The following is a 57,671-nucleotide window of genomic DNA, read 5'->3' on the forward strand; positions in this document are numbered from 1 at the left end:
AGAACCAGGTGGTCTATACGAGCCTCGTCGCCGACCGGCCGGGTATCGTGACCGCCATCAATGCCGATGTCGGCCAGGTCGTCGGCTCTGGCACGCCTGTTGCCACGGTTGCGGTCGAAGGCGAAAAGGAAGTCCAGGTCGCAGTACCTGAGACGGAAATCGGCAACTTCAAGGCCGGTCTGCCGGTCAAGGTTGGGATCTGGTCTGACGCGGGCCTGTCGCTCGACGGCACGGTGCGCGAGGTCGCCGGCAGCGCCGATCAGCAATCGCGGACCTTCTCGGTGCGCGTCAGCCTGCCGAACGACCCGCGGGTCCTGCTCGGCATGACCGCGACCGTCGAGGCTTCCGCTGGCAGCGGCACTCCTTTCGTTTCCGTTCCCTTGAGCGCGTTGGCCGAGAAGGACGGCTATCCGATCGTTTGGGTCGTCGATCGCGGTACGGAAACGGTCCGCAGCCGGCCTGTCACGCTTGCGGACTTCACCACCGATGGCGTGCGGGTCACCGAAGGCCTCAATGTCGGCGACCTCGTCGTTGCTGCGGGAACGCAGTTCATGACGGACGATCTCAAGGTGACCATCTCCAACGATACGACGCGCCAAGCTGCTGCGGCAGCCGAAACCAGCCTCGTGCGCTGACGTTGCCAGGATAGCGGAACCGAGCCGATGACGACCTCCTCTTCCGAAGAAAAGCGGCCCTTCAATCTTTCACGCTGGGCGATCGCGCATCCGAGCATGGCGCGTTTCCTGTTCGGTCTCATCATTCTCGCCGGCGTCTTCGGCCTGATGCGCATGGGGCAGAAAGAAGATCCGGACTTCACCTTCCGCGTCATGGTCGTGCAGGCTTTCTGGCCAGGCGCCTCGATCGAGGAAATGCAGGACCAGGTCGTCAACAAGATCGAGCGCAAGCTGCAGGAAACGCCGCATCTCGATTTCGTCCGCTCCTATACGCGCGCCGGCAGCGCGATCATCACGCTGCAGGTCGAGGGCGATACCAACGCCGAGCAGGTGGCTGACGCCTTCTACCAGGTCCGCAAGAAGGTGGGCGACATCTCCAGCGAGCTGCCAGAGGGCATGCTCGGTCCCTATTTCAACGACGAGTTCGGTGACACCTTCATCACTCTGCATTCGCTGAGCGGCGAGGGATACAGCTACCCGGAACTGAAGACGTTCGCGATCCAGGCGCGCGACATGCTCCTGACGACGCCGGGCGTCGAGAAGGCCGTCATCATCGGCGACCAGCCGCAGAAGATCTTCATCGACGTGTCTTCGAAGGTGCTTGCCGAGCGTGGCCTGACGCTGAACGATTTGCGCAGTACCATTGCCGGCCAGAACAATATCGACCCGGCGGGTTCCATCGACACCGGCTCGCGCTCGGTGCGCATCTCCGTCGAGGGTGGCCTGGACAAGGTCGAGGACCTGAAGAACCTCAGGCTTCGCGCTGGTGGCCAGATCACCCGGCTCGGCGATATCGCGACGGTAAGCTCTGGGCTCGAGGATCCCTTTTCGCGCAAGTTCCGCTTCAACGGCCAGGATAGCGTTCAGATCGGCGTAGTCATGGCCAAGGGCTTCAAGGTGACGGATGTCGGCAAGGCGGTGGAAGCGACCTATGAGCGCTTCGAAGCGTCGCTGCCCTATGGCGTCAAGGTCGACCAGGTCTCCAATCAGCCGGAGGTCGTCAAGGAGGCGGTCGGCGAGTTCATGAGGGCGCTCGGCGAAGCCCTGGCGATCGTTCTCGTCGTCTCGTTCCTCTCGATCGGCTGGCGCTCGGGCCTGGTGATCGCGATCACCATCCCGCTGGTGCTGGCTGCGACATTCGCCATCATGTACGAGCTCGGCATCGATCTGCAGCGCATCTCGCTCGGCGCGCTGATCATCGCGCTCGGGCTTTTGGTCGACGACGCCATGATCGTGGTGGAATTGATGGAGCGGAAGCTGGAAGAGGGGCTCGTCAAGGTCGAGGCCGCGAGCTTCGCCTATACGTCCACCGCCTTCCCGATGCTGACAGGCACGCTGATTACCACCGCCGGCTTCATTCCGGTCGGCTTCGCCGCCTCGACTGCCGGCGAATATGTGCGTTCGCTGTTCTACGTGGTCGGGATCGCGCTCGTCGTCTCCTGGTTCGTCGCCGTTTATTTCACGCCCTGGCTCGGCAATATGCTGCTCAAACAGCGCAGCCATGCCAGCAACCACCACGACGTCTTCGATACGCGCTTCTATCGGCAGCTGCGTTCGACGGTCGCCTGGGCCGTGCGCCATCGCATCACCGTGCTATCGACGACGCTCGTCATCTTCTTCGTCAGCCTCTGGGCCTTCCAGTTCATTCCGAAGAACTTCTTCCCGCAGTCGTCGCGGCCGGAAATCCTCGTCGATCTGTGGCTGCCCGAGGGCACCAGCATCAAGGAAGTCGAAAAGCAGGCGAAGGCGCTCGAAGCGCGCATGATGGACGACGAGGACAAGCGCTTCATCGCCACCTATATCGGCGAGGGCGCACCGCGCTTCTTCCTGCCGCTCGATCAGCAGCTGCGCAATCCGAACTTTGCCCAGCTTCTGGTCATGGCCAAGGACGAGCCGGCGCGCGAGCGGTTGATTGCCAAGATGCGTGCGATCCTCGCCGCCGACTTCCCGTCGATCCGGGCCAAGGTCGATCGCCTGTTCCTGGGGCCCCCGACCGGCTGGCCCGTCCAGATGCGCGTCATGGGACCGGATCGTGAAGAGGTCAGGCGTATCGCCGACCGGGTGAAGGCGAAGTTCCACGAAAACCCGTTGTTGGGTGCCGTTCACGACGACTGGCTGGAGCCGGTGCCGGGCATGAAGCTGGTGATCGACCAGGATCGTGCTCGCGCGCTCGGCGTGACCTCGCAACGCATCCGCCAGATGCTGCAAGCGAGCGTCACCGGTGCGCCGCTCGACAATTTCCGCGATGGCGAGGAAACGGTGGCGATCGTCGCGCGTGAGCCGGCGGAGAGCCGCAAGTTCCTGAGCTCGGTCGACTCCATCTACATCCCGACCGATTTCGGCGGTTTCGTTCCGCTCTCGCAAGTTGCCAAGGTTGTGCCCGTGCTCGAACAGGGCATCGAATGGCGCCGCGACCGCCTGCCGACGATCACCGTGCGCGGCACCCTGCCGGATGGCGTGCAGCCGAATGACGTGGCGATGAAGATGTTCGGCGAGATGCAGTCGCTGCGCGACAGCCTGCCCGCCGGCTACAGTATCAGCATTCAGGGCGGCGCCGAGGATTCGGCGGAGAGCCAGGCCTCGATCGCCGCCAAGGCGCCGATCATGCTCGGTGTCATCGTCGTGCTGCTGATGATACAGCTCCAGCATTTCGGCAAGGCGATGCTGGTGCTCGCCACCGGGCCGCTCGGCATCATCGGCGCCGCGGGCGCACTGCTGATCAGCGGGGCGCCCTTCGGTTTCGTCGCGATCCTCGGCGTCATCGCGCTACTCGGCATCATCATGCGCAACTCGATCATTCTCGTCGACCAGATCGACCAGGATATCGCCGCCGGCATGGACCGGGCCGAGGCGATCGTCGGCTCTGCCGTCCGACGCTTCCGCCCGATCACGCTGACGGCGCTGACGGCGGTGCTGGCGCTGATCCCGATCTCCCGTGGCGTCTTCTGGGGACCGCTCGCCTACGCCATGATGGGTGGCATCCTGGTCGCGACGGTATTGACCATTCTGGTGTTGCCCGCCGGCTACGCCTTGTTCTTCGGACGCGAGCCCAAGAAGGAGCGCGCGGATCCGGAGAAGTCGGAAGAGGTCAATCCGAGTGCCGGGCGCGACGAGCCGCTCGTTTATCCTCCGGCCGTGGCGGCGGAATAGCGCCACGGCCCAGCAAAGCCGGCTGTAGAGCATTTATCCCCTCAGCGGGATGCTCCACTGCCTGGGGTCAGGCCTTGACATACATCGCCTGACCCTGAGCCAGATATTGGAACAGCTCGTAGCTCATCCAGATATAGCCGCGGCGTCCGTTCCACTCGCAACCCCAGTCCTGTCCGAAGCTGTTCTGGATGAGGATCGCCTGCTGCTCGTCGTCGTAGCCGATGATCAGCATGCAATGGCCGACATTTGGGACTTTGTTGAAGGGACCGGTCATCGGGCCGGGGCCCTCGTATTTCATAAAGCCGTCGTTGAGCGAGGTGCCGTAACACAGTGCACCACCGGCGGCGATGATCGCCTTGATCGCGTCGAGATCGCTGGTTTCGACGATGGCCCAGCCGGGGATCTGGAAGCTGGCATCGACGGCGGCGTTGGGATCGTAACTCGACCACAGTTCGGGGCAGTTCGGATAATAGGGCGCCGTCTGCCAGTTCGGCGTGCCGTTTTGCGTGAGTAGATTGAGGTAGGATGCCAGCCGCGATCCCGCACATCCCTTTTGCCCATAACTCTTCATGACTTCGATATAGATATGGGCGGGGCTCGCCTGTTCCGCAGTGCTGGATGGTGGCTGGCCCGCCGCCGCGGCCGCCGTGTAGGTCGCGAGCCCGTAGGTCGAAGCCCAGGCGGCACAGCTTCCGGGACTGCCGACGTGACGCGGCGTCCCCTGCGCCTTCGGGGGCGGCAGGTATTGCGGATCGACGGTGGCCGAACTCGGTAGCGATGCGGGGATCGGCGGCCGAACGAGCGGCCCGTCTTCTCTGATGGTTGGATCGTAGCCGAGATCGAGAATTGCTTCATGCACGGACATGTGGGCCTCCTGTCGGCAGCTCCAGCTGCGTAGGTTGAAGGAATGATGTCACTGCAGGTTCCGGCGGATCGCCGGTATTTCGAGGCGTGCGCAGGCAAAACGACGCTCCGATTAAGGATCGCAGTGCGTTTTGCTTCAGAATGATACACGCAATGGTAGAGTTTATCAGGATATTGCACGCTTTGTATCCTGAGTTTAACGGGGGAATCCCGGAATAGATGAACCGGCTCAAAGATTGATGCGCGAAATGTGCATTTCATTATTGACTCTAATCGGAACATAAATTCCATTCGAGTGATCTGACGATCGCTCTTGGGGAGTCTCCGAATGAAGAAGTTGCTGTTTGTTTGCATGTCGGTTCTTCTGGCCGGCACCGCTCATGCCGAAAACATCGGAATAACCATCGCGCGTTCTGATAGCGCGTTTCTGACGATCCTGCGGCAGGGCATGGAGGATCGCGCAGCCAAGCTGGATGGCGTCTCGGTTCAGGTCGAAGACGCCCAGAACGATCCCAGCAAGCAGATGGATCAAGTGCAGAACTTCATCTCCTCCGGCGTTGATGCAATCGTCGTGGTCGCCGTCGACGGCGACAGCACGCCGGCGCTGACGAAGATGGCGAGTGCGGCCGGTATCCCGATCGTCTATGCCAACCATCCGCCGGCTGACGTCGAGACCCTGCCGGAAACCGCCGCCTTCGTCGGGTCCAACGAGACGGATTCGGGCACGCTGGAAACGAAGGAAGTCTGCCGGCTGCTTGGCGGCAAGGGCGCGGTCTACGTGCTGATGGGGCCGCTCAACAACCATTCGTCGCTGACCCGCACCAAGGATATTCACGACGTCATCGCCACCGGTGAATGCAAGGGCATGAGCGTGATCGAGGAGCAGAGCGCCAATTGGGACCGCCTCGAAGCCACCAACATCATGACCAACTGGCTTTCGACCGGGCGGGAATTTAATGCTGTCATCGCCAACAATGACGAGATGGCGATCGGTGCGATCCAGGCGATGAAGGCGGCAGGCACCGACATGTCGAAGGTGGTGGTTGGCGGCGTCGACGCCACGCCCGACGGGCTCGCCGCCATGGCCGCCGGGGATCTCGACGTCACCGTTTTCCAGAACGCGATCGCCCAGGGTGCGACTGCGATGGATGCAGCCGTCGCGCTGGCGCGTGAAGAGAAGACGGAGCGCCAGATCTGGGTTCCCTTCGAACTGGTCACGCCGGCCAACATGAAGGACTACGCAAGGGCGAACCAGTAGGCCGGGGATATCGGCCGCGAGCTGCATTGCGACGACCGAAGATCGCTGCTTGTATCCTCGCTGGACAGCCAGGATAAGCCGGTGGGCTGCTGTGCGGCCCGCCCGCGTTTCGTGCGTGCGCTTGAACTTTCTCAAATCATGCTTCCGTCAAAATCGGTCTCCGGCTGGCTTCACTTCCTGTTGCCCGCGGCATTGTGGGCCGGGGCCATTCCTCGCCTGGGTCGTGCGCGTTTCGGGTCATCGACCGGCTACGATGGCGTCCCAAACCGTTGGCAACTGTTAACCGAACGACAAAAGCACCTAATTCTGAGGGTTGCCCGTCGCGCCTTTGCGGACGATCTTCATGACCCAGCCGGAGCCGTGGACAGACCCGGGACTACGCTCTGGCGTTTGTCGCGCTAGGCAACGTAGTGAGCGGGAACAGCTTGAATGCTCCTGAACCATCGCATCACACGGATCACCGTCGGCATTCTGCTTCTCACGCTTGCCGTTGTCGTCCTATTGCCCGGATTGACGGGCTTCACCAGCCTCGACGGCACAGTCAATGCACGCCTTGCGGTGATCAACGCCCCGATCGACGGCGAAATCGGACAGGCACCGCCGCGTATCGGAACGCCGGTTGCCGAAAACGAGACGCTGCTGACTATCCGCAATGAACGGGTCAATCGGGCGATCCTCGCTTCGCTGCACGCCGAAGGACGAACTGCGGCCGATCGCGTCTGAGACCGACGAGCGCGATGCCCGAATCCGCGTCCAGCTTCTCCCGTCGGCGCTCAACACCGACTTCGGTAATTTCTGTCAGGTGGGGCGTGCCGCGCAGGTGCGCATCTCCAAGCACAATCTGCAACTGACGCAGTGGATCAAAGGCCTGTGGTTCAACCTCTTCTAGCACTGGCGCCAACGCTGCTGGTCATCGCCTTCTTCCTGCTCGGGCCATCGAACTGGTCGCGGCATCAAAGTTGGGCGCGGGCCATCACCTGCCTCGTGGTTGGCGCCGTCGCGTTGCGCTATATGACCTGGCGCCTTACCGAAACTGTTCTTCCCTACCCGGGCGATGGCGTGAACGTCTACTGGGTTTGGTTCGTCTTTATCGTCGAGTTCCTGGCCTTCACCGAAGTGGTGCTCTTCCTCGTCCTGATGAGCCGTTATGTGGACCGCAGCGCCGAAGCGGATCAGCTTGCGAAGGTTTTCTTCGCCCGCAAGCACCACGATCTGCCGACGGTTGACGTGTTCATTCCGACCTATAACGAACCGCTCGACGTTCTGGAGCGCACGATCGTCGGGGCATTGGCGCTCGACTATCCAACAGACAAGTTCAAGGTCTACGTCCTCGACGATGGCCGGCGCGATTGGTTGAAGGCTTTCTGCGCAGAGCGGGGTGCCGTCCATGTCACGCGCCTGGATAATGCCCATGCGAAAGCCGGCAACATGAACAGCGGCCTGCGTGCGAGCTCGGGTGATTTCATTGCTATTTTCGATGCGGACTTTGTGCCCTATCGCCACTTCCTCAGGCGCACTTTGCCGTTCTTCTCGGACGAGGCGATCGGCATAGTCCAGACGCCCCAGCATTTTTTCAATGTCGATCCGGTTCAGTCCAATCTGGGTTTGGAGAACATCTGGCCGGACGAACAGCGCCTGTTCTTCGATGAGATCGCGCCGAGCCGCGACGTTTGGGACGTCAGCTTTTGCTGCGGCTCATGCTCGATCGCGCGCCGCAAGGCCGTAAACGCCATCGGCGGATTCCCGACCGAGTCGATCACCGAAGACCTGCTGACGACGCTGTCGATGCTCAACAAGGGCTACAAGACCCGCTACCTGAACGAGCGGCTTTCGATGGGATTGGCAGCGGAGAACCTGACCGGCTACTTCGTCCAGCATGAACGCTGGTGCCAGGGCGGTATCCAGACGCTCTATCTGCACAATGGTCCCCTGCGCGGGCCGGGCTTGTCGCTGTTTCAGCGGGTCATGTTTCTCCCGATGTCATGGCTGGTACAATACGTCGTGCGGCTGATCGTCCTCATCGTGCCGATTGCCTATCTTTGGTTCGGCGCCTTGCCGCTGCACTTCACCGGCGTTGCCGACTATGTCTCGCACCAGCTTCCCGTTCTGGCGGCCTATTTCCTGTTGATGCTGTGGATCACCCCGACACGCTACCTCCCTGTGGTTTCCAGCGCGGTCGGGACGTTCGCGACCTTTCGCATGCTGCCGACGGTCGTTTCCAGTATCGTGCGTCCCTTTGGCAAGCCGTTCAAGGTGACGCCGAAGGGCACAGGCAACGAGGCCAACGCCTTCGATGCCTACACGTTCACCTGGATCGCGGGCTTCATCACCGTCACGGCGCTGGGGCTCCTGATCAACATCGTTCCGGAGACCGCGCGGATCCAGGGCTCGTTCTCGGTAATCGGGGCCTTCTGGTCTGGTATCAACATCGTCGTGCTCGTCATCGCCTCGCTGATCTGTTTCGAGAAACCGCGCCGCCTTTTCCAGGCCTTCAAACTGGACGAGCCGGCCAGTGTCGATGGCACACCCGGCCGCGTCGTCAGCCTCTCGCTCGACAAGGCGGTGGTCGCCGTCCCCACGGAGGCGCGCTTCCAATCGACGGCGGTGACGCTCAGGCTCGACGGCTTTAAGCCTTTGCAAGCCGAACTCAGGCAGGTTACCCAGCGCGGCGGTGACATCACCCGCTCCAAAGACAAGCGGCGCTATTACCTCCACCTCCATTATGACCTTGAAGGAGGCGAGCGCGACAGGATGATCGTCAAGCTCTACACCGGCCGCTATTCCCAGGACATCCCTGACATCGACAAGGTCGCAGTATCCGTGAACCTGTTACTGCGCGCCTTCGGTCGCACACGCACTGTCTCCTAGCCGCAAGGCAATGGGTCCCAGATTTCGCCAGTTCGTGCCCTGGAGGCTGATTTGTGCAGGGCACTGCGGAGCTGTCGCCGGATGCAGGCGCAGTGATTCTTCTCCTCATCACTCGACCAGATGCTTCCGCAAAGGCCTGCACCGGCCGCCTGAATGCCCGGGAGAATGCCGCTTTTTCGCAAGTGGTATTCGACTTCAATATACCACTCAACGGCTTTTCACAAAACTTTGGCAAGGGCGAGTAGACCCGCATTGACAGGCTCTCTTTGCCGAACCTATCGTTAAGTCAAATTACTTGACTTAATAGATCGATCAACGAAGCCTGAGGGGGAATTCGTCATGACGGCAGTCGAGGAAATGCGGCCTTTGCGCAATGGGGCGGGGGGAGGGAGAGCTTCTGGCGCGCATCAAGCGCGAGCGAACCTCGCCATGCTCTACATCACCCATGATATCGCCCGCCGCGCACATCGCCGAAGAGGTCGTGGTGATGTTTGCCGGACAGATGGTCGAGTGGGGCAAAACCAATGCGGTTATCGGTAATCCCCGCCATCCCTATACCGAGCTTCTTCTTTCGGCCGTCCCCGATCCGGATCGTCGGTTCGTGCCGGGGCAGAGCGCCCGTTTTCTGGCGCGCGCCGACGAGGTGCGGCGTCTGAGCCGCCCGGCATCGGAAGCGGTGGAAGAGGCCGCCGAAAACCATTTCGTGTGTGCCCTTGGCCAGGCTCCGACGTGAGCTATGTGAGCCGAGGACAGCCCTGCCTCAGAAACCCCGCTGGCCATTCGGCCGCAGAGATCAACTTTCGTGGAGCCATTTGATGACGTTCGCCGCCAAATCTGACTATCTACTGGAAACGCTCTGGGTGCCGGTCGGTACCGCCGACAAATCGGTCTATGCGCTGACCCTCACCAACAATTCGGACGGGCCGCTCAAAGGCTTTCGCCTCGGCGTCTCCGGGCCTGCGCGCATCGATCCCGCCGCGGAGATCGAAGGTGGCAGGCTTCTGATCCGGCTATCCAACTACGCGGAGTTCGCGCCGCCGGAAGGTTTTGAGCTGAAGCCGGGGGCGACCTGGACATTGAAGGCGCGTGGCATGAGCTTCGAGCCGCGCCACTGGACCGACGGCGCCAATGCCGCCTTCCTGGTCCTGTCCGACGGCACGATGGCGCCAGTCGCGGTGCTTGCCTCGCGGGCGCATGGCGACAATGCCGAACTGAAGCGCGGCGCTGCCGTCTATCCGGTGCCGAAGGTGGCGCCGGTTCCTGTGTCGATCGTGCCGTGGCCGCAGGTGGTTTCCGTTTCGGGGCAGGTGGTCGTGCCTCCCGGTCTCGACCTCAAGCCCGCGGGCGACGAAGCCGCACACGCCGCGAAGGCTTTTGCCGACCTCACCGCAAGCCTGTTCCCGGTCGAGGGTATCGTTCGATCGGCGTCCGAGGGCGGTTTCCCGGTCGCCGTCTCGAAAGCGGCCGATCTCGGTTCGGAGACCTACACGATCCGCTTCTCTCCCGCAGGCGTTGCCGTTTCGGGCAGCACCGAGACGGGCATGCTTTATGGCCTGATCACGCTCGGTCAGGTCCTGCGCGGCGCGCGTTTGCATCCCGGCACCTTCCTGTTCCCCTCGGGCGGGGAAATCAAGGACGAGCCGGCACTTGCCTGGCGCGGCACGCATCTCGATGTGGCCCGGCAATTCTATAGCACCGCGGAGGTAGAGCGCTTCCTGCGGCTGATGGCCTGGAACAAGCTCAACCGCTTCCACTGGCATCTGACCGACGACGAGGCCTGGCGCGTCGAAATCGACGCCTATCCGGCCTTGACGGAGATCGGTGCCTGGCGCGGCCACGGCCGCAAGATCCCGCCATTGCTCGGTTCCGGTCCACAGCCGACCGGCGGCTATTACACGAAGGCGGCGATCCGGGAGATCGTGGCGCTGGCATCGAGCCTCGGCATCGAGGTGATGCCGGAGATCGACGTTCCCGGCCATTCCTATGCGATGCTGCAGGCAATCCCCGAACTGCGTGATGCGCAAGAAGCTGGAAGTTATTATTCGGTGCAGGGGTTCCCCGATAATTGCCTCAACCCGGCGCGCGAAGAAACCTATCGGGTTCTGGAGACGATCTTCGACGAGTTGATCGAACTGTTTCCGATGCGTGCCATCCATGTCGGCGCCGACGAGGTGCCGCTGGGCGCCTGGTCCGGTTCGCCGGAGGCGCTCGCGCGGCTTCGTGCGCTTGCTGGTGACGAGGTCGCCGAAACGCACGCCAAGCGCCTGAACGTCGTCACCAACACCCATGGCGCCGATGAAATCGACGGTTCGGGTGCGGCGGTGCTGCAGGCTGAATTCCTGGCGCGCGTCCAGGCCTATCTTGCCAGCCGCGGCTGCGTCACCGGCGGCTGGCAGGAGGCAGCACATGGCAACGTCATCGACAAGGCCAAGTCGCTGCTCTTCGGCTGGCGCACGGTCGAGGCTTCGGCGGCTCTTGCCGAGGAAGGCTACGACATCGTCGTCTGCCCCGGCCAAGTCTATTATCTCGACATGGCCAACAGCCCGGCCTGGTCGGAGCCGGGCGGTAGCTGGGCCGGCTGGTCGGATCCGGAAAAGCTCTACACCTTCGACCCGGTGGAAGGCTGGACAGACGAACAGAAGAAACATCTGCTCGGCGTGCAGTGCTGCATATGGTCCGAGCCGATGACCGATCGCGCCGTCTTCGACCGGCTGGTCTTTCCGCGGCTTTCAGCGCTGGCGGAAACCGGCTGGACGCGACCGGAACGCAAGTCCTTCAAGCGCTTTGAAGCACTGGTCGGGTTGATGCCGGTTCTCTACGGCTTTTATGCCGCGGAATAGGCGTTGAGCAGCGTCTGGGCTGTCGCTGTCGACGGGACCGAAAGGCAGCGAGATCCAAAGCGAACGGCGGCGAAGGCCGCCGTTCTTCGTTCTGGAGGTCGTTGCGCCCGAACGCACGCTCGGGCGGCTTGGGGCGGTTTGGATTTTCCTGCTTGTGTGCCAAGACGTGGCACGCAAAAGTGCGCGTCGATCTCGCGTTGGCGTCTACGCAGATGTCAGCGCTCCCTATCCCGAGGCTAAAATAGCGATGCGAAGACTTCCTGGATTGTCGGCGATGAAGGTCTTCGAAGTGGTCGGGCAAACCCGCAGCTTCACGCGGGCGGCCGAGCGCCTCAACCTGACGCAGAGCGCCGTCAGCCGACAGGTCCGCAATCTCGAGGACGAGCTTGGCGAGGACCTCCTCATCCGCCGCCACCATCATCTCGAACTGACCCCCGCCGGCACGGAGCTTCTGGCGACGATCCAGGCGGCGTTTCACAGCATCGAAGTCTCGCTGCGCAGCATCACCGAGAAGAGCAACCAGAATCGCTTACGGATCAACGTACCGCCGACCTTCGCCAAGCGCTGGCTGCTGCCGCGTCTCGTTCGATTGCGTGAGGTCATGCCGGATGTGGACGTCAGTATCAGCACTGAGGCCACGGACACGCTTGCCGAACGCGGGCTTCTCGACTGCGCCATCCGTTTTGGCGACGGCGAGTGGCCGATGCTGGATACGAGCATTCTGATGACGGAGCGACATGTGGTCGTCTGCGCGCCTTCCCTGCTTGAAGGGGTTAAAGTCGAAGTGCCGACCGATCTTCAGTGCTTCACCTTCCTGCATGTGCTGGCCTCGCCCGACCGGCGCTATCTGACCTGGCGCCACTGGCTGGATGCGGCGGGTTTCCAGGATGTCGACACCCGCGGCGGCCTTGAGTTCGACCTGCTCGATCTCGCGATCGAGGCGGCTTGCGCCGGGCTGGGTGTCACCGTCGCCGACCGCTCGATGGTGCGTGGGCAATTGCAGTCGGGACAATTGGTTCAGCTCTTCGACGTCGAGGTCGAGGGCCATGAATCCTACTGGTTCGTGGCGCGACCACAATCCGGAAGCGATCCCAAGGTGCAAGCGTTCCGCGCCTGGCTGCTGGCGGAGGTCGCGACTGAGCGGACCGCCTGAGCCAAGCATTCCTTTTTGGAATGCTCTCATCGAAAATTACTCGCTTGTGCCCTCGTCTTCATCGTCGCATCAGTTTTCGGGACGGTTCCAGTCGGGGAGGGAGCCTGGGCCGTCCCTCGTAATGCGCTCTCCCGCCAATCTGCTTTCCCGCGTTGCCACAGGCGCGCAGACAGCGGCGAACCTTTCCGAGATGCTATGGGCCCCTATCGCAACTTCTCCGGCGGTCGTTTCATCGAAAGCGCGTCTGCGGCCATGATCGAGGTCGGCAATCCGGCAACGGCCCAGGTCTTCGCGTCGGTGCCGGCAGCAACGGACGACGAGGCGAGGGAGGCGGTCGATGCCGCGGCGAAGGCGCAGCGCGCCTGGGCGGCGCTGCCGGCGATCCAGCGCGGCGATGCGCTGCGCCGCCTTGCGGCCGCGCTGGAAAGTCGGGCCGAGCACATTGGTGCCGCACTCGCAAAAGAGTCGGGCAAGAGCCTTGCCGATGCGACGGCCGAAGTGATCTACGGCGCCGAACTGATGCGCTACCACGCCGAGTGGGCCCGTCGCATCGAAGGTGAGGTGATCGAGAGCGACAATCCAGGCGAGACGCTTCTCCTCAAGCGCGCGCCTATCGGAGTGGTCGTCTGCCTGATCCCGTTCAATTATCCGATCTACACGCTGGTGCGGAAGATCGCACCGGCGCTCATTGTCGGAAACGCCGTCGTCGTGCGGCCGAGCAACAACACGCCGACCTCCGCCTTCGTCTTTGCCGAGGCCGTCGTCGAGGCAGGCTTGCCGGAAGGACTCGTCAACATCCTGACGATGTCGCACGACGTTGCGAAGACGCTCTGCACTCACCCTGGTGTCGGCATGATCACGCTGACGGGAAGCGTGTCGGCTGGTCGTGTCGTGCTCGAATACTGCAAGGAAAATATTGCCAAGCCGTCGCTCGAACTAGGCGGCAAGACGCCCGTCATCGTCGAGCCGGACGCGGATCTTGATGCCGTCGCGCAGATGATCATCGCCGCCAAGACCGCCCATTGCGGCCAGGTTTGCACCAGCGCGGAGCGGCTCTATGTGCACGAAAGCGTACATGATCGGCTGCTCGCCAGGTTGCGCGAAGGTTTTGCCGGCCGCGCCTTCGGCGACCGCGCCGAAGATGCTACCCGCATGGGGCCGCTCGCCAACGCCGCCGCACAGAAGCGGGTTCACGCCATGGTGGAGCAGGCGCGGATGCAAGGCGGCGTCGTTGAGACCGGTGGCTACCTGCCTGGAGGAGACGGCTATTTCTACCCGCCGACGCTGATTTCCGGCTGCCGCCAGGAGATGGAGATCGTCCGCGAAGAGGTCTTCGGTCCGGTGCTTGCCGTTCTCCGTTACTCCACCTTCGAAGAAGCGCTTGCGAAGGCGAGCGACCATCAGTTCGGCCTGAGTTCGGTGCTCTTCACCGAGAACTATCGCACTGTCATGCGCGCCAGCGAGGCGATCGAGGCCGGCGAACTCTATGTCAACCGCCTCCCGGCCGATCCCTATCAGGGCTTCCATGCGGGTTGGAAACGTTCGGGTCTCGGCGGCGACGACGGCAAGCACGGCATGCTGGAGTTCACCCAGACGCGCCTCGTGGTGCTCAAACATTAAACCTTTCGAGATGCGCAAGTCCGGCACGAAACCGGAACTGCCACCGACATCAATACCGGGCCGATGGCGGAGTTCCCGCTACCGCCCAGGGGGAGGAGACGGCCTGTGAGCTCAATCGCTGAAACCGAAATCGCCACCCTGGTTCTGATGGTCCGCCTCAAGAAAAAGGGATGACACCCATGAAAATCGCGTCTCTCAAGACCCATGCCGTCGCTGTGCCGCCGCCGCATCTGGGCGGAATGTACTGGATCTTCGTGCGCCTCACGACCGCCTGTGGCATCGAGGGCATCGGCGAGATCTATGCGACCTCGTTCCATCCGAGCGCCATGACGCCGCTGATCGAGGACGTCTTCGAGCGTCACCTGCTCGGCCATGATCCGCATCAGATTGAGCGCTTCTGGCGCTCGGCCTATTCGAGCGGCTTCACCCAGCGTCCTGATCCGACGATGATGGGCATCGTCTCCGGACTTGAGATCGCTTGCTGGGACATCATCGGCAAAGCGGCCGGCCGGCCGGTGTCAGACCTACTCGGCGGAACGGTGCACGAGAAGCTGCGCGCCTATACCTATCTCTACCCAAAGAACGCCGCCGGCGAGTTCGATTTCAACGACCCGGATCTTGCGGCCGAATGCGCCGTCGAGATGGTGAAGATGGGGTTCACTGCGGTCAAGTTCGATCCTGCGGGTCCCTACACCAACTATTCCGGCCATCAGCTTTCGCTCGGCGTGATGGATCGCTGCGAGGAGTTCTGTCGCAAGATCCGCGACTCGGTCGGCAGCAGCGCGGATCTCCTCTTCGGGACCCACGGCCAGATGGTGCCGTCCTCGGCCATCCGGCTGGCGCGGCGCCTGGAAAAATATGACCCGCTCTGGTTCGAGGAGCCCGTTCCTCCAGGTCAGGAAGCGGCGATGGCCGAGGTCGCGCGTGCGACTTCGATCCCGATTTCGACCGGCGAGCGCCTGACGACGAAATACGAGTTCCAGCGCGTGCTCGAACTGAAGGCCGCATCGATCCTGCAGATGAACGTCGCACGCGTCGGCGGCCTGCTGGAGGCGAAGAAGATCGCCGGCATGGCCGAGGCCCATTACGCCCAGATCGCCCCACACCTCTACAACGGTCCGGTGGGCGCTGCGGCGAGCATCCAGCTCTCGGCCGCGACGCCGAATTTCCTGATCCACGAGGCGATCCTCGATTTCTCCGGTTTCCATGCGGATGTGCTGAAGACCAAGCTCGCCTTCGAGGATGGCTACCTCATTCCTTCGCGCGAGCCCGGGCTCGGCATCGAGCTCGATCTGGAGGTTGTCGAAAAGCACACGCCCTATACCGGCGAGCGTCTGCACCTGCAGATGGACAGCCGGCCGGCCGACGTGAAGGCCTACGCACCGGCGCGCGGATAACTTCGGCGATAGGACTTGGAGATGATCCACGATTATATCGTCGTCGGCGCCGGGTCGGCAGGCTGCATCCTGGCGAGCCGCCTCAGCGAGAACGGCCGGCACCGCGTCCTCTTGATCGAGGCGGGCGGCAACGACAATTCCTTCTGGTTCAAGATCCCCGTCGGATATGCCCGCAGCTATTACAATCCGCGGGTCAACTGGATGTATTCGAGCGAGCCGGAGGGCGAGTTGCAGGATCGCCGCATCTACGTGCCGCGCGGCAAGGTCCAGGGTGGCTCCGGATCGATCAACGCGATGATCTACGTGCGCGGCGCGCGCGACGATTTCGACGATTGGAAAAAAGCCGGCAATGCGGGCTGGGGTTATGACGACGTGCTGCCCTATTTCCGTCGGCTCGAAACCCATGCGCGCGGATCGTCGGAATGGCATGGCGGCGAAGGCCCGATCCACATCACGCCGATGCGCGGCATGACGCATCCAATCACCGACGCGTTTCTCCAAAGCTGCGGATCGCTGCAACTGCCGCTGAATGAGGATTTCAATGGCGCCTCGATCGAGGGGGCCGGCGTCTACGACGTCAATACCAATAGGGGCCGCCGCTCGCATTCGAGCGCGGAATATCTTCGGCCGGCGCTGAAGCGGCCGAACCTCACGATCGAGCGCTACGCCCAGGCCGAGCGGCTCGTCTTTGGGGACGATGGGCGCGTGACCGGCGTCGATGTTCTCCAGAATGGAGAGCGGCGGCGTTTCACGGCCGGGCGCGAGGTCATTCTCGCCGCCGGCGCGGTCGGCAGCCCGCAACTGCTGCAGCTCTCCGGGATCGGCGATGGCGGGAAACTCTCCACGCTCGGTATGGAAACGCGGCGGCACTTGCCGGCCGTCGGCCAGAACCTGCAGGATCACCTCTGCGCCAGCTTCTATTATCGCGCGACGATCCCGACGCTCAACGACGAATTCGGCAGTCTCTTCGGCCAGATGCGCCTCGGCCTCCAATATCTGCTGACCGGCAAGGGTCCGTTCTCGATGAGCGTCAACCAGGCCGGCGGCTTCTTCCGCGGCAGGCCAGACGAAGAACGGCCGAACATCCAGCTCTATTTCAATCCTCTGTCCTATCGCATCCCGAACGATCCGAAAGCGGGCCTGAAGCCCGAGCCCTACCCGGGCTATCTGATCTGCTTCAATTCCTGCCGGCCGACGAGTCGCGGCAGCATCTCGATCGCGTCCGGCGATCCCGCGCAAAAGCCGCTCATTCGCCCGAACTACCTGACGACCGACCGCGACATCGATGAAGTGCTGCAAGGTAGCCGGCTCGTCCGTCGGATCGCCTCGGCTTCGGCACTCTCTTCGCTGACCGTGGAAGAGATTTCGCCGGCGCCGCGCGTGGAAAGCGATGAGGCCCTAATGGACTATTTCCGCGAAAACTCCGGGTCGATCTACCATCTCTGCGGCACCTGCACGATGGGGCCGGATCAGGCGACCTCCGTCGTCGACAGCAGCCTGCGGGTCCATGGCGTTCCGGGTTTGCGCGTCGTCGACGCCTCGATTTTCCCGAACATCACCGCCGGCAACATCAATGCGCCGACGATGATGGTTGCGGAAAAGGGCGCCGATCTCATCCTGGCGGATGCGGCCTGACGCGGGGCCCGAATGGTCCACCGTTCGCTGGCTGGGGAACCCGTCGAGCGCTGGCCGCGAATGCAAGCGCTACGATTGGCGAGGAGTGAATTGCCATCGCCGATCGAGCGTGGCTATACTCCGTTGACTTCATAGCTGCCCACAATCAGTGCTTGCCTGACCAAGAGATTGTTGCCGCCGCGCTTGGCGCGGTGGGGGCGTCCGCGTCGCGGCCGTCGGCAAAGCACTGCGTGCAACGCCTGCGAGGGAGAGACGCATGCTGAGTTTCCGCTTGAAGAGCCTGCCCGTTACCTTGTTTCTTGCGCTGAGCCTGGCGCCCTTAGTGGGCCGAGCGGCCTCGCCCGAGCCCGTGAAGGCCGAGCATGGCATGGTTGTCACCGCCCAGCACCTGGCATCCGATGTCGGCGTTGCGGTGTTGAAGAGCGGCGGCAATGCAGTGGATGCCGCTGTTGCCGTCGGCTACGCGCTTGCCGTCACTTATCCGACCGCCGGCAATATCGGCGGAGGTGGTTTCATGACCATCCGCTTCAAGGACGGCAAGACGACCTTCCTCGATTTCCGCGAGCGGGCGCCACAGGCGGCGACCAAGACCATGTATCTCGACGACAAGGGAGATGTCGTCAAAGGGCTGAGCACCGAGGGCTATCTTGCCGTCGGCGTGCCGGGGCCGGTCATGGGCTTCGAAGTCGCCCGCAGCCGCTATGGCACGAAGCCGCTGGCCGAACTGATCGCGCCTGCGATCGCGCTTGCCAAGGACGGCTTTGTGCTGGAGCAAGGCGATATCGACTCCTTTGATGGCGAGACCGATAGGCTCTCCAAGGATCCGGCGGCGGCCGCGATCTTCCTCAAGGACGGCAAGCCCTTCGTGGTCGGCGAGAAGCTGGTTCAGACAGATCTTGCGGCGTCTCTGTCCAGCATCGCCGAAAAGGGAACTGACGCCTTCTACAAGGGCGCGATCGCCGATGCGATCGTCAAGGCCAGTGCCGATAAGGGCGGCATTCTGGCGAAAGCTGACTTCGAGCGCTATGCGGTGCGCGAGTTGGAACCGGTCAAGTGCAACTATCGCGGCTACGACATCGTTTCCTCGCCGCCGCCATCCTCCGGCGGCGTCATCATCTGCGAAATCCTCAACATTCTCGAAGGCTACCCGCTCTCCTATATGGGTTACGGCGCCGCGGATACGGTTCACGCGATGATCGAGGCGATGCGCCACGCCTATGTCGACCGCAACACGTCGCTCGGCGATCCTGATTTCGTCGAAAACCCGGTCGCCAAGCTCACCGATAAGGCCTATGCGAAGGAAATCCGCGCCAAGATTGATCCGTTCCGTGCCGGCGTCTCCGCGGTGCTGATCCCCAAGGGCTTCGGCGAAAGCAAGGAGACGACCCACTATTCGATCATCGACGACGAGGGCAATGCCGTCGCCGTCACCTATACATTGAACGGCTCCTTCGGTGCCGGCGTGGTGGCGCCTGGAACCGGCATCCTGCTCAACAACGAGATGGACGACTTCACCGCCAAGCCTGGCGTGCCCAATCTCTACGGGCTCGTCCAGGGCGAAGCGAACGCGATCGCGCCCGGCAAGACGCCGTTGTCGTCGATGAGCCCGACGATCATCGCCAAGGATGGCAAACCCTTCATGGTGATCGGCAGCCCCGGCGGCGCCCGCATCATCACCATCACGCTCGAGGCGATCCTCAACGTCATCGATCATCGCATGAACATCCAGGAAGCGGTTGACGCGCCGCGCATCCATCACCAATGGCTGCCGGACAAGGTTTTCATGGAGCCCTATGCCCTCTCGCCCGATACCCGCAAGCTTCTGTCTGCAATGGGCCATAACGTCCAGATCGACGAAAGCTGGACGATCTGGGGGCAGGCGACCGGCATTCTCGTCGGCGGCGAGAGCCTCTCCGACATCGAGGCCGGCGGCGGCGCCCGCTACAACGGCGCGGTGGACAGCCGCATCGGCGCAGGCGCGGCACGCGGCTACTAAAGCTTCGGCGAGACAATGGCGGCAAGACGGTGCCGTCTGCGAAAGCGGCGGATCGGCGGTTTGCCGCGCGTTTTCGCAGGTGCGATCACCGGATGCTCGCGCGAAAAAGATTTGAAAGCGCTTTTGATTGAATTTATTATAGTTTCCAGAGCGTGCGCCGCACGCGGTCGTACGCTTTGATCAAGCTTCATTCGTGGAGGTTGTCATGGCACTGATGGAAGGAAAGAAAGCGCAGGACTGGATCAATCTGGTTCTCGCCGTCTGCCTGTTCATCTCCCCCTGGATCATGGGCTTCGTTGTCGAGAGCGTTCCGGCGTGGAACGCCTGGGCCGCCGCCGTCGTGCTCGGCGTTCTGGCGATCGCGACACTGGCCATGTTTGCGGAATGGGAGGAATGGGCAAGCCTCATCGTCGGGCTCTGGCTGATCGCTTCCCCCTGGCTGCTCGGCTTCTCGACCAGCGCCATTCCCATGTGGACGCATGTCGTCCTCGGGGCACTGGTGACTGCGCTCGCGATCTGGTCGGTCTGGGACGAACGGCAGCACCCGCATGCGCATGCATGATGATGAGCAGCGAAGGTCGCGGCCCGGCGCCGCAGCTCCGGGCCGCGAACAGATAGCGTAATTCGGTGCAATCTCCTGTATGCCGCTTCTCCCGGAATGAGAGCAAATCCTGAAAACGTGCAGAACGATCTTCTTTCAGATTTGCGTGATTTCAAAAAAAGTCGCCCGCTGCCGTGGACCTCGTCGAGTTGTGCCGGGACGCCACCGCCCCTCAGGTTATCGATGACTCGTCCGCGGTTTCCCTCAGGCGCGCCATTACCAATCTGGTTCAGAATGCGATCGAGCAAGCCGGAAACCTGGCGGAGCGCGACGGGGTAGCCCCCAGACGGCGATCCTGGCGTTATCGAGGCAGAGCGCCCACAAATGTGGAAAGACACGGAGTTTAACCTAGTCGTACCAACAATTTCGGCGGGTTAGCGCTGCTGCATCTCCGCAAAACGTTCCTAAGCGCGCTCTAAGTATCTGAAATTGTGATATATTTTTCGTGATTTGGGAGGCTCTCTTGATAAGTTTGCGGCCGTCGAGGACGACGATCGTCCATTAGCTCGTGCTACGCGCGAGACATAGCTCGTGAGGACCTCGTCCTCGGAAAAAAGGTACTTGGAACAAGCCGCTCAATCGTATCCTCGCGGGTATCGATGGACTTTTCTCGCGTTCGGGTGTGCGATGTGGTCGCGGGTTTTGTGCTGGTTACGGATTAGACTAGGATCGGCTGAAGAATGGGACGAGCCGTCCCACCAATCTGGATTACCACCAAGAGGGAGATTTTGCGGGAATTTCGTTGTACGTAGACCGCCATTGGTCGAAGTACGGACGGAGTTCTGCGGGCAGTGATTGCGCGAACTGCTCATCCAGGGGAAAATGAGGCATCGAGGCTGCGATCGCGGCGAGCACTGCGGAGCCTTGCTTCGCATCCTTGGGTCGTTTTAGAAAGTCGCGCTGATCGTGTCCCACCGAGTGGTGTAGTTCGGCGGTAGCACAGCCGCTCGCGAGCGCGCCCCCAAATGGCGCTGTAGCGAGTGAGGGGCTGTGCGGGCGGCCATCAGTGTTTTCCGCTAGGGTCGGGTTGTTCAAGACACAACCTGACGGAAAGATCACTGATGACCACTGACATGATGAACGTGCGCTCGCTCGTTGAGAAGAGCGCTGATGCCGATTTGTTGCGCGAGATGATCGGCTTTGCCGCTGAACGGCTGATGGAGCTGGAGGTCGGCTCAGTTACGGGTGCAGGGTTCGGGGAGAAGAACCCGATGCGGCTTGCACAGCGCAACGGCTACCGTGACCGCGATTGGGAGACGCGAGCTGGCACGGTCGAGCTTCGCATTCCGAAGCTGCGCAAGGGCAGCTACTTTCCGACCTTCCTCGAACCGCGCCGCATGGCAGAGAAGGCTCTGACGGCTGTTATCCAGGAGGCGTATATCCAAGGAATATCGACGCGGTCGGTCGATGATCTGGTCAAAGCGATGGGGATGAGCGGCATCTCCAAAAGCCAGGTGTCGCGGCTGTGCGAGGAGATCGACGTCAAGGTGAAGGCGTTCCTTGACCGCCCCATTGAAGGCGAATGGCCCTATGTTTGGGTCGATGCGACCTACCTCAAGGTCCGGCGTGGCGGCCGGATCGTCTCGGTCGCCGTCATCATTGCGGTCGGGGTCAACAGCGACGGTCGGCGCGAAGTCCTGGGTATGGAAGTCGGCACATCGGAAGCTGAGCCAATCTGGACGGAGTTTTTGCGTCGGCTGACACGGCGAGGTCTACGCGGGGTGAAGCTGGTTGTCTCCGATGCGCATGAGGGCATCAAAGCTGCCGTTTCCAAGGTTCTCAACGCCACATGGCAGCGGTGCCGCGTTCACTTCATGAGGAATGCGCTGGCACATGCCGGAAAGAGCGGGAGGCGAGTTGTTTCCGCCTTCATCGCTACAGCCTTTGCCCAGGAGACGCCGGAGGCGGCCAGCGCTCAATGGCGCAGCGTCGCCGACCAGATCAGACCAAAAGTGCCGAAGCTCGCCATGATCATGGATGACGCTGAAGACGATGTGCTCGCCTACATGACCTTTCCGAAAGAGCACCGGGCGAAGTTGCACTCGACGAATCCGATTGAGCGTCTCAACGGCGAAATCAAACGCCGCACCGAGGTCGTCGGCATCTTTCCCAACGATGAAGCCATAGTCCGTCTCGTCGGCGCATTGCTCATGGAGGCGAACGATGAGTGGACCGTCCAGCGAGGCAGATACCTGACCCTTGAGACCATGGCTCAAATGAGCGATGATCCCCAAATCAGCTTGCCCGCTGTGGCCCGCTGATAATCGCTCCGACCTGGGGCGGAAAGCACGGCAATCAGCCGCCAGCTACACCACCTACGTGGACACGATCGTCGCGCTTGTCTTGATCGGCCATCCAAAGCTTTTGAAGCGCAAAGTACCGAGGATCGGGAACGACGAGCCGAGCCGGCGTCCCATCTCGCCCTACAACAACGCGGTTCACATGCCGACCCAACAATAACCATTCCTGCTCTGGTAGGGGAAGCGGACTGGGCTTGTCGTTTTGGAGCATGTTGCAAACCGTAGATGGCGCAGCTAACAACTCGAACTCAAACGCTTTTGCGTTTCTGGCCTGGAAGGTTCTCTCTGTGTTGACTGTATAAGTGCTGTCGGCTGCCTTCAACATGGACATGACGCCGTCGCGGGTTTCGTCCTTTATAAGCGCCGACCACGTCATGTCGAAGTCATCGGTCTCATCGGGGGCGTCATTTATGCGCCCGCCGGCTTCGATGTTGTAAGCCGGCATAGCGTTTGTACCCACAACTAACAGCTTATCCCCCAGCATTCGACGCTTGTCAGCCTCCCTGAGGATTTTAGCCGCCTCCGAAGGTATCTGTGGTAATAGGAGGGAGCGATAGAGTGCGCAGGTTTCAGCTAATCTCTTGCGGCTTTCTAGCAGTCGTCCTTCTAGGTCTTCCTTAGTGCGGAGGAACCGTTCGTAGGCAGCTTCGGTTTTCTCAGACCTGGCCCCGAGACTTTTCGCGTTCCCGGTTCTGTCGAGCAATTCGTAAAGGTATTGTTTGCCCGAGCGTTCTGCCCATTTCATCCCGTAAGGGAGCGTTATCAGGGCGCGTTCTACACCCAGCCACACGTCATAGTGTTGCTGGATGTTGATGAGAACACGCCGCTGTTCATCAGTGTAGAGGGTTACGATTTCAACCATAAAGTTTTGTCCTGCAAATTCTAGTTTTTTTAATTTTGCAGGACAAAAGTAATAAAAACAATGATATATTTTTTATTGTCAACGCCGTATGGTTGTGGTTTGTGTTCCTGTTTGCCGATTGCAACCAGCGGGCGCGCGTTCTCCTGCCATCCGCAACCGAAGCGCGCCCAGTTTACGTCAGAGCCGCCCCCAAAGGCGGTCGATAAGAACAACAACAACAACATAACACTTCCCATCGCCCCTGCTTTGTCCTAGAAGGCACCCTGTAATCCGGTCGCAGCCTACCCGGTCAAAACAAGGACACACCTATCATGAAGACCATCGTCATCTGCTCCGGCGGATTGGACTCGGTATCGCTTGCCCACAAGGTCGCAGCCGAGCAGGAGCTTATTGGCCTGCTCTCGTTCGACTACGGACAACGACACCGCAAGGAACTGGACTTTGCCGCCGCCTGCGCCAGGCGCCTCGACGTTCCGCATCAGATCATCAACATCCGCGCGATCGGCACCCATCTCACCGGATCGGCACTGACGGATGACGTCGACGTGCCCGACGGCCACTATGCCGAGGAAACGATGAAGGCGACGGTTGTTCCGAACCGCAACGCCATCATGCTCGCCATTGCCTTCGGACTGGCGGCGGCACAGAAGGCGGATGTGGTGGCCGTCGCCGTGCATGGCGGCGATCATTTCATCTATCCCGACTGCCGACCCGGGTTCATCGATGCGTTCCAGGCGATGCAGAACCATGCACTCGATGGCTACGCCAAGGTCGCACTCTATGCGCCCTACGTGACGATCTCAAAGGCGGATATCGTCACCGACGGCGCACGCCATGCGACCCCCTTCGAAGAGACCTGGTCGTGCTACAAGGGCGGTGCCCGCCACTGTGGCCGCTGCGGCACCTGTGTCGAGCGACGCGAGGCCTTCCACCTCGCCGGCATTGCGGATCCGACCGACTATGAGGATCCGGATTTCTGGGTGGCTGCGACCTCGGCATATGCGGCAGAGGAGGTGAAGTGATGTTTCGGATTACCAAGGAGTTCCATTTCTCCGCTTCGCACCAGCTGAAGAGCCTGCCGGCCGACCATCAATGCGCCCGGCTGCACGGCCACAACTACGTCGTCGAAGTCGAACTCGCTGCCGAGGAATTGAATGTCCACGGTTTTGTCCGCGACTATCACGAGCTGGCACCGCTGAAGCGCTATATCGATGAGAGCTTCGACCACCGTCACCTCAACGATGTTCTCGGCCATGACCAGGTGACGGCCGAATATCTGGCGAAGCATTTCTACGACTGGTGCAAGGCGAGGCTGCCCGAAACCTCGGCGGTGCGCGTCAGCGAGACGCCGAAGACCTGGGCGGAATATCGGCCATGACCGGGCCCGGCGAAACGCGCATCCGCGTCAGTGAGATCTTCGGCCCGACGATCCAGGGCGAGGGCATCCTGATCGGCTTGCCGACCGTGTTCGTGCGCACGGGGGGCTGCGATTATCGTTGCAGCTGGTGCGATACGCTGCATGCCGTCGACAGCGAATACCGCGACCAATGGCTGCCGATGACGGTGGAGGAGATCTGGAGCGAAGTGATCCGGCTATCCGGCAGCAAGCCGCTCACGGTCTCGCTATCCGGCGGTAATCCGGCGATCCAGCCGCTCGGACCCCTGATCGCGCGCGGGCGAAAGGATGGCTACCGGTTTGCCCTGGAGACGCAGGGCAGTATCGCGAAGGACTGGTTCGCCGATCTCGACGTCCTGGTGTTGAGCCCGAAGCCGCCGTCGAGCGGGATGGAAACGAATTGGCACGACTTCGACGACTGTCTTTTGATGGCGGCGGAAAAGCCTGAGGTGGCGCTGAAAATCGTCGTGTTCGACGAGCGCGACTATGCCTATGCGCGTGAGGTCGCGGCGCGTTATCCGCATCTGCCGCTCTATCTGCAGCCCGGCAACCACACGCCGCCACCGCCTGATGACGACAACGCCACCGTCGATATCGACGGTATCATCGACCGCATGCTCTGGCTCGTGGGCAAGGTAACGGAGGATCGCTGGTTCGAGGCTCGCGTTCTGCCGCAGTTGCATGTTCTGCTCTGGGGCAACAGGCGCGGGGTGTGACGCCCCGCGATTGGACAAAGGCCCTGGGCTATGCTCCAACGGTGGAGAATGCGTGGGGGGCGGTCATGCAACTGAACACCAAACGTGTCTACGAGCCGAAAGCAGACAGCGACGGAATGCGCATTCTCGTCGATCGCCTGTGGCCGCGGGGTTTGACCAAGGCGGAAGCCGCGGTCGATCTCTGGCTGAAGGAGATCGCGCCAACGACGGAACTGCGCCGCTGGTTTCATGGAGACCAGGGCACCTGGGCCGAGTTCAGCAAACGTTATCTTGCCGAGCTCGACAGTAACCAGGCCGCGGTCGAGCAGTTGCGCAACCTCATCGCCGAAGGCCCAGTGACCTTGCTCTACAGTGTGAAGGACGAGACGCACAATCACGCCGAGCTCCTCAAGGATTATGTCCTGATGCCGCGATAGACGAGGCGTCAGCCCGGCATCACGTGGCTGCAGTGGGTGTCCCGAAGCGGCTGGCTATGCGCGCAGTGATGCGGCGCCAGTCATGCTGGAAGGGGAAGCGTCGGCCGGTCTGCGAGCGAAACTCAGTCCGCCGAGCTGAAACGCCTGTGACGGCAACGGGTATGCGGGGCGCTTCCGGCGCGGCGCAATGTTGTATGAAATTTTGTCGATTGTCGACGTCGGGATGGGAAAGCGCCGCACGTCTTAATCTCGACGGCGGTTTTGGACCGCGCTGACAACAAGGAGATTGAGAATGTTTCGTACCGCTTTGATCGCAGGCGCACTGCTGATTTTCGGCAGCGCGTTTGCCGAGGCCGAGCCGGTTGGTAATCGCGTCGATGTCAATGGCATGAAGATGTATTACGAGGTCTCGGGCAAAGGCGAGCCGCTGGTCGTGCTGCACGGCGCCTATATGAACATTCCGTCGATGGGCACGATCATCCCGAAGCTTGCCGAGACTCACAAGGTCTATGCGGTCGAGTTGCAGGGCCACGGCCGCACGACCGATATCGACCGGCCGATCACCTATCCGAACCTGGCTGACGATGTCGCCGCCTTCATGGATGCCGTCGATCTCGAGAAGGCCGATGTCTTCGGCTATTCGATGGGCGCGGCTGCCGGCCTGCAGCTCGCGATACGGCATCCGGAGAAGGTCAACAATCTGGTGGCCGCATCCGTCGCCTATGATGCCGAGGGCTGGCAGCCGGAGTTCAAGACGATCATCCCGCAAATGACCGTTGAGATGATCGTCGGCCTGCCCTTTGCCGAAGACTATCGCAAGCTCGCCGCCAACCCGGATGGCTTCCCGGAACTGGCCCGAAAGCTCATCCAGCTCGAAAAGGAGCCGATGGCCTGGGAGGCTGACGTCAAGGCTCTGAAGGCGCCGGTGCTGATCATTGCCGGCGATGCCGACGTGGCGACGCTCGAACACAACGTTGCGCTGTTTCGCCTGCTCGGCGGCGGAGCGATGGGCGACATGGGCAAGCCGCTTGCCGCCTCGCGCCTTGCGATCCTGCCGGCGACGTCGCACACCGCGGTCATCAACCAGACGGATCTCCTGTACGCATTCATCGAGCCTTTCCTGAAGGGCGAGACGCCAAAGGGCATGTTTCCGTAAGTGCGAGACTGCCGCGAGAGCGATGCATTGGTGGGTGACTTCCCCCCATTGTGGAGCGATCGGCCTACAGCTTGTTGCTCCGCAACCGCCATGCGCCGTTGCGGAGAGTAGCTGCCGATTGCCGATAGTGAATGGCGGAACCGTCGCGGTGGTCCATAAAGGCGCGCGCTTCCGCTGAGGGCGGGACGGCTTCATCGAGGTTCTGCGGCGCCTCATCTGCCGACAGATACGCGGGCCCCGTCGGCCCATCGTCGATGCGGCCGACGAGATGAACGAAATGAAGCGTGTCCTCGGCAAATCCCTGAAGCTGAGGATCGTAAAGGCTCTCTTCGATCCACGCCAGCATGCCGGTTCCACCATCGAGCACGGCGATCCGGTGGGGGACCTCCGGCGGGGCCGCATAGGCGACCAGAGCGATGAAATCCCCTGTGGCTGAAATCCTATGGTCGAGCAGCCATTCGCCCACAAGGGCCTGGCCGTCGAAGGTACAGGTGAAGACATCGCGGGACAGATCGGTATCCGTGCGCAGAAAATGCCACCGAACAGGCTCCCCGTTATTCAGCGGCGCGCTCTCGATTGATTCCGTGGTGCCGTCGCCTTCGACAAGCGGCAGGCACTGATGAATGACCGGCTGTAGATAGGTCCGGCCATCGATCTCCAGCGGCGCATGCGCATAGCTGTTGAGCCGCCCGAACCGGCCATAACCAAGTTCCGGCTGAGCCAGCGTCCATGTAACCACCAGGTGAGCCAGACCGAGGGCGGTGAGGCCGTCACGGCTGGCATAGGGGCGGCTCGCGCCGATGTCGTGCCCTCTCGCGATCTCCCGCCATCCGTTCGCTGTGTCCCAGGACCAGTAACCGCTCTCGTCGCGGTGGTTCTTTCGGTTTGCGAGGCAGGCGAACGCATTTGCATCGTCCCGCCAGACGAAATCCAGGTAGCTCGTCGAGACGAGCAGCCCACTCGCCACGCCATCGACGACGAGTTCGGCCATCGGGTGATAGAGTGGGTCCAGCGGCGCTTCGAGCGCCATCAGGCTGTCGGGCAGATAGGCAATGCTGGTGATGCCAGGGGCTCCCGCCGGGCCGGCTGGCAGAGAGGCTCCGTTGCGGTCGCATATGTAGGCCCAGTCTTTTGCGGGGATCTTAAGATCAGCGACCGTCACCATCTGTTCCTTTTCGGCGCTGGCGATCAGTTCGGCGATCTGGGCGGTGTAGGTCCGGTTCGAGGTGATCGGGCTGTGGCGACCGGTTATCGTCGTTTCGGTGACGAGGTCGATCTCCCAGAATGCTGTCACATCGTCGCAGCGGTATAGGATATGGCTGCGGCGATCGTAGATCAGCAGCCCCCATTGCCCACGGGAGGGGCTCGGCGAAACGAAGTATTGCCCATCCGCCGAGAAGCCGGTCGAAGAACCCGCCCCGAGAATGACGCTGCCATCGGGGAAAAGGTAGTCGCAGATTACCGGGCCGCCCATGGCGATCTCATGACAGGCAAGCACGCGCAGGCTCTCTCCCTCGGGCGTGACCGGAACCGGACGGCCCCAGGCGCTATTGTCGCTGCGCGCGATAGGCTCTGCGTCAGCGGTGGGAGGCTCCGGTGTCCGCTTGATCCGCATGCCTGTGCGTTTTTCCCAGAGGCTTTGCAGCCAAAGGAGGAACAGGAAGCAGGCAACGCCGGCGAGCACGGATGCCACCGTTCCGGCCATCAGCATTGCAACGGCATAGCTCAGGCCGAAGCAACCGCCGAGCATCCATACGAAGGTATGGTCGACCTTTCCAAAGGTGCGATCTTCGATCCACTCGGCGGCCATGGCGCCGGCCCAATAGGCGACAGCAAACGGCAACGGCAGATAGAGCGGGATCACGAAAGGCACGACGAGGAATGCAAGGTTGAGCGCCAGCCGCAGCAGCAGCACACGTATCGGCTGATCGCTCGGGTCGGTCATGCGGACCGCCGGCAGAATGCACGGCTGACGTCGACAGCTATTGGCTGGCAGTCGACGTCGATATGGCTGCGATCGGGGCGCACAATCATTATCCGTCGTTCGGTCTGGTGCTGCATGCAAACGACTCAGGCGGGCAAGGGCGTTTGATGCCAGTCGATACCACAGATTTGCACCAGAAGGCGCACGCCATGTTCTATCGCGGTACGGCTGGTGATCGACGGGCGCCAATGGGCGCAGTGAATGCGCCCATTCCAGTCGGAGCCTGGAGCATCCTTTGTACGTTCATCCGAACGCACGGATACGCTAGCGCAGGCGTCGGCCGTCAGCGTCGAACACCAACGCGACGGCCGGGTCGAAGTGGGCGGCGATGCTGTCGCCGGATTTTAGGCTGCGGCCGTTCTTCGTTTCGATGACGATCAACTCACCGTCGCCGTGGCGAGCATAGGCAAAGGTCTCGCCGCCGAGATGCTCCAGCATGTCAATCGTCAGAGTGAGATGGGCCGCGCCACTTTCGCCGAAATGCTCGGGCCGGATACCGATCGTCACGGTGCTGCCGGGTGCGGCGTCCTTCGCGGTAACCGGAAGCGTCGCATCGCCGAAATCCGGCAGACGGACGTGTTTTTCCCCGCCGGCGCCCGCTTCGACGATCCCCTTCAGGAAATTCATCTTCGGCGAACCAATGAAGCCGGCGACGAAGAGATTGGCGGGATCGTCATAGAGATCGAGGGGTGAACCGACCTGCTCGACCACGCCGCCGCGCATGACGACGATCTTGTCGGCGAGCGTCATCGCCTCGACCTGATCGTGGGTGACGTAGATGATCGTGGTCGCCAGCTTCTTGTGCAGCCTGGCGATCTCGATGCGCATGTGCACGCGCAGTTCCGCGTCGAGATTGGAAAGCGGCTCGTCGAAGAGAAAGATCTTCGGATGCCGCACGATCGCCCGGCCGATCGCCACGCGCTGGCGCTGGCCGCCGGAAAGCTGCTTCGGCTTGCGGTCGAGCAGCGGTCCGAGTTCGAGAATATTCGCCGCCTCGCCGACGCGTTGTTCGATCTCAGCCTTCGGGACCCCGGCAAAACGCAGTGCGAAGCCCATGTTTTCCCTCACAGTCATATGCGGATAGAGCGCATAGGACTGGAACACCATGGCGATGCCGCGCTTCGAGGGATCGACATCATTCATCCGTGCGCCGTCGATTGTAAGATCGCCTGATGTGATCTCTTCGAGGCCGGCAATCATCCTGAGCAAGGTCGACTTGCCGCAGCCGGACGGTCCGACGAAAACGACGAACTCACCGGACTTGATGTCGAGGTCGACCCCCTTGATGACTTCGAAGCCGCCATAGGATTTTCTGACGTCGTTGAGTTGGAGCTCGCTCATGCAGCCGCTGCCTCGTTGGCGATTGCCGAAAGTTCCAGTCTTGCCGACCCAAGTCGTGTCGAGGCCACCGCGACCGCGATGCCGCCGGCAGTCCCCGTCGTCTCCATCCAGAAACCGGTCGAGCCGCCCTGGAAGACGAGGCGTTCGGGCCCGAGCAGGCGGGCCGGCCCGGTGACGGTGACGTCGACCGCATCGTTGAGGAACGGCAGCACGTTGCGGGCCTGATCTAGCGCACGCACGATCACTCGGACGCTGTCACGCCCTTCGGCTCTCAGCGTCGTGCTGTCGGCGACGACCTCCAGCGTCGTCGGCACCGGATCGGCGACCATGCGGAGGCTGGCGACGGCCTTGCCGTCGATGAAGCCGGTGAAAGCGGCATCTTCCCACTTCATGCCCCAGACGCCAAGTTCGTCCTTGGTGAAGTGGCGATGGTCGATGACGACGGGCGGATGCGGCAGATGCGGGAAGTTCTCCCGGTCCGGACCGACGCGCTTCACCAGCGAGCCGTATCTCAGCTCGACCTCGTCGCAATTGGTGAGCACGATCAAGGGCAGCACGCCGCCGATATTGCGCTCGCCGCGCGCCCAGAAGGTGACCGGCTTCATCACCACTTCCTCCGACGGTTCGCACTGGCTGGCATAGACATAGGCCGCGAATTTCGGCTGGCGGAACATGTCCATGACACCGTGATAGCAGATCCGGTCGCCGGAGCCGAAGTCCTTGTGGGTGTTGTAGTCGAACATGCACCAGCCGATGGCGCCGGAAATGCTTGGGTCGCCGTGGGCGGCGTTCAGCACCTCCAGATGCCGGCGCACGTGCTCGGCCTGACGCTGCTCCTGGTCGTAGATCTTCGTCGGAAACATGTGGCCGCCGAATTCGGTGATGAGATAGGGCACCTTGCGATTAAGCCCGGTGCATTCCTGCTGCGGGCGCAGCGCCGTGCGCGGGCGGTTTGCCCCCGGCAGCTCCTCGTTGCCGAGAATGAAGTCGTTCATGGTGTATACGTCTTCGAGGAACTCGCTGTCGGTGATGTAGCGCACGCCGCCCGTCTGCCGCGTCGGGTCGAGCGCGCGGGCCAGCCGGTTGGTTTCGACATAGAAGTCATGCGAGTCCTGCGATTCATTGATGCGCACGCCCCAGATGATGATCGAAGGATGGTTCCAGTCGCGCTCGATCATGCGGCGGACGTTCAGAATCGCCTCCTGTTTCCACGCCTCGCCGCCGATATGCTGCCAGCCGGGGATTTCCTCGAACACCAGCAGGCCGATGCGGTCGCAATGGTCGAGGAACCATTTGGACTGCGGGTAGTGCGAGGTCCGCACCAGATTGCAATGCAGTGAGTTCTTCAGCATCTCCGCATCGCGCTCCTGTGCCGTGCGGCCCATGGCATAGCCGACATAGGGGAAGGCCTGATGGCGGTTGAGGCCACGGATCTTGAGCGGCCGGCCGTTGAGCTTGAATCCATCCGTGGTGAACTCCGCCGTGCGGAAACCGAAGCGCGAGGAGTGGCGGTCGCTGCCGCGATCGCTGCGCAGTTGGACTTCGATTTCATAGAGGACCGGATCGTCGATATCCCAGAGCGAAAGTCCGGTGAGGCCGGTCATCTCCAGCGTGACGCTGTCACCACGGGTTTCGGTGACGGCTTCCGCCAAAACCTTGCCGTTGGCGTTCTTGAGCAGCGCCGTGATTGTACCGGCGAAGGTCAAGCCTTGCGGATTGGCGAGATCGCAGCGGACCGTGACAGACTTATCATCAGCGAGCACGGCACGGGTCTCGATCTTGATATTGGCGACCGAAACCGCGTCGGTGACCTTCAGCCACACGTCGCGATAGATGCCGGCATAGGTGAGATAGTCGATGCGGCCGCCGAACGGCGGGGTCTCCGGGTTCTCGCTGCCGTCGATCTTGACCGTGATCAGGTTGTCTCCCTCCCGCAACCTGTCCGTCAGCCGCGCCTCGAAGGGCGTATAGCCGTCCTTGTGGGCGACGATTTCTTCGCCGTTGAGGTAGACGACGGCGTCCGCCATGGCCGCGTCGAAGACGAGCGAGACTTCGCGGCCATGGAACTCGCGACGCCAGGCAAGCACCTTCTGATAGGTGAAGGTGCGTTGATAGGAGGCCTCGTCGAAATAGTTGAACGGCAGTTCCACCGCATTGTGCGGTAGGCTGATGGGCTTGCCCGTCTGCAGGCGGCCGGTTTGCGTGGCGGCGAAGCCTTCGGAAAAGACCCAGGTGTCGTTGAAAGAGGTAACAGAACGCATGATCATTCCTATTTGACTGAGCCCAGCATTCCCTGGACGAATTGGCGTTGCATGAAGAAGAAGACCGCGAGCGTGGGAAGCGTCGCGAGAATGGTGCCGACCATCACGACGCCGTAGTCGGGGTAGTAGGCGGAGGCGAGCGAGGAGATGACGAGCGTGATCGTCTTCGTCTCGTTCGACTGCAGCACGATCAGCGGCCAGAGATAGTTGTTCCACGCCGTCATGAAGACGATGATGAGGGCCGCCGCATAGGTCGAGCGCATCACCGGCACGTAGATATAGAGGAAGATCTGCCATTCCTTCAGCCCGTCGACCTTGGCTGCGTCGCGAAGCTCCGACGGGAACGCCTTGGTGCATTGGCGGAAATAGAAGACGATGAAGGCCGACGCGATCGACGGCAGCACCACGGCAATGTGCGTGTTGATGAGCCCGGCCTTGCCCATCATGATGAAGAGCGGGATCATCAACGCCGCAAACGGGATCATCATCGTCAGCAGAAGAGCGCTGTAGATCCGGTCTCGGTGGCGCGAGCGGAACATCTCGAAACCGTAGCCGGCAAGCGACGAGACGGCGAGCGTCAGCGCTGTCGCAAGAATGGCGATCTTGGCCGAATTCCAGAAGACCAGCGGCGCGTTCACCTGGGTGAAGAAGGTGCTGATATTGGTGGCAAGCGCACTGCCCGGCAACATCTTGCCCTTGATGATGTCGATCGACGAATTGGTGGCGCCAAGCAGCATCCAGACGAAGGGGAAGATCGAGAGAAAGGCCATCAGCCCGACGAAGCCGTAGGTGACGATGGCGCCGGCGATACGTGCGGATCCGTTGTTCATCGGTCGCGCTCCCGGGCTGCAAAGAACTGAAGAGAGGCAAGCAGGGCGACGAGGACGACGATCACATAGGAGACCGTCGCCGCGTAACCGAAATTCGGCATGAAGCGGAAGGTCAGGTTGTAGATGTAGAGCGACAAGGTCAGCGTCGCGTTGGACGGTCCGCCCTTGCCCTCGGTGAGGTTGTAGACCTCGTCGAAGAGCTGGATCGTGCCGATCGTCGAAATGACCGTGGTGAACAGGATGACGGGCTTCAACAGTGGAATGGTGATGTGGGTGAATCGCGCCCAGGCAGGCACCCCATCGATGCGCGCCACCTCGTAGATCGACTTGTCGATGTTCTGCATCGCCGCGAGGTAGAAGATCATGTTGTAGCCGGTCCAGCGCCAGGTGATGGCGATGATGACGAGCACCTTGGCCCAGAAGGGATGCGTCAGCCACGGGATCGGCGAAGCGATGAGGCCGATCGCCTCAAGCGTCGAATTGACGATGCCGTCGAGTGCGAACATGCCCTTGAAGAGCACCGAATAGGCGACGAGCGAGGTGACGCAGGGCAGGAAGATGGCGGTGCGGAAGAAGCCGCGGCCAACGAGCCTCGGATTGTTGAGCAATGACGCCAGGATCAGCGCCAGGAGGATCATGATCGGCACCTGCACGACAAAATAGGTCATCGTGTTGGTGAGGGCCTTGATGAAAACCGGATCGTTCCAGAGGCGGACGATGTTGGCGAATCCGGCGAATTTCAGCATCATGCCACGGCCGGACTGGAACGACATCCAGAGCGACCAGAGGATCGGATAGATCATGAAAAGGGCGATCAGCCCGAGCGCCGGCGTGACGAAGAGCCAGCCATTGACGTTGTAGTATCGGCCGATGCCGCCGCGACGTGCGAGAGCCATCATCATCCTCATGGGATAGCAGGAACCGTTGGCCGCAGCTCGTTCGCCGCGGCCAGGAGTAGTGCAGATAATCGCTGTGGCGATTACTGGACCTGCGCGCTGACCTCGGCGTCAATCGCCTTCAGGACCTCGTCGACAGGCGTTCCCTGCGACAGGGCGGGCAGTTGCGCGGTGACGGCGGTGTCGGCCTCGTTGGTGAAGATGCCGTAGTTGACCGAGGGGACCTTCGCGAGCCAGTCGGAGAAGTTCTGCCAGACCTTTTCGCCGCCAAAGAAGGCATCGGCCTCGCGATAGGCGGCCCCGCCGCGAGCGGCAAGCAGCGAGCCGACGGCGCCGCGGTCCTGCAGGATCGTCTGGTAGAAATCGACGTCCTTGGCGTAGACCGCGTTGAGGAAATCGATCGCTTCGGCCTTCTCGGCCGAGCTTTCAAGCACGTACCAGCTCGATCCACCAAGGTTCGAGGCATGCGTCGCCCCATCGATCGAAAGGGCCGGGATCGGTGCCACGCCCCATTTGCCCGATTGATCCGGCTGCGCCTTGACGGTGCCGGTGATCCAGACGCCGGTGATGACGGTTGCGACATCACCCGAGGTGAAGGTGCCGACCCAGTCGGACCAGCCGGCGGCCGGCTTGTAGATGTTGGCCGACATGATCTTGCCGACCGTCTCCAGCGCGGCCTTCAGTGCGGCGTTGCCGGTGATGTTCGCCTTGCCTTCCTTGTCGAAATACCATTGCCCGGCCGATTGCATGATGATGCGGACGACGCCGGCGTCGGTCGGGTCGAGACCCATCATCTTCTTGCCGGTCTTTGCTTCGACCTGCTGGCCGATCTCGATGAAGCGATCCCAGGTGAGATCCTGCATGTCCTCGGGCTTGAACCCGGCCTGCTCCAGATAGTCCTTGCGATAATAGAGGCCGGTTACGCCGGAATCGAAGGGCATGCCGTAGACCTGGCCATCCAGCGTCATCAGCTCGACCTTGTAGGGAGCGAAGCCGGAATAATCGACCGTGCCGGAGAGTGGCGCGAAGGCGCCGGGGAAAGATTGAAGATATTTCTGCGCGCCGTAGTCTTCGATCAGCACGATATCGGGAAGCGCATCCGCCGTACCGGACGAGAGACCGGTCTGCAGCTTCTGTTCGACGTCGGCCTTGGCGAAATCGACGATGTTGAAGGTGACGTCAGGATGCGACTTGGTATAGCGCGCGCCGGCCTCCTTCATGATCGCGACGTTGAAGTTCGGATCCCAGCACCAGACCGTGATTTCCTTGGCTTGCGCTGAAGTCACCGCCAACAGGCTGGCGCCCGCGAGCGCGACGGCGGCAAAGCGCGGCAGATAGGTACGCATGTCCATTATTTCCTCCCTCGATTTTCGTTCCCCGAGACGTTCCTCCGTGTCTCGGCGCGGAGTATTTCGTAAAACTCTGAAGAAGGCAATATTTCAGTAAATTTTTACTAGGCCATTTTTATGCGGTCGCGCTTCCGGCGGCGGTGCTGCCACGCCAGACGATCTCCGTTCCGAGCAGCACCTTCTTGGCGACGTCGCGTCCCGAAAGCCGCTCGACCAGCAGGTCGACGGCCGTTTCGCCGATGATTTCCGCCGGTATCTTGACCGTCGAAAGCGGCGGGCCGAGAAACTGCGCGACCGGAATGTCGTTGAAGCTTGCCACGGCGACATCCTCCGGAATCTTCAAGCCCATCTCGTGAATTGCGCGATAGGCGCCGATCGCCATGTTGTCGTTGCAGGTGATCAGGATCTCAGGCCGATTGGGTTTCGACAGCATGGCCTTTGCCAACGTGTAGCCGCTGTCCGGCGTCAGCTTCTCGACCATGCAGAGGTCCGGGTCGTAAAGCCCTGCTTTCGTCATCCAGTTGACGAAGGCGCGGCAGCGGCGTTCGGAATGGATGTCGTCCTTGTCGCGAAAGGCGTCGATCCAGCCGAGGAAGCCGATGCGGCGGTAACCCATGCCGTGAACGCCTTGCAGCAGGCGATTCATTGCCACGGAGACATCGCTCATCACGCTGTCGTCGATGTCGTCGTCAGGCGCGAAGTCCGCAAAGACCAGGTGGCGGCTGTGGCGCCGCAGCCAGTGAACCTCTTCGCCGTAGTGGTGACCGACGGCAACGACGCCGCTGGCGCCCTGGAGGATCGCCGCCTCCGGCAGGTTGCCGTTGTGGAAGACTTTGACCACCTCGATTTTCAGCGACTGGCAGCGGTTTTCGATCCCGAGCCGGACGCCGACATAATAGGGATCGATCAGTTCCTGGGCGGGTTGAAGGAAATGCACCAGTGCGAACTTCAGGCCCTGCATCGGGCCGGCGCCGCGGCCGCGATTGCGTGGCGTCGCGTAGTTCAGCGCCTCGGCCGTTTCGATGATCGCCTGACGCTTTTTCGTGGAGATCGAAAGCGTCGGATCGTAGTTCAACACCCGCGAAACCGTTGCCGATGAGACCCCGACAGCCGAAGCGATTTCCTTGATTGTGACCATGTCCTGCTTCCTGCCTGCCGCCTCCGGCCCGGTTTCGGGCACGGCGCAATCTTTATTTAGTAAAATTTTGCTTTGAGATTTTCAATCTCTGGGTTGCGCCGGGGCCGTATTTCGTTCTGGGATCGGAACGCATTTGCGATGGCTAAGATTGAGCCGTTGCCAGGGCTTCTGCCTGAAGCTCATCGGAGAGGAATTCCCACAGCACTGCAACGGGCTGCGACGACAGACCCTGGTCGTCGGCCGCGAAGAGGCCGAGCTCGATCACCGGCGCCGGCGGCAAGCCTTCATTGGCGCCAAGGATCTTCATCGTGTTTGGGCGGATGTTGAGATCCAGCAGAACCGCAATGCCAAGGCCGGCTTCGATCATCGACTGGATCGAGGCGAGGCTGGCGCTCGTCAACACCGTGCGCCAGGGCCTTTTGCCACCGTTCAGCGCTTCGATCATCTTTTGCCTCCAGGTGCAGATCCCGTCGAAGGTGACGAGCGGCAGGGGACCTGCATCTGGCATCGCGAAACCACGCGCGGCGACCCAGCGGAGCGGTAGTCGCCAGGCGAGGATCGGCCGGCCATGGATGAGAGCGGGGTCGCCGACCGCGACATCGAGCTCTCCCTGCGCCAGTTTCTCCGACAGCACGGTGCTTTCGGCGACCGTTAGCTCGAGCGCCACGTTTGGATGACATTCGGCGAAGCGCTGCAGTGCCCTTGGCAGCGAGCCGACGGCGATGTCCTCGATCATGCCGAAGCGGATCGGGCCGTGGACCGATCGGCCGGCAAGCGCCGTCCTTGCGCCCGTACTCAAGCCCAGCATTTTCTGGGCGTAGGGAAGCAGCACATGCCCGGCTTCGGTGAGGTTCATGCCCCTTGTGCTGCGGTTCAACAACCTGGCGCCAAGATCGTCCTCCAGCCGGCGCAATTGCATGCTGACGGCGGCCTGGGTCCGCGCCAGCCGCTGGGCGGCACCGCTGACACTGCCGCATTCGGCGGTGACGACGAAGGCCCGCAACAGGCCGATGTCCAGATCATGCATATAACGATCCCTTATAGAGATATCACAACTATTAGAGTTCATTATTGTGTCGAAGTTGCTATGTCCATTCAAGCCCAACAGGAGAACGGACATGGCGGATACGGAAACGGCAACGGCAGATAGCGGCTGGAGTGGGCCCGCAACGGTGCCCGATTCGGCCGGGCGAGTGTCTATAGCGATCGCCTTTTGCCTTCTGTCCATGTCGAGCGTGCAGTTCGGCGCCGCGCTCTCGAAGCCGGCCATGCAAGGCCTTGGCGCCTTTGGCGCAACCTGGCTGCGGGTTTCTTGGGCGGCCGCATTCCTGCTGCTCCTCGTCCGGCCGCGCTTCTTCAGTTACACGCGGTCGCAGTGGCTTACGGCGCTTTCGCTCGGCGCCACGATGGCGATGATGACGCTCTGCTTCTTCGCGGCGATCGAACGGATCCCGCTCGGGCTTGGCGTGGCGATCGAGTTTCTCGGCCCCTTGACCGTCGCGGCGATATTTGGCGGTCGCGGTTGGCGCCTGCTTTGTCCTGCGATCGCAGCGGCCGGCGTGCTGTGCCTTTCCTGGGACGGTGAGGCATGGGTGGCGGATGCGCGCGGGCTGCTTTTCGCCTTCGGCGCTGCGATCGGCTGGGGCGGTTATATCGTGCTGATGAAGCATGCCGGCCAGAGCTTCAGGGGATTGGAGGGGCTTGCCGCTTCGCTATTGTTTGCAGCACTCCTCGCAACGCCGTTCGGCGTCGGCCAGGTGCAATCCGGCTTCTCCTTCGACCTGCTGCTGGTGACGGCCGGGCTCGCCGTTCTGGTTCCGCTGTTCCCTTACGCGCTCGAATTCATGGCGCTCCGCCGCATGCGGCCGTCGGCCTTCGGTATCCTGATGAGCCTGGAGCCGGCTATCGGCGCCTGCGCTGGCTTCATCGTCCTTGGGCAGGCGCTGTCCCTCAACCAGGTCTTCGGCGTCGCACTCGTGATGCTCGCCAGCGCCGCCGGGACCGTGCTGGCGAAAGCCTAGCGGAAGGCGTTTTTCTCGTCCTGCGAAAATTCCGCTGTCGCTTACGGCAGGACGGCTGACCCACGTTCAGCCGTCCGCGACCTCCGATGAATTTCTTCGACGTCTTGCGCGCCAGATGAAAAGTGCCCGTTTACAAAAGTAATATTATATGATTTTTTCTCGATGGCTGCTTGGAGGCAGCTTTCTTTGGGAGGAAATCATGAAAATCGCCAAGGCACTTGCGGGTGCAACGATCCTTGCTGCCTGCACGTTCGGCAGCGCTTCCGCGGCCGATCTGGTCGTCGGCTTTTCGCAGATCGGCTCGGAGTCCGGCTGGCGCGCCGCCGAGACGACGCTGACCAAGCAGCAGGCTGAGCAGCGCGGCATCGACCTCAAATTTGCTGATGCGCAGCAGAAGCAGGAAAACCAGATCAAGGCAGTCCGCTCCTTCATCGCGCAGGGCGTGAATGCCATCCTTCTTGCGCCGGTCGTCGCCACCGGCTGGGATGAGGTGCTGCAGGAAGCCAAAGACGCGGAAATCCCGGTCATCCTGCTCGATCGCACCGTCGACGCCTCAAAGGAACTCTATCTGACCGCGGTAACCTCCGACCTCGTGCACGAGGGTAATGTCGCCGGCAAATGGCTCGTCGACACCACGGCCGGCAAGCCCTGCAATGTCGTCGAGCTTCAGGGGACGACCGGTTCCTCGCCGGCGATCGACCGCAAGAAGGGCTTTGAACAGGCCCTTTCCGGACATGACAACCTGAAGATCATCCGCAGCCAGACCGGCGACTTCACCCGCACCAAAGGCAAGGAAGTGATGGAAAGCTTCCTGAAGGCGGAGGACGGCGGCAAGAACATCTGCGCACTCTACGCACACAACGACGACATGGCCGTCGGCGCCATCCAGGCGATCAAGGAGGCCGGCCTGAAACCCGGCAGGGATATCCTTGTCGTCTCGATCGATGCCGTGCCGGATATCTTCCAGGCGATGGCCGCGGGCGAAGCCAATGCCACGGTCGAGCTGACGCCGAACATGGCCGGCCCCGCCTTCGACGCGCTTGCTGCGTTCCAGAAGGACGGTACGGCGCCGCCGAAGTGGATCCAGACGGAATCGAAGCTCTACACGCAGGCCGACGAACCGCTGAAGGTCTACGAGGAAAAGAAGGGCCTTGGCTACTGATGTCGGCCGTGGCCCGCGCCCTTCTCGCGCGGGCCACGCTCCTTTCCTGAGATACTTTCCGGCCGAAGAGGTGCAGCTTGCTGCGGCCAAGCTGTGCTTCTCGTCCGACTGATACCCGCATCGCGGAGATGGTATCGATGCAGACCAGTGACCACATTCTTTCGGCGATCCGGATCGAGAAGGCCTTCCCGGGTACAAGGGCCCTCGACAAGGTCGATTTTCACCTCCGGCGCGGAGAAGTTCATGCGCTGCTTGGCGAAAACGGCGCCGGCAAGTCTACTCTCATCAAATGCCTGACAGGCGCCTACCGCCGCGACGGCGGCGCCATCCTGCTCGACGGTACGGAGGTCGATCCCCGCGACACGTTCGAGGCCCAGACGCTCGGTGTCGGTACGGTCTACCAGGAGGTCAACCTGCTGGCGAATCTGACGGTTGCCGAAAACCTCTTCCTCGGGCGCCAGCCCCGCCGCTTCGGCATGGTCGACGTTGGCGCCATGAACCGGCGTGCGCGGGAGCTGCTCGCCGACTATGAGCTCGACATCGACGTCACCCGCGATCTCGCAAGCTATTCGGTGGCGATCCAGCAGGTCGTTGCCATCGCACGTGCCGTCGATCTCTCAGGCAAGGTGTTGATCCTCGACGAGCCGACGGCAAGCCTCGACGCGCATGAGGTGGCGATGCTCTTTCGCATTGTCCGGCGCCTCAAGGCCCGCGGGCTCGGCATCGTCTTCGTCACCCACTTCCTTGAACAGGTTTACGAGATTTCCGACCGAATAACGGTGCTCAGGAATGGGCAACTCGTCGGAACCCGTGAAACTGCCAACCTCGACCGCCGCGCGTTGATCGCGATGATGATCGGCCGTGAACTGGCGGCAGAGATTCACGCGCCGCGCGTGCAAACCTGGGAAGGGCCGCTGCGCTACCGGTTTCGCAACTATGGCCGCAAGGGTCGCGTCCGTCCCTTCGACCTCGATGTCCGTGCCGGCGAAGTTGTCGGCATGGCTGGCCTGCTCGGCTCCGGACGTACGGAAACAGCGGAGCTGCTCTTCGGCGCCCACCCTGCCGATAGCGGTCAGGCGGAGATCGACGGCCGTGCGGCCGATCTCTCATCGCCGCGTGCCGCCATCCGGCACGGGTTCGGCTTCTGCCCGGAGGATCGCAAGACATCAGGCATCATCGGCGATCTCTCGGTGCGCGAGAACATCGTGCTCGCGCTGCAGGCGCGCCGCGGCTGGACACGGCCGATCTCGCGGGCGGAACAGAACCGGCTGGCGGACCACTACATCCGCGCGCTTGATATCCGCACCGCCGATCGGGAGAAACCGATCAAGCTTCTATCCGGCGGCAACCAGCAGAAGGCGATCCTGGCGCGCTGGCTTGCGACCGAGCCCGAATTCCTGATCCTCGACGAGCCCACGCGCGGCATCGACGTCGGCGCCCATGCGGAGATCGTCAAGCTCATCGAGGCGCTGCGCGAGAAGGGGCTGTCGCTGATCGTCGTCTCGTCGGAGATCGAGGAACTGGTCGCCTACAGCACGCGGGTCATCGTGCTTCGGGATCGCGCCCATGTCGCCGAGCTCGACGGCAACCGGGTCACGGCCCACGAGATCGTCGAAGCGATTGCCGCAACTAATGAAAGGAGGGCGTCGTGACGTCGTTCTTCCGGCTCTATCTGAACCGGTTGCTGCCGCAACTCATCGCGCTTGCCGTCATTGTCGTGGCGGTTTCGCTCGTGTTTCCCGGTTTCCTCAGCCTGGAAATCCAGAACGGCCGCCTTTATGGCAGCCTCGTCGACATCCTCAATCGCGGCGCGCCCGTCGTGCTTTTGGCAATCGGCATGACTATCGTCATCGCCACCAAGGGCATTGATCTCTCGGTCGGTGCGGTGATGGCGATCTGCGGCGCCACCGCCGCCGCCGCGATCACCTCCGGCCATTCGCTCGCCGGAACGCTGTTGATCACGCTTGCCGTCGGTATGCTTTGCGGTCTTTGGAACGGGGTGCTGGTGGCAGTCCTCGACATCCAGCCGATCATTGCCACATTGGTCCTCATGGTCGCCGGGCGGGGGATTGCCCAGCTCATCACCGAGGGCGCGATCCTGACCTTCAATGATCCCGGCCTCATCTTCATCGGCAGCGGTTCCTTCGCAGGCCTACCAATGCCGGTCGTGATCTGGCTGGTCTTCGGGGTGCTGATCGCCATGCTCGTCAGGCGGACGGCGCTCGGCATGCTGATCGAAGCGATCGGTGTCAATCGTCAGGCGAGTACGCTGTCCGGCGTGCTAACGCCCGTCCTGCTGATCGCCGCCTATGTTCTTTCCGGTCTCTGCGCCGCCATCGCCGGCATCATTGCCGCCGCCGATATTCGTGGCGCCGATGCTAACAATGCCGGGCTCTGGCTCGAGCTCGATGCCATTCTCGCGGTCGTGGTCGGCGGCACGTCGCTGCTCGGCGGACGCTTCAGCATCGCCGCATCGGTGCTCGGCGCGATCATCATCCAGGCGATCAACACCGGCATTCTTCTCTCCGGCTTCCCGCCGGAGTTCAACCTGATCATCAAGGCCGCGATCATCGTCGTCATCCTGGTGCTTCAGTCGCCGCGGTTCCGCACCGCCTTTGCCTTCCTCGTGCCGGCGCGCGGTGCGAGCAAACCAAGCGAGCGAGCTGCAAAATGAAGCCGAAATATCTTCCGCTGATCGCGACGCTCGTTATCTTTCTGCTCGGCTATGCGCTTTGCGTCGCGCAGTATCCGAACATCCTGTCGACCCGGGTGATTGGAAACCTTTTGACCGACAATGCCTTCCTCGGCATCGCGGCCGTCGGGATGACCTTCGTCATCCTCTCGGGCGGCATCGATCTGTCCATCGGTTCGGTCATCGCGTTCACCGGCGTTTTCCTGGCTGTCGTGCTGGAACACAGCAGCATCCACCCGCTCGTCGCCTTCGCGATGGTCCTCGCAATCGCGACACTTTTCGGTGCCGCGATGGGCGCGATCATCCACTATCTGGAGATGCCTGCCTTCATCGTCACGCTTGCGGGCATGTTTCTCGCGCGCGGCATGGCCTTCGTGCTGTCGATCGATTCCATACCGATCAAGCATCCGTTCTACGCGACATTGAAAGGACTCTACGTCAAACTGCCGGGCGGCGGACGCATCACGCTGATCGGCGGGCTGATGCTGCTCGTCTTTGCGATCGGCATTCTCCTGGCGCATCGAACCCGCTTCGGCACCAATGTTTATGCGCTCGGCGGCGGTACGGCGACGGCGCGGCTCATGGGCGTTCCGGTTGCGGCAACGACCGTGAGGATCTACGCGCTCTCAGGGTTGCTCGCCGGGTTGTCCGGCATCGTCTTTTCGCTCTACACGTCCGCTGGCTACTCCCTTGCGGCCGTCGGCGTCGAACTGGACGCGATTACCGCCGTCGTCATCGGCGGAACGCTCCTGACCGGAGGCTCTGGTTTCGTTGCGGGCACATTTGTCGGCATCCTCATCCAGGGCCTGATCCAGACCTACATCACTTTCGACGGATCACTGTCGAGCTGGTGGACGAAGATCCTGATCGGCCTTCTGCTCTTTGCTTTCATCCTCTTGCAGAAGGGCATCATCTACGTCTCGCGTCATCGCCGACAGCCGGCGTGACCGGGCAAGGATCGTGCGATGTGGCCATTCTTTCAGCCGCCGCGCAAGAGGACGAGCCACCGGCTCGTGGTTGAAGAGCTCGGCCAGGCGGTCGTCGCAGGGGAATTCGCCGTCGGCGCCATTCTGCCCGGAGACGTGGAGCTTGCGGCACGGTTCAACGTCTCCCGCACGGTTCTGCGGGAAGCAATGAAGACGCTCGCCGCCAAGGGGCTGGTCGTCGCGCGCGCTCGCATCGGCACACGCGTGATGCCGCGGGCGAACTGGAACCTTTTCGATGGCGACGTGCTTTCCTGGCATTTCCGGGCCGGTGTCGATGAGGAGTTCCTGCGCCACGTCACCGAGGTCCGTCTCGCTTTGGAACCCTATGCGGCCGGGCTGGCTGCACGACGGGCCACCGACGCCGATATCTCCCACATGATGCGGCTGGCGGTCGCCATGGGCGATGCCGGTCACAGCGCGCAGACGCTGGCCATTGCCGATCTCGAATTCCATCTCCGCCTGCTCGAAGCGTCGCTCAATCCGTTCATGCAGACGGTGGGCAGCCTGATCGAGGCGGCTCTGATGGGCGTTTTCCGCTTGAGCAACACGGCCACCGATGGCGCCGAGATCGATCGTGTCGCCGTCGCACATATCCGCATCGTCGAGGAAATCCGCCTCCGCAACGAAGAAGGTGCACGAAGCGCAATGGAGCATGTGATCCGCGTGGGGCAGCAACAGTTGATCGCAAATTTGCGGGTGCGCGACTGACCTGGAGGTGAGCGCCGGACGTTTCGCTTCGCATGGCCACAAGGCATTTTCTGCGCGGCTTGGCTTTCTTCGTTACCCGTGCGTAGGCTGCCGCTGCGGGTGAAGGCGAGCGGAGAACCGGATGACGGAACAGGATGTGCTGATCGTCGGCGCTGGACCGACGGGGCTGGTGCTTGCCCTCTGGCTGACCGCCCAGGGGGTGAAGGTCCGTATTATCGACAAGAATTCCGGCCCCGGTCCGACGTCGCGGGCGATGGTGGTGCATGCCCGCACACTCGAGCTCTATTGCCAGCTCGATTTGGCATCTGCCGTGATCGAAGCGGGGCACCGCAACCCATCGGTCAATCTTTGGGCCAAGGGCAGGGCAAAGGCCCGGATTTCCTTCAGTCCGACCGGTGCGACGCTGACGCCCTATCCATTTGTCCTGGTCTATCCGCAGGATCATCATGAGCGGCTGCTTGCCGCACGGCTGGAAGCTCTGGGCGTCAAGGTCGAGCGGCAGACCGAGCTTGTCGGCTTCCAGGACGCCGACGGACGGGTGAGCGCGCATCTTCGGCTGCCCGACGGCAGCGAGGAGGTCTCAATCACGCGATACCTGGCGGGATGCGACGGCGCGCGCTCGCCCGTGCGGCACAAGCTCGCGATCGGTTTTGCAGGCAGTACTTATAACCAGACTTTCTACGTCGCCGATGTCGATGCGAGTGGTTCCACCGCCAATGGCGAGGTGCATATTTCGTTCGATAGTAGCGACTTTGTTGCGCTGCTTGCCTATGCCAGGGGGCGTGGGCGTCTGATCGGCCTCGTCCGCGACGAACGGGAGAACGCGGACAGGCTCACCTTCGAGGATGTCAGCCACCGGGCGATGGACCGCCTGCGGCTCACGATCGAAAGGGTCAATTGGTTCTCGACCTATCGCGTCCATCATCGCGTCGCTGATCGCTTTCGACATGGACACGTCTTCCTGCTGGGTGACGCTGCCCATGTGCACAGCCCCGTCGGCGGCCAGGGCATGAACACCGGCATCGGCGATGCGATCAATCTTGCTTGGAAGCTTGCGGCAGTGTTGAAGGGACAGGCGCCCGACAGCCTGCTCGACAGTTATGAACACGAGCGCATCCGCATCGCGCGGCAGCTTGTCGCGACCACTGATCGGCTGTTTACCTTCGTGACTGCCGAAAGCCGTTTCGCGGACGTCTCGCGTGTCGAGATTGCTCCCATTCTGGCGGGTCTCGCCTTCCGCATCGGCCGTGTCCGCGAGTTTCTGTTTCGGATACTCTCGCAGACCCAGCTGAACTATCGCAGTGGCCCCTTGAGCCGCGGCACGGCCGCCGGAGTGAAGGGCGGAGACCGGCTTCCCTGGGTCGATATGGCTGGCCGCGACAACTATCAGCCGCTCACCGCCATCACCTGGCAGGTGCATGTTTATGGCACGCCGCGTGACGAGATGAGAGATTGGTGCGGAGCGCGTGGCGTGCCGCTCCATGTGTTCCCATGGACTAGGGCGCACGGGACGGCAGGTTTGGCCGCGGATGCCGCCTATCTCCTGCGGCCGGATACTTACGTGGCGCTCGCCGCCGAAAAGCAGGCACCCGAGCTATTCGACGCCTATCTGGCGGAGCAGGGGATCACTCTGTCCTGACGGACATCCGCAACAGAGCCGGAACGTCCCGAAGGCGGTTTTCGTCTGTTTGCAATTCGATCGACACGGGCTGCGACTGGAAATGGTGAACGCAGCAACGGGGCCAGATTGGCCCCGTCTCGATGTTGTCGTCTGGCCCCAAGCCTAACCGTGGCTGGCCGGTGTCTCAGACTTTCCTTCCCTCATGCCGCTCTCAGCCGAGGCACCCTGCGCTTCGGCTGGATGCTTGGAAATGCCGGCGAGCTTGTGGCCGCGTTCGCGCAGCCACTGGAAGGCGACGTAAAGCGCCGGGATGACGAAGATGCCGACGAGAGCGGCGGCGAGCATGCCGCCGGCAACGCCGGTGCCGACCGCGCGGCGGCTGAGTTCGCCGGCGCCCTTGGCGATCACCAGCGGTACCAGGCCGACGATGAAGGCGAAGCTCGTCATCATCACGGCACGGAAGCGGGCGCGAGCCCCTTCGATCGCCGCATCGACGATGGTCGCACCGGCCTCGCGGTGCGCCTTGGCGAACTCGACGATCAGGATCGCATTCTTCGAGGCGAGCGCAATCAGAACCACGAGGCCGATCTGGGCGTAGATGTCGAAGGAGAGACCGGCGACGAGCACCGACAGCAGCGCACCCGAGACGCCGAAGGCGACCGACAGCAGCACCGGTACCGGGATCGTCCAGCTCTCATAGAGCGCCACGAGGAAGAGATAGGCGAAGAGCACCGCCATAGCCAGGATCGCGGTGGTCTTGCCGGCCGCTTCCAGTTCCTGCAGCGCCGTCCCGGTCCATTCGTAGCTGTAGCCGGGCGGCAGCGTCGAGGCGGATAACGCTTCCATAGCGGCCAGCGCTTCGCCCGAGGAATGGCCGGCGGACGGCTGGCCGTTCAGCGTGATCGAGCGGTAGTTGTTGTAGCGCACGATCGACTGCGGACCGACGATATAGTCGACCTTGGCGACCGAGGCGACGGGGACCATGTCGCCGTTCACGTTGCGCACGTGCAGGCGCTGAATGTCGTCGACGGCGTTTCGGTCGGCCTGGGCCGCCTGCATCGTTACCTTCCAGGTGCGGCCGAAGAGGTTGAAATCGTTGACGTAGTAGCTGCCGAGCGTGCCCTGCAGCGTCGTGAAGAGATCGCTGACGGAGACGCCGAGCGATTGCAGCCGATCGCGGTCGATGTTGAGATAGAGTTGCGGTGAACTGGCCGAATAGGTGGTGAAGGTGGGGCCGAGCGCTGGGTTCTGGTTGGCGGCAATGATCAGCCCTCCCGCAGTCGCCGCAAGATCGGTGACTGAGCGGCCCTGCAAGTCGAGCAACTGGTATTCGAAGCCCGACCCTGTGCCGAGACCCATGATTGGTGGCAGGTTGAAGGCGAAGATCTGCGCACCGCGGATCGTTTGTCCTTTGGCCATGGTGGTGGCGATCGCCGTCTCGACGCCGGCCGATGCACTCAGGCGCTCCGCAAAGGGCTTCATCGTTACGATGGCGAAAGCGGAGTTCGATTTTGAGAGGCCATCGAGGAAGGAGTAGCCAGTGACGGTGATCACGTTGGCGACCCCCTCGATGCCGCCAAGCATCGTCTCCACTTGCTTCACGACCGCATCGGTACGGTTGTAGGAGGCGCCCTCCGGCAGGCGGATTTCGGTGAAATAGGCGCCCTGGTCTTCCGCCGGCAGGAAGCCTGTTGGAACGATGCGGAACAGGGAGCCCGCCGCGACGAAGGCGAGCGCCAGCAGCGCAAGGCCGATGATCGCGCGCCGGGCGATGTGCCCGGCCACATAGGTATAGCCGTCTCGCCCCTTGTCGATGGTGCGCGAGATATAGCCGAGAATGCCCCGTTTTGGACCGTGATGCGGCTTCAGGAGCACGGCGCAGAGCGCCGGGCTGAGTGTCAGCGCATTGATTGCCGAGATCACCATCGATACCGAAACGGCGACGGCGAACTGCTGGAACAGTTGGCCGCTCAAGCCGGGTATGAAGGCCACCGGCACGAAAACCGACAGCAGCACGAGCGTGATCGCGACGATGGCGCCGGTGATTTCGCTCATCGCGCGCCGCGCCGCTTCCGCCGCCGAGAGACCCGGGTTCTCCTCCATCACCCGCTCGACGTTCTCAACCACCACGATGGCGTCGTCGACGACGATACCGATCGCCAGAACCAGAGCGAGCAGCGACACGGTGTTGAGCGAGAAGCCCATGGCAAGCAGCACCGCAAAGGTGCCGATCAGCGCGACCGGAACCGCAACGAGCGGGATCAGCGTTGCCCGCCAGTTTCCAAGGAAGAGGAAGACGATGATAATGACGAGGACGAAGGCCTCGAACAGCGTTTCCTCGACGTTGTCGACGCTCGCCTCGACGAATTGCGCCGTGTCGTAGGAGACCGAATAGGTAAGGCCCGGTGGGAACGACTTCGACAATCGTTCCATCGCGTCCTGCACGCCTTTGGCGGCGGCAAGCGCGTTGGCGCCCGGCGCCTGATAGGTGCCGATCATGGCGACAGGCTTACCGTTGATGCGGGCGTTGGAATCGGAGCTGGCAGCGCCGAGCTCGACACGCGCGACGTCGCGGATGCGCACATAGGAACCTTCGGGCCTTGCGCGCAGGACTACATCCTCGAACTGCTTGGGGTCGGTGAGGCGGCCCTGCGTCTGGAGATTTAACTGGAACAGCGGATCGTCGGTCATCGGCTGTGCGCCGATGCGGCCGATCGCGGCCTGGACGTTCTGCGCCTTGAGCGCATTGATCACGTCCGTCGGCGTCAGGTCAAGGCTCGTCATCCGGTCGATGTCGAGCACGACGCGCATGGAGTAGTCCTGGGCACCGAAGAGCTGGGCGTCGCCGACGCCGGGCACGCGCTTGACCGTGTCAAGCACGTTGATCGTGGCGTAGTTGGACAGGAACAGGGAATCGAAGTTCTGCTTCTCGTCCGCACCATAGATGGTGATCACCTGCATCAGCGCGGAGGACTTCTTGCGTACGCTGACGCCGCTCTGCTTGACCTCGGACGGCAGGCCGGCCTCGGCGAGCGAGACGCGGTTCTGGACGTTGACGGTGGCGATGTCGGGGTCGGTACCGACGGCGAAGGTGACGGTCAGCGTATAGGAGCCGTCGGCGCCGCTCGTCGACTTCATGTAGAGCATGTCGTCGACGCCGACGACCTTGCTCTCGATCGGCTGGGCGACGGTGGTTTCGACCACGTCGGCGCCGGCGCCGGGATAGCTTGCGGTGACGCTTACCTGCGGCGGCACGATGTCGGGGAATTGCGCGATCGGCAGGCGGGTGAGCGCAAGAAGGCCCGCCAGCGTCAGCACGATGGAAATGACCGTGGCGAAGCGCGGGCGATCGATAAAGATCTCTGAAATCATCGGTCAGCCACCTGCTGCCGTGGCTGCATCGACGGTGATGCCCGGCCGGACCTTGCCCGCCCCCTCGGTGATGACGTTCTCGCCTTCCTTGAGGCCCTTGCCGATGACGGCCCGGCCGCGCGTGTTGCGCGTGACATCGACGCGGCGAAGCTCCACTTTGGAACTGGCGTCGACCACAAGCACGAAGGCGCCCTGCTGATCGCGCTGGATCGCCTGCTGCGGCACGGCAAGAACCTCCTGCTTGTCGGATTGTTCAAGCATGACACGCACCAGGGCCCCGTCGAGCAATATGCTGTCCGGATTGGGGAATTCGGCGCGCACGGTGACCGTGTCCGTCCCTTGCGAGACATTGCTGGCGATGAAATTGATCGTCCCCTTCTGCTTGTATTCCGTGCCGTTCGGCAGCCCGAGCCCGACATTGGCGCCGCCGCTGATCTCGCCCTTCAGCACACGCTCGCGATAGGTGAGGTAGAGGGCGGTCGCCACAGGGAACTGGACATAAATGGGATCAAGTCGGGTCAGCGTCACCAACGGCCCGCTGTCCGGGCCGACGAGCGCGCCGACGTCGGCCGATGTCAGGCCGATGATGCCGTCGAAGGGAGCGACGATCTTCGTATAGGAGAGGTTGAGCTCGGCATTGTCCTTGCTGCCCTTGAGCCGCACCAGATCGCCTTCGGCTTTCCTGACCTCGGCATGGGCCTCGTCGACCTTGGCCTGAGAAATCGTCTTGGTCGTCAGCAGTTGCTCGGCGCGGTCACGCTCGAGGATGGCAAGTTCCTTGGCGGCCTCCGCCGCTTCGATCTGTCCCTCGATCTCCTGGACGGCGGCGCGATAGGCGCCGTCTTCGACCTGGTAGAGCACCGTGCCAGCGGTGACTTTCTGCCCCTCTGTGAAGTTGACCGCCTCGAGGAAGCCCGAAACGCGGGCGCGTACATCGACTCTCTGAATGGCGGTGACTTTGCCGGTTAGGTCGACGCTCTCGCGCAAGTCCATGATTGCCGCCGGCGCCACGACCACCGCCGGAGCCTGCTGCGCTAGGGCCGTCTGCGCCGTGAGACCAACTGCGACCAGAAGCGTTGATGTAATTGAAGCTGCACGGATTCTCGTATGACGCATGCAACGTTCCCCCTGAACGAAACAGCTTGAGATGACTTCTGCGCGCCTGGGCAGGCGCCCTCGTTGCATTGAAATCAGAACACGTTCTCTGCTTCAAGTCACGCAATCTTTGGTTGATAAGGTGCCGGACACATAAATGGGAGGGGTTTGCCGAAAACGGATGGCCCGAAGGAGAACTTGTCACAAAAGCAATGGTTTGCACCGTGTGCCCCGTCCGGGGCGAAAGTGTGTGCTGGTGCGCGGTCCATGGCGGAACGGTTGAGCCTGCCACTCGACGCCCATCGTTTAACGTGTGCTGCGCCGTCGCGGTCGCAGGGCAAGATTTGCAACCTTAGGTGATGAACTTCGTGCGGATGCTCCAAGCGGATGCTCTAAAGAAACAGGTCCCGGCGTGACGCCGGGACCTGCAATCGATAGTGTAGCCGGACGGATCAGGCGAGATCGAAGCGATCGGCGTTCATCACCTTGTTCCAGGCGGCCACGAAGTCGCGCACGAACTTCTTCTTGGCATCCGCCTGTCCGTAGACTTCCGCAATCGCCCTCAACTGCGAATTCGAACCGAAGACGAGATCGACGCGGGTCGCCGTCCACTTGACGTCGCCGGTCTTGCGGTCGCGCCCCTCGAACACGTCCTTCGCGTCCGACGTCGCCTTCCAGACCGTGCTCATGTCGAGCAGGTTGACGAAGAAGTCGTTGCTGAGCGTTTCGGCACGATCGGTGAAGACGCCGTGCTTGCTCTGATCGTGGTTCGCGCCAAGAACACGCAAGCCCCCGACGAGAACGGTCATCTCCGGCGCGGTGAGCGTCAAGAGTTGAGCCTTGTCGATCAGCAGTTCTTCAGGCGAAACCGCATATTGGGTCCGCTGGTAGTTGCGGAAACCGTCTGCGATCGGCTCCAGAACAGCGAAGGAATCGACGTCGGTCTGGTCCTGCGAGGCGTCCATGCGACCCGGCGCGAAGGTAACCTCGATGTCATGGCCGGCTGCTTTCGCTGCCTTTTCGATGGCAGCGGCGCCGCCAAGCACGATCAGGTCGGCGAGCGACACTTTCTTGCCGCCGGACTGCGCGTCGTTGAAGGCGCGCTGGATGCCTTCGAGGGTTTCGAGAACCTTTGCCAGTTGTGCCGGCTGGTTGACCTGCCAGTCCTTCTGCGGCGCAAGGCGAATACGAGCGCCGTTGGCCCCGCCGCGCTTGTCCGAACCGCGGAACGTCGCGGCGGAGGCCCAGGCGGTCGAAACCAGCTCGGAGACCGAAAGGCCCGAAGCGAGGATCTTGGCTTTGAGGTCGGCGATATCCTTCGCGTCAACGAGCGGATGATCGACGGCCGGGATGGGATCCTGCCAGATCAGTTCTTCGGCCGGAACTTCCGGGCCGAGATAGCGGGCGCGCGGACCCATGTCGCGGTGCGTCAGCTTGTACCAGGCGCGGGCAAAGGCGTCGGCGAAAGCGTCCGGGTTCTCGTAGAAGTGTCTCGCGATCTTCTCATAGGCCGGATCGACGCGCAGCGCGAGGTCGGTCGTCAGCATCGACGGGGCGTGACGCTTGGACTTGTCATGTGCATCCGGGACGGTGCCGGCGCCCATGCCATGCTTCGGCGTCCACTGGTGGGCGCCGGCCGGGCTCTTCGTCAGTTCCCATTCGTAGCCGAAGAGGTTCCAGAAGTAGTTGTTGCTCCACTTGGTCGGCGTCGTCGTCCAGGTGACTTCGAGACCGCTGGTGATGGTGTCGCCGCCACGGCCGCTGCCGTAGGTGCTGGCCCAGCCAAGGCCCTGTTCCTCGATGCCCGCACCTTCCGGCTCGCGGCCGACATTGGCCGCATCACCGGCGCCGTGGGTCTTGCCGAAGGTGTGGCCGCCGGCGATCAGCGCAACGGTTTCCTCGTCGTTCATCGCCATGCGGGCGAAGGTCTCGCGAATGTCCCTGGCGGCGGCAAGCGGGTCCGGGTTGCCGTTCGGGCCTTCCGGGTTGACGTAGATCAGGCCCATCTGCACCGCTGCGAGCGGGTTTTCGAGGTCCCGGTCGCCGGAATAGCGCTTGTCGTCGAGCCAGGTCTTTTCCGTGCCCCAGTAGATGTCCTCTTCCGGTTCCCACACATCGGGACGGCCGCCGGCGAAACCGAAGGTTTTGAAGCCCATCGATTCGAGCGCGCAGTTGCCGGCGAGGATCATCAGGTCGGCCCAAGAGATGCTGTTGCCGTATTTCTGCTTGATCGGCCAGAGGAGGCGGCGGGCCTTGTCGAGGTTGGCGTTGTCCGGCCAGCTGTTGAGCGGTGCGAAGCGCTGCTGCCCGGCACCGGCGCCGCCGCGGCCGTCGCCGGTGCGGTAGGTACCGGCGCTGTGCCAGGCCATGCGTATGAACAGCGGTCCGTAGTGACCGAAGTCGGCCGGCCACCAATCCTGCGAATCGGTCATCAGCGCGAAGAGATCCTTCTTCACCGCCGGCAGGTCGAGCTTCTTGAATTCCTCGGCATAGTCGAAGGCTTCGCCCATCGGGTCGGAAAGGGAGGAATTCTGGTGCAGGATCTTCAGGTTGAGCTGGTTCGGCCACCAGTCACGATTCGAGGTGCCGGCGGATTGAGCGCTCGTCTGAGCTCCGTGCATGACGGGACATTTGCCCGTTTTGTCGGCTTTCGCGTCCATTTCTATCTCCCTTTACGATGACGTGAATTGTGCGGGTCAGAGGAAAAGCAGGCCGTGCGGGCCAACGGTTTGCCGGGCCCGACTTGCGACACTCTTTGTGCCGTCGCTGGTTGTCGTTCCGCGAAGCGGTCTGGCCACTGGCTGCATCTCCTTCATTGCGCTGAGGAGTCTATCAAAGTGGTTCCATTAATTTAAGTTGGATTTCCTGATGGCGGCGATAAGACAATCCTATTAGAGGTGGGCGACAGGGCAACAAACGTATGCTTGCAGCCTTGCATGCATCTCTGATGACGCCCGAGCGCTTTCGCCGATTGCAGCCCACACAAGAATATTGGTGCACGGCACTCCCGCCAAACTTGCGGAAAAAAGCATCAATGGTTAGTCACAGCCGCAAACACTCTAAGAGCTATCCATTCTTCGTGTCATGAAAGGACAGACATCGTGGCTGAGACAGAAACTGGGGCCGGCAAGGGCCGTCGCAAAGCGCTTTGGGCGGCCGTCGCAGTGATTGCGATCGCGGCCGCCGGCGTGACCGGCGGCAAGTTCATGCTCGAAAGGTCGGTCGACAAGTTCATCGCCGCGCGTGGTGGCAAGGCCGGCTCCGTCGAGGCGGACTTTCTCGGCCGCATTCACCTGCGCGACGTGACGCTGCCCTTTGCCAATGGCGCTAGCGTACAGGTCGCCGCGATCGATGGCCGTCCCAAGATCTTCTTCCTGAGCGGCAAGCTTGACGTGAAGGGACTTGAACTCGACATCGCCGCAGGAAAGTTTTCCGTGCCGCATGCGGTCATTGAGGAGCCGGACTTCTTCGCTGGCGCGCTCTCCAAGGCAGGCGAGCAGGGTGAGTTGACGACCCTGAAACGCATTGAGCGCTTTGCCGCGAAACGGATCTCGGCGCCGGAGGCGACAATCAGCCAGGATGTGGCCGGTACCGAGCAGAAGACGGTCTACAAGGATCTCGCCCTTGAGGACATCGCCGGCGGCCGCGTCGCCCGTTATTCGGCCAGCGGCGCAAGCTTCGCCTTTGCCATGGATGTTCCTGACGGAGAAGGCGCAACGAAGCGCGAACAGATGAACGGCTCGATCGGGGCCGTCACGGGCGAGAACTTCGATGCGGCCTACCTGGCGCGGATCTACACGGAAAAGGCTGGACCGGACGACAAGGAGCCGAAGCCGCTCTATGGCCCGATCACGGTGAAGAACCTTGCCTTCTCCGACGGCAAGGCGAAGTTCGGCTATGACGAAGTGCGCAGCAAAGGCTTCACTGCGCGCATGCCAGCGGAGCCTCTGCTCGAAACGCTCGAGAAACTGAAAGGCGTGACGGACCCCGAGGCGTTGCCGCCGGCAGAACGGCAGGCGTTCTTCAAACGCGTTCTTTCGGTCGTCGACATGATCGGCAACGGCGACATCGAGTTGTCGGGCCTCAAGATGGAAGCGCCGGACAAGAGCAGCGAAGAAGAAGGCAAGACCATCAAGCTCGCCGTCGACAAGATGGCGATGCAGCTCGATGGCCGCAGCTTCGACGGTTCCATCCATGGCCTTTCCGCTGGCGAAGGTGCCGACTACGTCAAGCTCGCCGAAGCAAGCATCAAGGGCTTCTCCTGGGCTCCGACCATGGAGGCGCTCACGAAGCTGGCGGGGCTGAAAGAGGAAGAATTTGAAACCTTCCCCTTCACGACGCTGATGCCGGAGTTCGGAACGATCCGCATCGCCGGACTGGACGTGGACATGCCTGGCGCCGAACCGTCAAGCTTGACGGACAGCGAAATTATCGACAGCGACCCGAGCGCGACCGAAAATGAGGCCGATCCGTCCGTCAGCACCGAGCCCGTGCCGGATGAGGCAACCGATGGTGATGCTTCCTCCGATGGCGATGCCTCGACGGATGGTGATGCCGCATCCGGGGCAGAGGTCCCGGCCGATGCCCAGGACGATCCGATGATCGAAGCGCCGGCCGAGCAGGCTGCCGTGCCTTCGGTCCCGGAACGCGTGCGCTTCACGCTCGACAGTTACGAACTGGCTCTGACCAAGCCGCGCAACGGCATCCCGACGGATGTTCGGGTCAGCTACCGCGATCTCAGCGTGCAGGTGCCGGCTGATACGCAGGACGAGGGTTTCGCGACGCTGCGCAAGCTGGGTTTCGACAAGCTGGTGTTCTCCTCCAACGTCGAGCTCGCCTGGGATGAGCCGAACGAGAACCTCGTCATCAAGGACATCTCCGTGAACGGCAAGGACATGGGCAGCTTCTCCTTCTCCGGCTTGATGGGCGGCGCCAGCAAGGATTTCTTCTCCGGCGACATGACCGCTGCGCAGGTGGCCCTCTTCGGCCTCACGGCCCGGGAAGCCACGCTCAAGCTTGAAGACAAGGGCATCTTGGCCAAGGGCATCAAGCTCTATGCCGAGGACAACCACATGACCGAGGACAGCGTTCGTGGGCTCCTCGTGCTGATGACGAGCGCAGGCGTGCAGCATTTTGCTGCCACCCAGCCGAAGCTTCAGGACGCGGCAACTGCGTTTACCCAGTTCATCAGCAAGCCTGGCGCCTTCACCCTGAAGGTCAGGGCCAAGGATGAAGCCGGGATCGGCGCCCTCGAACTGATGGGCGCTGCAGAAAACCCCGCGCTTCTGCTCGACAAGGTCGACCTCGAAGCCACGGCACAGTAACGCGATTGCGGGCCGCGTCAGCCGACGCGGCCTGCGCCTCTTCTGACTATGGGTTCCTCTAGGAATTCTCGCAGTGCCATCATTTCTTCCGGTCCGATCTCGTGCCCGCCACGATTGTAGAGGGCTCGGACATCAGCCTTTTGTCCCGCAAGATAGTCGACCAGCCGTTCGGTAAGCGCCAATGGGCGAGCCGGATCGTCCTGGCCGCCCGTGACCAGGACCGGTTTGCCTGCAAGCCCGGCATTGCCGGGCGGCGTCCACGCAACGAGGGGATGCAACAAGGCGGCGCGATCGAACAGATCGGGGTGTTTGATCAGGAGCGCCGTGAGCACCGTCGCTCCGGTCGTGCAGCCGATCCCGTAGGCGGCCCTGCCAGGATATAGGCGCCGCTTATCGGTGACGACGGTTGCCAAGTCTTCCACATGGGCAGCGAATGCCTGCATATCGGGCATCGCGCCGCTGAGCCGGGAAGGGCGCGCGGGATCGGTATCTCTCGTGCCTTTATTGAACGAAAATACCTTGGCATCCGGTAGGATGCTGGCGATCAACCCGGCGATCGGATCGTCCGGACCGGGATCGCAAAAAGCAAAGACGATCGGTACGTCGTGCCTGAACCGTTCCACCTGCTCGTCGAAACGTGAGATCGTCATGCTGCCACTCCCGATGTGGGAGATCGAAAGGCCGTCGTCGAGGCAGCAGTCACTTCTGCCTGATCCCGGTCAGCACGCCACGCGTCGCGCTTCTCCCGAGACAAGGATCAGGGCATTCATAACCAAAAAGAATAGCAATAATGTTGACAATATCATTGCATTTATTGCAATTATTTCGCATGAGCGATTTGAGTGATATCCGCGTCTTCCTGGCGGTCGCGAAACAGCGAAGCTTTACCGCCGCAGCGCGCCAGCTTTCGATGACGGCGCCAAGCGTCACCCGCGCGGTCGGTGCTTTGGAAGACGACCTCGGGGTTCAGTTGCTGCTGCGCACGACACGCCAGGTATCATTGACCTCGGCCGGCGCGGTCTACGCGGCGCGCATCGAGCCATTGATCCGCCAGTTCGATGAAGCGCGCGAGGACCTGCGTGAGCAGCACGGCGACGTCGCCGGACTGATCCGCGTCAACGCGCCGCTGTCGCTCGGCCAGCACATCCTGCCCGATATCGTTACCGGCTTTCGCGCCGAGCATCCAGGCACGCAAATTTCGCTGTCGCTGACCGACCGGCTCATCGACATCGTGGCCGAGGATTTCGATCTTGCGGTCCGCGTGTCGGAACCACCGCGCGACAAATCGACGATCTGGCGCCGGATTTGCCCGGTGCGACGTGTGCTGGTCGCGTCGCCCGGTTACCTCGCCAGATATGGATCCCCGCAGACGCCGGATGATCTCGACCGTCACGGGTGCCTTGCCTATGACGGACAGGCGATCTCGGAGACCTGGGAATTGACATCCCAGGGCCGGACGCGAAGGGTCAGGGCCGGCCAGACCTTGGCTGCCAACAATGGCGAGTTCGTCGCGAGGCTTGCGGAAAATGGAGAGGGCATCGCGCTCTTGCCGCTTTTCATCGTCGAGGATGCGCTGGCAACGGGCGCGCTCAAGCAGATCCTCGACGCGTGGGAGGCCCCGCAACTGTGGCTCACGCTCTATTATCCGCCTTATGAACGGCTGCCGCTGAGGGTTGCCAAGTTCTCGGATTTCTTCGAGAGCTACGTCACCGAAACGCGACCGCTCTAGGCTGATCGGTTCATGTCGTACGGATTTTCCGTCAAAACGGAGTCGTTTGCGGCTAAATGTGAGCAAAGGATACAAGAAATTGGCGGCAGCGCCCCGCATGTTTCCCTGACATGGACGGCAATCGCGAGATGATCCCCTGTGCGTTCGCCATCGGGTCGATCAAGCGTTGGGGCCGGTTGCACGCGAGGAATGAACTCCATCGCCAGGAGGCGCGGGTGGACGGCAGGTTATGACAGATCCGAATGGCATTGGAGCGCATT

General features: G+C 62.1%; 43 protein-coding genes and 2 pseudogenes (2 of these 45 running past the window's edge). 30 read left to right on the top strand and 15 right to left on the bottom strand.

Features of this window, described 5'->3' with window-relative positions; all coding sequences use genetic code 11:
• Both QM996_RS20275 and QM996_RS20280 read left to right on the top strand, forming a co-directional pair.
• Window positions 1-635, top strand: partial view of an efflux RND transporter periplasmic adaptor subunit gene (locus QM996_RS20275; RefSeq protein ID WP_334197861.1) — the 3' portion only. It extends 514 nt beyond the left edge of the window; the window shows 635 of its 1,149 coding nt (coding positions 515-1,149); the start codon falls outside the window, past its left edge; the stop codon is at window positions 633-635.
• A gap of 27 nt (window positions 636-662) precedes the next feature.
• Window positions 663-3,824 carry an efflux RND transporter permease subunit gene (locus QM996_RS20280; RefSeq protein WP_334197862.1) on the top strand — a complete coding sequence of 1,054 codons (3,162 nt, stop codon included), beginning with the start codon at window positions 663-665 and terminating at the stop codon, window positions 3,822-3,824.
• A 67-nt stretch (window positions 3,825-3,891) separates the two neighbouring features.
• On the opposite strand, the gene QM996_RS20285 is transcribed toward QM996_RS20280, so the two are convergent.
• Window positions 3,892-4,689 (bottom strand): C1 family peptidase, encoded by a 798-nt coding sequence (locus QM996_RS20285; protein ID WP_334197863.1) that lies wholly within the window; start codon window positions 4,687-4,689, stop codon window positions 3,892-3,894.
• A gap of 327 nt (window positions 4,690-5,016) precedes the next feature.
• Here QM996_RS20285 and QM996_RS20290 point away from each other — a divergent pair, with 327 nt between their 5' ends.
• From QM996_RS20290 to QM996_RS20350, 13 genes and pseudogenes are all read left to right on the top strand, one after another.
• A complete protein-coding gene (locus QM996_RS20290; RefSeq protein WP_334197864.1) occupies window positions 5,017-5,946 on the top strand; it encodes a substrate-binding domain-containing protein in 930 nt (309 codons plus the stop codon).
• Between the two features lie 429 nt (window positions 5,947-6,375).
• Window positions 6,376-6,666 (top strand): annotated as a pseudogene (locus QM996_RS20295) (hemolysin D); the annotation flags it as partial.
• A gap of 150 nt (window positions 6,667-6,816) precedes the next feature.
• Window positions 6,817-8,814, top strand: coding sequence for a glycosyltransferase (locus QM996_RS20300; protein ID WP_334197865.1), 1,998 nt, complete (start codon window positions 6,817-6,819; stop codon window positions 8,812-8,814).
• Window positions 8,815-8,867: 53 nt separating this feature from the next.
• Window positions 8,868-9,059, top strand: coding sequence for a hypothetical protein (locus QM996_RS20305; protein ID WP_334197866.1), 192 nt, complete (start codon window positions 8,868-8,870; stop codon window positions 9,057-9,059).
• Window positions 9,060-9,205: 146 nt separating this feature from the next.
• Window positions 9,206-9,547: pseudogene (locus QM996_RS20310) on the top strand (ABC transporter ATP-binding protein); the annotation flags it as partial.
• A gap of 82 nt (window positions 9,548-9,629) precedes the next feature.
• Entirely contained in the window at window positions 9,630-11,654 is a 2,025-nt protein-coding gene (locus QM996_RS20315; protein ID WP_334197867.1) for a beta-N-acetylhexosaminidase, read from the top strand.
• Between the two features lie 274 nt (window positions 11,655-11,928).
• Complete coding sequence (locus QM996_RS20320; protein ID WP_500270462.1) at window positions 11,929-12,807, top strand: LysR family transcriptional regulator; 879 nt, start codon at window positions 11,929-11,931, stop codon at window positions 12,805-12,807.
• Between the two features lie 195 nt (window positions 12,808-13,002).
• Window positions 13,003-14,427 carry an aldehyde dehydrogenase gene (aldA, locus tag QM996_RS20325; RefSeq protein ID WP_334197869.1) on the top strand — a complete coding sequence of 475 codons (1,425 nt, stop codon included), beginning with the start codon at window positions 13,003-13,005 and terminating at the stop codon, window positions 14,425-14,427.
• 179 nt (window positions 14,428-14,606) lie between these two features.
• Window positions 14,607-15,824 (top strand): mandelate racemase/muconate lactonizing enzyme family protein, encoded by a 1,218-nt coding sequence (locus QM996_RS20330; protein WP_334197870.1) that lies wholly within the window; start codon window positions 14,607-14,609, stop codon window positions 15,822-15,824.
• A 21-nt stretch (window positions 15,825-15,845) separates the two neighbouring features.
• Window positions 15,846-17,459, top strand: a complete 1,614-nt coding sequence (locus QM996_RS20335) for a GMC family oxidoreductase (protein ID WP_334197871.1) — start codon at window positions 15,846-15,848, stop codon at window positions 17,457-17,459.
• Between the two features lie 256 nt (window positions 17,460-17,715).
• Window positions 17,716-19,455 carry a gamma-glutamyltransferase gene (ggt, locus tag QM996_RS20340; RefSeq protein ID WP_334197872.1) on the top strand — a complete coding sequence of 580 codons (1,740 nt, stop codon included), beginning with the start codon at window positions 17,716-17,718 and terminating at the stop codon, window positions 19,453-19,455.
• Between the two features lie 205 nt (window positions 19,456-19,660).
• Window positions 19,661-20,017 (top strand): SPW repeat protein, encoded by a 357-nt coding sequence (locus QM996_RS20345; RefSeq protein WP_334197873.1) that lies wholly within the window; start codon window positions 19,661-19,663, stop codon window positions 20,015-20,017.
• 1,100 nt (window positions 20,018-21,117) lie between these two features.
• A complete protein-coding gene (locus QM996_RS20350; RefSeq protein WP_058328756.1) occupies window positions 21,118-22,317 on the top strand; it encodes an IS256 family transposase in 1,200 nt (399 codons plus the stop codon).
• 34 nt (window positions 22,318-22,351) lie between these two features.
• Here QM996_RS20350 and QM996_RS20355 read toward each other — a convergent pair whose 3' ends face one another.
• Together QM996_RS20355 and QM996_RS20360 are read right to left on the bottom strand one after the other, a co-directional pair.
• Window positions 22,352-23,218 (bottom strand): GSU2403 family nucleotidyltransferase fold protein, encoded by an 867-nt coding sequence (locus tag QM996_RS20355; protein WP_334197874.1) that lies wholly within the window; start codon window positions 23,216-23,218, stop codon window positions 22,352-22,354.
• A gap of 29 nt (window positions 23,219-23,247) precedes the next feature.
• Window positions 23,248-23,442, bottom strand: a complete 195-nt coding sequence (locus tag QM996_RS20360; RefSeq protein WP_334197875.1) for a hypothetical protein — start codon at window positions 23,440-23,442, stop codon at window positions 23,248-23,250.
• 87 nt (window positions 23,443-23,529) lie between these two features.
• Here QM996_RS20360 and queC point away from each other — a divergent pair, with 87 nt between their 5' ends.
• The 5 genes from queC to QM996_RS20385 all read left to right on the top strand — a co-directional run bounded on the left by queC (window position 23,530) and on the right by QM996_RS20385 (window position 26,902).
• Window positions 23,530-24,240, top strand: a complete 711-nt coding sequence (gene queC, locus QM996_RS20365; protein ID WP_334197876.1) for a 7-cyano-7-deazaguanine synthase QueC — start codon at window positions 23,530-23,532, stop codon at window positions 24,238-24,240.
• Window positions 24,240-24,596: a 6-carboxytetrahydropterin synthase QueD gene (queD, locus tag QM996_RS20370; RefSeq protein ID WP_334197877.1), complete on the top strand. Its 357-nt coding sequence runs from the start codon at window positions 24,240-24,242 to the stop codon at window positions 24,594-24,596. Before queC ends, queD begins: the two co-directional genes overlap by 1 nt.
• Complete coding sequence (gene queE / locus QM996_RS20375; protein WP_334197878.1) at window positions 24,593-25,330, top strand: 7-carboxy-7-deazaguanine synthase QueE; 738 nt, start codon at window positions 24,593-24,595, stop codon at window positions 25,328-25,330. Before queD ends, queE begins: the two co-directional genes overlap by 4 nt.
• Before the next feature lie 65 nt (window positions 25,331-25,395).
• Window positions 25,396-25,746, top strand: a complete 351-nt coding sequence (locus tag QM996_RS20380; protein WP_334197879.1) for a DUF488 domain-containing protein — start codon at window positions 25,396-25,398, stop codon at window positions 25,744-25,746.
• A 292-nt stretch (window positions 25,747-26,038) separates the two neighbouring features.
• Complete coding sequence (locus tag QM996_RS20385) at window positions 26,039-26,902, top strand: alpha/beta fold hydrolase (protein ID WP_334197880.1); 864 nt, start codon at window positions 26,039-26,041, stop codon at window positions 26,900-26,902.
• 64 nt (window positions 26,903-26,966) lie between these two features.
• Here QM996_RS20385 and QM996_RS20390 read toward each other — a convergent pair whose 3' ends face one another.
• The 8 genes from QM996_RS20390 to QM996_RS20425 all read right to left on the bottom strand — a co-directional run bounded on the left by QM996_RS20390 (window position 26,967) and on the right by QM996_RS20425 (window position 37,728).
• The gene (locus tag QM996_RS20390) at window positions 26,967-28,847 is read right to left on the bottom strand and encodes a hypothetical protein (RefSeq protein ID WP_334197881.1); all 1,881 of its coding nucleotides are present in this window, start codon (window positions 28,845-28,847) and stop codon (window positions 26,967-26,969) included.
• A 303-nt stretch (window positions 28,848-29,150) separates the two neighbouring features.
• Window positions 29,151-30,227 carry an ABC transporter ATP-binding protein gene (locus tag QM996_RS20395; RefSeq protein WP_334197882.1) on the bottom strand — a complete coding sequence of 359 codons (1,077 nt, stop codon included), beginning with the start codon at window positions 30,225-30,227 and terminating at the stop codon, window positions 29,151-29,153.
• Window positions 30,224-32,488 (bottom strand): glycoside hydrolase family 2 protein, encoded by a 2,265-nt coding sequence (locus QM996_RS20400; protein WP_334197883.1) that lies wholly within the window; start codon window positions 32,486-32,488, stop codon window positions 30,224-30,226. Before QM996_RS20400 ends, QM996_RS20395 begins: the two co-directional genes overlap by 4 nt.
• Before the next feature lie 8 nt (window positions 32,489-32,496).
• On the bottom strand, window positions 32,497-33,318 hold the full coding sequence (locus QM996_RS20405) for a carbohydrate ABC transporter permease (protein ID WP_334197884.1): 822 nt from the start codon (window positions 33,316-33,318) through the stop codon (window positions 32,497-32,499).
• Window positions 33,315-34,214 (bottom strand): carbohydrate ABC transporter permease, encoded by a 900-nt coding sequence (locus QM996_RS20410; RefSeq protein ID WP_334197885.1) that lies wholly within the window; start codon window positions 34,212-34,214, stop codon window positions 33,315-33,317. The genes QM996_RS20405 and QM996_RS20410 overlap by 4 nt, the downstream gene beginning before the upstream one ends.
• An 83-nt stretch (window positions 34,215-34,297) precedes the next feature.
• Window positions 34,298-35,566, bottom strand: a complete 1,269-nt coding sequence (locus QM996_RS20415) for an ABC transporter substrate-binding protein (protein WP_334197886.1) — start codon at window positions 35,564-35,566, stop codon at window positions 34,298-34,300.
• 112 nt (window positions 35,567-35,678) lie between these two features.
• On the bottom strand, window positions 35,679-36,701 hold the full coding sequence (locus QM996_RS20420) for a LacI family DNA-binding transcriptional regulator (RefSeq protein ID WP_334197887.1): 1,023 nt from the start codon (window positions 36,699-36,701) through the stop codon (window positions 35,679-35,681).
• A gap of 142 nt (window positions 36,702-36,843) precedes the next feature.
• Entirely contained in the window at window positions 36,844-37,728 is an 885-nt protein-coding gene (locus QM996_RS20425) for a LysR family transcriptional regulator (RefSeq protein WP_334197888.1), read from the bottom strand.
• Between the two features lie 91 nt (window positions 37,729-37,819).
• Here QM996_RS20425 and QM996_RS20430 point away from each other — a divergent pair, with 91 nt between their 5' ends.
• The 7 genes from QM996_RS20430 (at window position 37,820) to QM996_RS20460 (ending at window position 45,909) form a co-directional block, all read left to right on the top strand.
• Entirely contained in the window at window positions 37,820-38,722 is a 903-nt protein-coding gene (locus QM996_RS20430; protein WP_334197889.1) for an EamA family transporter, read from the top strand.
• 199 nt (window positions 38,723-38,921) lie between these two features.
• A complete protein-coding gene (gene ytfQ / locus QM996_RS20435) occupies window positions 38,922-39,884 on the top strand; it encodes a galactofuranose ABC transporter, galactofuranose-binding protein YtfQ (RefSeq protein WP_334197890.1) in 963 nt (320 codons plus the stop codon).
• Window positions 39,885-40,021: 137 nt separating this feature from the next.
• On the top strand, window positions 40,022-41,536 hold the full coding sequence (gene ytfR, locus QM996_RS20440) for a galactofuranose ABC transporter, ATP-binding protein YtfR (protein ID WP_334197891.1): 1,515 nt from the start codon (window positions 40,022-40,024) through the stop codon (window positions 41,534-41,536).
• Window positions 41,533-42,558, top strand: coding sequence for an ABC transporter permease (locus QM996_RS20445; protein WP_334197892.1), 1,026 nt, complete (start codon window positions 41,533-41,535; stop codon window positions 42,556-42,558). The genes ytfR and QM996_RS20445 overlap by 4 nt, the downstream gene beginning before the upstream one ends.
• The gene (yjfF, locus tag QM996_RS20450; protein ID WP_334197893.1) at window positions 42,555-43,523 is read left to right on the top strand and encodes a galactofuranose ABC transporter, permease protein YjfF; all 969 of its coding nucleotides are present in this window, start codon (window positions 42,555-42,557) and stop codon (window positions 43,521-43,523) included. The genes QM996_RS20445 and yjfF overlap by 4 nt, the downstream gene beginning before the upstream one ends.
• 18 nt (window positions 43,524-43,541) lie before the next feature.
• Window positions 43,542-44,270: a FadR/GntR family transcriptional regulator gene (locus tag QM996_RS20455; RefSeq protein WP_334197894.1), complete on the top strand. Its 729-nt coding sequence runs from the start codon at window positions 43,542-43,544 to the stop codon at window positions 44,268-44,270.
• Between the two features lie 121 nt (window positions 44,271-44,391).
• Window positions 44,392-45,909, top strand: a complete 1,518-nt coding sequence (locus QM996_RS20460; protein ID WP_334197895.1) for an FAD-dependent monooxygenase — start codon at window positions 44,392-44,394, stop codon at window positions 45,907-45,909.
• A 144-nt stretch (window positions 45,910-46,053) separates the two neighbouring features.
• Here the strand turns inward: QM996_RS20460 and QM996_RS20465 are convergent, their stop codons facing one another.
• The 3 genes from QM996_RS20465 to katG form a co-directional block, all read right to left on the bottom strand.
• The gene (locus QM996_RS20465; RefSeq protein ID WP_334197896.1) at window positions 46,054-49,263 is read right to left on the bottom strand and encodes an efflux RND transporter permease subunit; all 3,210 of its coding nucleotides are present in this window, start codon (window positions 49,261-49,263) and stop codon (window positions 46,054-46,056) included.
• Between the two features lie 3 nt (window positions 49,264-49,266).
• The gene (locus tag QM996_RS20470) at window positions 49,267-50,379 is read right to left on the bottom strand and encodes an efflux RND transporter periplasmic adaptor subunit (RefSeq protein WP_334197897.1); all 1,113 of its coding nucleotides are present in this window, start codon (window positions 50,377-50,379) and stop codon (window positions 49,267-49,269) included.
• A 431-nt stretch (window positions 50,380-50,810) separates the two neighbouring features.
• Window positions 50,811-53,018, bottom strand: a complete 2,208-nt coding sequence (gene katG / locus QM996_RS20475; protein ID WP_334197898.1) for a catalase/peroxidase HPI — start codon at window positions 53,016-53,018, stop codon at window positions 50,811-50,813.
• 441 nt (window positions 53,019-53,459) lie between these two features.
• On the opposite strand from katG, the gene QM996_RS20480 reads away from it, so the two are divergent.
• Complete coding sequence (locus tag QM996_RS20480; protein WP_334197899.1) at window positions 53,460-55,682, top strand: aq_1923 C-terminal domain; 2,223 nt, start codon at window positions 53,460-53,462, stop codon at window positions 55,680-55,682.
• Between the two features lie 17 nt (window positions 55,683-55,699).
• Here QM996_RS20480 and QM996_RS20485 read toward each other — a convergent pair whose 3' ends face one another.
• The gene (locus tag QM996_RS20485; protein WP_334197900.1) at window positions 55,700-56,332 is read right to left on the bottom strand and encodes an alpha/beta hydrolase; all 633 of its coding nucleotides are present in this window, start codon (window positions 56,330-56,332) and stop codon (window positions 55,700-55,702) included.
• A gap of 179 nt (window positions 56,333-56,511) precedes the next feature.
• On the opposite strand from QM996_RS20485, the gene QM996_RS20490 reads away from it, so the two are divergent.
• Together QM996_RS20490 and QM996_RS20495 are read left to right on the top strand one after the other, a co-directional pair.
• On the top strand, window positions 56,512-57,411 hold the full coding sequence (locus tag QM996_RS20490; RefSeq protein WP_334197901.1) for a LysR family transcriptional regulator: 900 nt from the start codon (window positions 56,512-56,514) through the stop codon (window positions 57,409-57,411).
• A gap of 229 nt (window positions 57,412-57,640) precedes the next feature.
• A protein-coding gene (locus tag QM996_RS20495; RefSeq protein WP_334197902.1) for a helix-turn-helix domain-containing protein crosses the window boundary here: on the top strand, window positions 57,641-57,671 show its beginning. 860 nt of this gene lie beyond the right edge of the window; 31 of the gene's 891 nt are visible here — the first part of the coding sequence; its start codon is at window positions 57,641-57,643; its stop codon lies beyond the right edge, outside the window.

The organism is Sinorhizobium chiapasense (assembly GCF_045277575.1).
In the GTDB taxonomy this organism is placed as follows: domain Bacteria; phylum Pseudomonadota; class Alphaproteobacteria; order Rhizobiales; family Rhizobiaceae; genus Ensifer; species Ensifer chiapasense_A.

What these genes read in the sequence shown, in the direction of transcription:
- QM996_RS20280 (WP_334197862.1), top strand. Translation starts at nt 663, where the DNA reads ATGACGACCTCCTCTTCCGAAGAAAAGCGGCCCTTCAATCTTTCACGC.
- QM996_RS20285 (WP_334197863.1), bottom strand. Translation starts at nt 4,689, where the DNA reads ATGTCCGTGCATGAAGCAATTCTCGATCTCGGCTACGATCCAACCATC.
- QM996_RS20290 (WP_334197864.1), top strand. Translation starts at nt 5,017, where the DNA reads ATGAAGAAGTTGCTGTTTGTTTGCATGTCGGTTCTTCTGGCCGGCACC.
- QM996_RS20315 (WP_334197867.1), top strand. Translation starts at nt 9,630, where the DNA reads ATGACGTTCGCCGCCAAATCTGACTATCTACTGGAAACGCTCTGGGTG.
- QM996_RS20320 (WP_500270462.1), top strand. Translation starts at nt 11,929, where the DNA reads ATGAAGGTCTTCGAAGTGGTCGGGCAAACCCGCAGCTTCACGCGGGCG.
- aldA (WP_334197869.1), top strand. Translation starts at nt 13,003, where the DNA reads ATGGGCCCCTATCGCAACTTCTCCGGCGGTCGTTTCATCGAAAGCGCG.
- QM996_RS20330 (WP_334197870.1), top strand. Translation starts at nt 14,607, where the DNA reads ATGAAAATCGCGTCTCTCAAGACCCATGCCGTCGCTGTGCCGCCGCCG.
- QM996_RS20335 (WP_334197871.1), top strand. Translation starts at nt 15,846, where the DNA reads ATGATCCACGATTATATCGTCGTCGGCGCCGGGTCGGCAGGCTGCATC.
- ggt (WP_334197872.1), top strand. Translation starts at nt 17,716, where the DNA reads ATGCTGAGTTTCCGCTTGAAGAGCCTGCCCGTTACCTTGTTTCTTGCG.
- QM996_RS20345 (WP_334197873.1), top strand. Translation starts at nt 19,661, where the DNA reads ATGGCACTGATGGAAGGAAAGAAAGCGCAGGACTGGATCAATCTGGTT.
- QM996_RS20350 (WP_058328756.1), top strand. Translation starts at nt 21,118, where the DNA reads ATGACCACTGACATGATGAACGTGCGCTCGCTCGTTGAGAAGAGCGCT.
- QM996_RS20355 (WP_334197874.1), bottom strand. Translation starts at nt 23,218, where the DNA reads ATGGTTGAAATCGTAACCCTCTACACTGATGAACAGCGGCGTGTTCTC.
- QM996_RS20360 (WP_334197875.1), bottom strand. Translation starts at nt 23,442, where the DNA reads ATGTTGTTGTTGTTGTTCTTATCGACCGCCTTTGGGGGCGGCTCTGAC.
- queC (WP_334197876.1), top strand. Translation starts at nt 23,530, where the DNA reads ATGAAGACCATCGTCATCTGCTCCGGCGGATTGGACTCGGTATCGCTT.
- queD (WP_334197877.1), top strand. Translation starts at nt 24,240, where the DNA reads ATGTTTCGGATTACCAAGGAGTTCCATTTCTCCGCTTCGCACCAGCTG.
- queE (WP_334197878.1), top strand. Translation starts at nt 24,593, where the DNA reads ATGACCGGGCCCGGCGAAACGCGCATCCGCGTCAGTGAGATCTTCGGC.
- QM996_RS20380 (WP_334197879.1), top strand. Translation starts at nt 25,396, where the DNA reads ATGCAACTGAACACCAAACGTGTCTACGAGCCGAAAGCAGACAGCGAC.
- QM996_RS20385 (WP_334197880.1), top strand. Translation starts at nt 26,039, where the DNA reads ATGTTTCGTACCGCTTTGATCGCAGGCGCACTGCTGATTTTCGGCAGC.
- QM996_RS20390 (WP_334197881.1), bottom strand. Translation starts at nt 28,847, where the DNA reads ATGACCGACCCGAGCGATCAGCCGATACGTGTGCTGCTGCTGCGGCTG.
- QM996_RS20395 (WP_334197882.1), bottom strand. Translation starts at nt 30,227, where the DNA reads ATGAGCGAGCTCCAACTCAACGACGTCAGAAAATCCTATGGCGGCTTC.
- QM996_RS20400 (WP_334197883.1), bottom strand. Translation starts at nt 32,488, where the DNA reads ATGCGTTCTGTTACCTCTTTCAACGACACCTGGGTCTTTTCCGAAGGC.
- QM996_RS20405 (WP_334197884.1), bottom strand. Translation starts at nt 33,318, where the DNA reads ATGAACAACGGATCCGCACGTATCGCCGGCGCCATCGTCACCTACGGC.
- QM996_RS20410 (WP_334197885.1), bottom strand. Translation starts at nt 34,214, where the DNA reads ATGGCTCTCGCACGTCGCGGCGGCATCGGCCGATACTACAACGTCAAT.
- QM996_RS20415 (WP_334197886.1), bottom strand. Translation starts at nt 35,566, where the DNA reads ATGGACATGCGTACCTATCTGCCGCGCTTTGCCGCCGTCGCGCTCGCG.
- QM996_RS20420 (WP_334197887.1), bottom strand. Translation starts at nt 36,701, where the DNA reads ATGGTCACAATCAAGGAAATCGCTTCGGCTGTCGGGGTCTCATCGGCA.
- QM996_RS20425 (WP_334197888.1), bottom strand. Translation starts at nt 37,728, where the DNA reads ATGCATGATCTGGACATCGGCCTGTTGCGGGCCTTCGTCGTCACCGCC.
- QM996_RS20430 (WP_334197889.1), top strand. Translation starts at nt 37,820, where the DNA reads ATGGCGGATACGGAAACGGCAACGGCAGATAGCGGCTGGAGTGGGCCC.
- ytfQ (WP_334197890.1), top strand. Translation starts at nt 38,922, where the DNA reads ATGAAAATCGCCAAGGCACTTGCGGGTGCAACGATCCTTGCTGCCTGC.
- ytfR (WP_334197891.1), top strand. Translation starts at nt 40,022, where the DNA reads ATGCAGACCAGTGACCACATTCTTTCGGCGATCCGGATCGAGAAGGCC.
- yjfF (WP_334197893.1), top strand. Translation starts at nt 42,555, where the DNA reads ATGAAGCCGAAATATCTTCCGCTGATCGCGACGCTCGTTATCTTTCTG.
- QM996_RS20455 (WP_334197894.1), top strand. Translation starts at nt 43,542, where the DNA reads ATGTGGCCATTCTTTCAGCCGCCGCGCAAGAGGACGAGCCACCGGCTC.
- QM996_RS20460 (WP_334197895.1), top strand. Translation starts at nt 44,392, where the DNA reads ATGACGGAACAGGATGTGCTGATCGTCGGCGCTGGACCGACGGGGCTG.
- QM996_RS20465 (WP_334197896.1), bottom strand. Translation starts at nt 49,263, where the DNA reads ATGATTTCAGAGATCTTTATCGATCGCCCGCGCTTCGCCACGGTCATT.
- QM996_RS20470 (WP_334197897.1), bottom strand. Translation starts at nt 50,379, where the DNA reads ATGCGTCATACGAGAATCCGTGCAGCTTCAATTACATCAACGCTTCTG.
- katG (WP_334197898.1), bottom strand. Translation starts at nt 53,018, where the DNA reads ATGGACGCGAAAGCCGACAAAACGGGCAAATGTCCCGTCATGCACGGA.
- QM996_RS20485 (WP_334197900.1), bottom strand. Translation starts at nt 56,332, where the DNA reads ATGACGATCTCACGTTTCGACGAGCAGGTGGAACGGTTCAGGCACGAC.
- QM996_RS20490 (WP_334197901.1), top strand. Translation starts at nt 56,512, where the DNA reads ATGAGCGATTTGAGTGATATCCGCGTCTTCCTGGCGGTCGCGAAACAG.